At 37.8% G+C, this 57,671-nt stretch carries 58 protein-coding genes and 2 other annotated features (1 of these 60 running past the window's edge); of the genes, 8 read left to right on the top strand and 50 right to left on the bottom strand.

Going from position 1 to position 57,671, the window contains the following annotated elements:
- The 3 genes from FFM51_RS04255 to FFM51_RS04245 all read right to left on the bottom strand — a co-directional run.
- On the bottom strand, positions 1-484 hold the 5' portion of the coding sequence (locus FFM51_RS04255) for a 5-formyltetrahydrofolate cyclo-ligase (protein ID WP_137597393.1). It extends 77 nt beyond the left edge of the window; the window shows 484 of its 561 coding nt (coding positions 1-484); the start codon lies at positions 482-484; the stop codon falls past the left edge of the window.
- Positions 485-629: 145 nt separating this feature from the next.
- Entirely contained in the window at positions 630-779 is a 150-nt protein-coding gene (gene rpmG / locus FFM51_RS04250) for a 50S ribosomal protein L33 (protein ID WP_081721478.1), read from the bottom strand.
- 125 nt (positions 780-904) lie between these two features.
- A complete protein-coding gene (locus FFM51_RS04245) occupies positions 905-2,968 on the bottom strand; it encodes a peptidoglycan D,D-transpeptidase FtsI family protein (RefSeq protein WP_414691951.1) in 2,064 nt (687 codons plus the stop codon).
- A 166-nt stretch (positions 2,969-3,134) separates the two neighbouring features.
- On the opposite strand from FFM51_RS04245, the gene FFM51_RS04240 reads away from it, so the two are divergent.
- Entirely contained in the window at positions 3,135-5,768 is a 2,634-nt protein-coding gene (locus FFM51_RS04240) for a YfhO family protein (protein WP_170999563.1), read from the top strand.
- A 73-nt stretch (positions 5,769-5,841) separates the two neighbouring features.
- Here FFM51_RS04240 and FFM51_RS04235 read toward each other — a convergent pair whose 3' ends face one another.
- The 9 genes from FFM51_RS04235 to FFM51_RS04195 form a co-directional block, all read right to left on the bottom strand.
- Positions 5,842-6,147, bottom strand: a complete 306-nt coding sequence (locus FFM51_RS04235) for a HesB/YadR/YfhF family protein (protein WP_137597392.1) — start codon at positions 6,145-6,147, stop codon at positions 5,842-5,844.
- Between the two features lie 122 nt (positions 6,148-6,269).
- Positions 6,270-6,746: a transcription elongation factor GreA gene (gene greA / locus FFM51_RS04230; protein WP_137597391.1), complete on the bottom strand. Its 477-nt coding sequence runs from the start codon at positions 6,744-6,746 to the stop codon at positions 6,270-6,272.
- A 99-nt stretch (positions 6,747-6,845) separates the two neighbouring features.
- Positions 6,846-7,505, bottom strand: coding sequence for a uridine kinase (gene udk, locus FFM51_RS04225; RefSeq protein ID WP_414691950.1), 660 nt, complete (start codon positions 7,503-7,505; stop codon positions 6,846-6,848).
- A gap of 30 nt (positions 7,506-7,535) precedes the next feature.
- On the bottom strand, positions 7,536-8,654 hold the full coding sequence (gene mltG / locus FFM51_RS04220; protein WP_137597389.1) for an endolytic transglycosylase MltG: 1,119 nt from the start codon (positions 8,652-8,654) through the stop codon (positions 7,536-7,538).
- A 135-nt stretch (positions 8,655-8,789) separates the two neighbouring features.
- Positions 8,790-11,207: a phenylalanine--tRNA ligase subunit beta gene (gene pheT / locus FFM51_RS04215; RefSeq protein WP_137597388.1), complete on the bottom strand. Its 2,418-nt coding sequence runs from the start codon at positions 11,205-11,207 to the stop codon at positions 8,790-8,792.
- Positions 11,208-11,219: 12 nt separating this feature from the next.
- Positions 11,220-12,266, bottom strand: coding sequence for a phenylalanine--tRNA ligase subunit alpha (locus tag FFM51_RS04210; protein ID WP_137597387.1), 1,047 nt, complete (start codon positions 12,264-12,266; stop codon positions 11,220-11,222).
- A 41-nt stretch (positions 12,267-12,307) separates the two neighbouring features.
- Positions 12,308-12,520, bottom strand: a binding site (T-box leader).
- Between the two features lie 45 nt (positions 12,521-12,565).
- Positions 12,566-12,904, bottom strand: coding sequence for a winged helix-turn-helix transcriptional regulator (locus FFM51_RS04205; RefSeq protein ID WP_137597386.1), 339 nt, complete (start codon positions 12,902-12,904; stop codon positions 12,566-12,568).
- Positions 12,905-12,931: 27 nt separating this feature from the next.
- Positions 12,932-13,435, bottom strand: coding sequence for an HD domain-containing protein (locus FFM51_RS04200; protein ID WP_137597385.1), 504 nt, complete (start codon positions 13,433-13,435; stop codon positions 12,932-12,934).
- 71 nt (positions 13,436-13,506) lie between these two features.
- Positions 13,507-14,283 carry a TrmH family RNA methyltransferase gene (locus tag FFM51_RS04195; protein ID WP_137597384.1) on the bottom strand — a complete coding sequence of 259 codons (777 nt, stop codon included), beginning with the start codon at positions 14,281-14,283 and terminating at the stop codon, positions 13,507-13,509.
- A gap of 73 nt (positions 14,284-14,356) precedes the next feature.
- Between FFM51_RS04195 and FFM51_RS04190 the strand changes: the two genes are divergently transcribed.
- Together FFM51_RS04190 and yidC are read left to right on the top strand one after the other, a co-directional pair.
- On the top strand, positions 14,357-14,626 hold the full coding sequence (locus FFM51_RS04190) for an acylphosphatase (RefSeq protein WP_137597383.1): 270 nt from the start codon (positions 14,357-14,359) through the stop codon (positions 14,624-14,626).
- Positions 14,627-14,721: 95 nt separating this feature from the next.
- Positions 14,722-15,639: a membrane protein insertase YidC gene (gene yidC, locus FFM51_RS04185; RefSeq protein WP_137597382.1), complete on the top strand. Its 918-nt coding sequence runs from the start codon at positions 14,722-14,724 to the stop codon at positions 15,637-15,639.
- 169 nt (positions 15,640-15,808) lie between these two features.
- On the opposite strand, the gene FFM51_RS04180 is transcribed toward yidC, so the two are convergent.
- Together FFM51_RS04180 and FFM51_RS04175 are read right to left on the bottom strand one after the other, a co-directional pair.
- Positions 15,809-17,305, bottom strand: coding sequence for a HAMP domain-containing sensor histidine kinase (locus tag FFM51_RS04180; protein ID WP_137597381.1), 1,497 nt, complete (start codon positions 17,303-17,305; stop codon positions 15,809-15,811).
- Between the two features lie 31 nt (positions 17,306-17,336).
- Complete coding sequence (locus FFM51_RS04175; RefSeq protein ID WP_137597380.1) at positions 17,337-18,023, bottom strand: response regulator transcription factor; 687 nt, start codon at positions 18,021-18,023, stop codon at positions 17,337-17,339.
- A 324-nt stretch (positions 18,024-18,347) separates the two neighbouring features.
- Here FFM51_RS04175 and adhP point away from each other — a divergent pair, with 324 nt between their 5' ends.
- Entirely contained in the window at positions 18,348-19,364 is a 1,017-nt protein-coding gene (gene adhP / locus FFM51_RS04170; RefSeq protein WP_137597379.1) for an alcohol dehydrogenase AdhP, read from the top strand.
- Between the two features lie 206 nt (positions 19,365-19,570).
- On the opposite strand, the gene rpmF is transcribed toward adhP, so the two are convergent.
- The 24 genes from rpmF to FFM51_RS04050 all read right to left on the bottom strand — a co-directional run bounded on the left by rpmF (position 19,571) and on the right by FFM51_RS04050 (position 38,163).
- Positions 19,571-19,750 carry a 50S ribosomal protein L32 gene (gene rpmF, locus FFM51_RS04165; RefSeq protein WP_137597378.1) on the bottom strand — a complete coding sequence of 60 codons (180 nt, stop codon included), beginning with the start codon at positions 19,748-19,750 and terminating at the stop codon, positions 19,571-19,573.
- 51 nt (positions 19,751-19,801) lie between these two features.
- Complete coding sequence (locus FFM51_RS04160; protein ID WP_137597377.1) at positions 19,802-20,362, bottom strand: YceD family protein; 561 nt, start codon at positions 20,360-20,362, stop codon at positions 19,802-19,804.
- Positions 20,363-20,487: 125 nt separating this feature from the next.
- On the bottom strand, positions 20,488-21,627 hold the full coding sequence (locus tag FFM51_RS04155; protein ID WP_137597376.1) for a nucleotidyltransferase: 1,140 nt from the start codon (positions 21,625-21,627) through the stop codon (positions 20,488-20,490).
- A 10-nt stretch (positions 21,628-21,637) separates the two neighbouring features.
- The gene (locus tag FFM51_RS04150; protein WP_137597375.1) at positions 21,638-22,378 is read right to left on the bottom strand and encodes a class I SAM-dependent DNA methyltransferase; all 741 of its coding nucleotides are present in this window, start codon (positions 22,376-22,378) and stop codon (positions 21,638-21,640) included.
- Positions 22,375-22,731 (bottom strand): ribosome silencing factor, encoded by a 357-nt coding sequence (rsfS, locus tag FFM51_RS04145; protein WP_137597374.1) that lies wholly within the window; start codon positions 22,729-22,731, stop codon positions 22,375-22,377. The genes FFM51_RS04150 and rsfS overlap by 4 nt, the downstream gene beginning before the upstream one ends.
- Positions 22,731-23,339, bottom strand: coding sequence for a bis(5'-nucleosyl)-tetraphosphatase (symmetrical) YqeK (gene yqeK / locus FFM51_RS04140; protein WP_137597373.1), 609 nt, complete (start codon positions 23,337-23,339; stop codon positions 22,731-22,733). Before yqeK ends, rsfS begins: the two co-directional genes overlap by 1 nt.
- Positions 23,332-23,964: a nicotinate-nucleotide adenylyltransferase gene (locus FFM51_RS04135; protein WP_137597372.1), complete on the bottom strand. Its 633-nt coding sequence runs from the start codon at positions 23,962-23,964 to the stop codon at positions 23,332-23,334. The genes yqeK and FFM51_RS04135 overlap by 8 nt, the downstream gene beginning before the upstream one ends.
- 12 nt (positions 23,965-23,976) lie before the next feature.
- Positions 23,977-24,288 (bottom strand): ribosome assembly RNA-binding protein YhbY, encoded by a 312-nt coding sequence (gene yhbY / locus FFM51_RS04130; protein ID WP_137597371.1) that lies wholly within the window; start codon positions 24,286-24,288, stop codon positions 23,977-23,979.
- A 15-nt stretch (positions 24,289-24,303) separates the two neighbouring features.
- Entirely contained in the window at positions 24,304-25,428 is a 1,125-nt protein-coding gene (gene yqeH / locus FFM51_RS04125) for a ribosome biogenesis GTPase YqeH (RefSeq protein WP_137597370.1), read from the bottom strand.
- Complete coding sequence (locus FFM51_RS04120; RefSeq protein ID WP_137597369.1) at positions 25,421-25,951, bottom strand: YqeG family HAD IIIA-type phosphatase; 531 nt, start codon at positions 25,949-25,951, stop codon at positions 25,421-25,423. Before FFM51_RS04120 ends, yqeH begins: the two co-directional genes overlap by 8 nt.
- Before the next feature lie 128 nt (positions 25,952-26,079).
- The gene (gene rplT, locus FFM51_RS04115) at positions 26,080-26,433 is read right to left on the bottom strand and encodes a 50S ribosomal protein L20 (RefSeq protein ID WP_137597368.1); all 354 of its coding nucleotides are present in this window, start codon (positions 26,431-26,433) and stop codon (positions 26,080-26,082) included.
- A 37-nt stretch (positions 26,434-26,470) separates the two neighbouring features.
- Complete coding sequence (gene rpmI / locus FFM51_RS04110; RefSeq protein ID WP_137597367.1) at positions 26,471-26,668, bottom strand: 50S ribosomal protein L35; 198 nt, start codon at positions 26,666-26,668, stop codon at positions 26,471-26,473.
- A gap of 24 nt (positions 26,669-26,692) precedes the next feature.
- Entirely contained in the window at positions 26,693-27,199 is a 507-nt protein-coding gene (gene infC / locus FFM51_RS04105; RefSeq protein ID WP_137597413.1) for a translation initiation factor IF-3, read from the bottom strand.
- Positions 27,200-27,243: 44 nt separating this feature from the next.
- Positions 27,244-27,371 (bottom strand) — a sequence feature (ribosomal protein L20 leader region).
- A gap of 112 nt (positions 27,372-27,483) precedes the next feature.
- Positions 27,484-28,416, bottom strand: a complete 933-nt coding sequence (gene dnaI, locus FFM51_RS04100) for a primosomal protein DnaI (RefSeq protein WP_137597412.1) — start codon at positions 28,414-28,416, stop codon at positions 27,484-27,486.
- A gap of 3 nt (positions 28,417-28,419) precedes the next feature.
- Positions 28,420-29,793: a DnaD domain protein gene (locus tag FFM51_RS04095; protein ID WP_137597366.1), complete on the bottom strand. Its 1,374-nt coding sequence runs from the start codon at positions 29,791-29,793 to the stop codon at positions 28,420-28,422.
- A 12-nt stretch (positions 29,794-29,805) separates the two neighbouring features.
- A complete protein-coding gene (gene nrdR / locus FFM51_RS04090) occupies positions 29,806-30,273 on the bottom strand; it encodes a transcriptional regulator NrdR (RefSeq protein WP_137597365.1) in 468 nt (155 codons plus the stop codon).
- Positions 30,274-30,292: 19 nt separating this feature from the next.
- Positions 30,293-30,892, bottom strand: coding sequence for a dephospho-CoA kinase (gene coaE, locus FFM51_RS04085; protein WP_137597364.1), 600 nt, complete (start codon positions 30,890-30,892; stop codon positions 30,293-30,295).
- Positions 30,893-30,894: 2 nt separating this feature from the next.
- Entirely contained in the window at positions 30,895-31,725 is an 831-nt protein-coding gene (gene mutM, locus FFM51_RS04080; RefSeq protein WP_137597363.1) for a bifunctional DNA-formamidopyrimidine glycosylase/DNA-(apurinic or apyrimidinic site) lyase, read from the bottom strand.
- A 26-nt stretch (positions 31,726-31,751) separates the two neighbouring features.
- Positions 31,752-34,418, bottom strand: a complete 2,667-nt coding sequence (gene polA, locus FFM51_RS04075; RefSeq protein ID WP_137597362.1) for a DNA polymerase I — start codon at positions 34,416-34,418, stop codon at positions 31,752-31,754.
- Between the two features lie 126 nt (positions 34,419-34,544).
- The gene (locus FFM51_RS04070; RefSeq protein WP_137597411.1) at positions 34,545-35,258 is read right to left on the bottom strand and encodes a Bax inhibitor-1/YccA family protein; all 714 of its coding nucleotides are present in this window, start codon (positions 35,256-35,258) and stop codon (positions 34,545-34,547) included.
- 91 nt (positions 35,259-35,349) lie between these two features.
- Positions 35,350-36,681: a UDP-N-acetylmuramate--L-alanine ligase gene (gene murC / locus FFM51_RS04065; RefSeq protein WP_137597361.1), complete on the bottom strand. Its 1,332-nt coding sequence runs from the start codon at positions 36,679-36,681 to the stop codon at positions 35,350-35,352.
- Between the two features lie 38 nt (positions 36,682-36,719).
- The gene (locus FFM51_RS04060) at positions 36,720-37,106 is read right to left on the bottom strand and encodes a hypothetical protein (RefSeq protein ID WP_137597360.1); all 387 of its coding nucleotides are present in this window, start codon (positions 37,104-37,106) and stop codon (positions 36,720-36,722) included.
- Between the two features lie 35 nt (positions 37,107-37,141).
- Positions 37,142-37,777 (bottom strand): YtpR family tRNA-binding protein, encoded by a 636-nt coding sequence (gene ytpR, locus FFM51_RS04055; protein WP_137597359.1) that lies wholly within the window; start codon positions 37,775-37,777, stop codon positions 37,142-37,144.
- A 62-nt stretch (positions 37,778-37,839) separates the two neighbouring features.
- Complete coding sequence (locus FFM51_RS04050; protein WP_137597358.1) at positions 37,840-38,163, bottom strand: thioredoxin family protein; 324 nt, start codon at positions 38,161-38,163, stop codon at positions 37,840-37,842.
- 176 nt (positions 38,164-38,339) lie between these two features.
- On the opposite strand from FFM51_RS04050, the gene FFM51_RS04045 reads away from it, so the two are divergent.
- The gene (locus tag FFM51_RS04045) at positions 38,340-38,669 is read left to right on the top strand and encodes a hypothetical protein (protein ID WP_137597357.1); all 330 of its coding nucleotides are present in this window, start codon (positions 38,340-38,342) and stop codon (positions 38,667-38,669) included.
- A gap of 93 nt (positions 38,670-38,762) precedes the next feature.
- On the opposite strand, the gene trmB is transcribed toward FFM51_RS04045, so the two are convergent.
- Genes trmB through FFM51_RS04030 form a run of 3 tightly spaced genes read right to left on the bottom strand, consistent with a single transcriptional unit; the run spans position 38,763 to position 41,359 of the window.
- Positions 38,763-39,401, bottom strand: a complete 639-nt coding sequence (trmB, locus tag FFM51_RS04040) for a tRNA (guanosine(46)-N7)-methyltransferase TrmB (protein ID WP_137597356.1) — start codon at positions 39,399-39,401, stop codon at positions 38,763-38,765.
- 16 nt (positions 39,402-39,417) lie between these two features.
- Complete coding sequence (locus tag FFM51_RS04035; protein ID WP_137597355.1) at positions 39,418-40,629, bottom strand: ABC transporter permease; 1,212 nt, start codon at positions 40,627-40,629, stop codon at positions 39,418-39,420.
- Entirely contained in the window at positions 40,613-41,359 is a 747-nt protein-coding gene (locus FFM51_RS04030) for an ABC transporter ATP-binding protein (protein ID WP_137597354.1), read from the bottom strand. Before FFM51_RS04030 ends, FFM51_RS04035 begins: the two co-directional genes overlap by 17 nt.
- A 131-nt stretch (positions 41,360-41,490) precedes the next feature.
- Here FFM51_RS04030 and FFM51_RS04025 point away from each other — a divergent pair, with 131 nt between their 5' ends.
- The 3 genes from FFM51_RS04025 to FFM51_RS04015 all read left to right on the top strand — a co-directional run bounded on the left by FFM51_RS04025 (position 41,491) and on the right by FFM51_RS04015 (position 43,283).
- Positions 41,491-41,919: an HIT family protein gene (locus FFM51_RS04025; protein WP_137597353.1), complete on the top strand. Its 429-nt coding sequence runs from the start codon at positions 41,491-41,493 to the stop codon at positions 41,917-41,919.
- A gap of 1 nt (position 41,920) precedes the next feature.
- A complete protein-coding gene (locus tag FFM51_RS04020; protein WP_137597352.1) occupies positions 41,921-42,181 on the top strand; it encodes a hypothetical protein in 261 nt (86 codons plus the stop codon).
- 199 nt (positions 42,182-42,380) lie between these two features.
- Positions 42,381-43,283, top strand: a complete 903-nt coding sequence (locus tag FFM51_RS04015; protein ID WP_137597351.1) for a peptidylprolyl isomerase — start codon at positions 42,381-42,383, stop codon at positions 43,281-43,283.
- A gap of 290 nt (positions 43,284-43,573) precedes the next feature.
- On the opposite strand, the gene FFM51_RS04010 is transcribed toward FFM51_RS04015, so the two are convergent.
- From FFM51_RS04010 to FFM51_RS03970, 9 genes are all read right to left on the bottom strand, one after another.
- Positions 43,574-44,527 carry a 3'-5' exoribonuclease YhaM family protein gene (locus FFM51_RS04010; protein ID WP_137597350.1) on the bottom strand — a complete coding sequence of 318 codons (954 nt, stop codon included), beginning with the start codon at positions 44,525-44,527 and terminating at the stop codon, positions 43,574-43,576.
- An 8-nt stretch (positions 44,528-44,535) separates the two neighbouring features.
- On the bottom strand, positions 44,536-47,094 hold the full coding sequence (locus FFM51_RS04005) for an ATP-binding protein (RefSeq protein WP_137597349.1): 2,559 nt from the start codon (positions 47,092-47,094) through the stop codon (positions 44,536-44,538).
- A complete protein-coding gene (locus FFM51_RS04000) occupies positions 47,069-48,313 on the bottom strand; it encodes a metallophosphoesterase family protein (protein ID WP_137597348.1) in 1,245 nt (414 codons plus the stop codon). The genes FFM51_RS04005 and FFM51_RS04000 overlap by 26 nt, the downstream gene beginning before the upstream one ends.
- Before the next feature lie 65 nt (positions 48,314-48,378).
- The gene (locus FFM51_RS03995) at positions 48,379-48,723 is read right to left on the bottom strand and encodes a YlbF family regulator (RefSeq protein ID WP_137597347.1); all 345 of its coding nucleotides are present in this window, start codon (positions 48,721-48,723) and stop codon (positions 48,379-48,381) included.
- 74 nt (positions 48,724-48,797) lie between these two features.
- On the bottom strand, positions 48,798-49,715 hold the full coding sequence (rbsK, locus tag FFM51_RS03990) for a ribokinase (protein WP_137597346.1): 918 nt from the start codon (positions 49,713-49,715) through the stop codon (positions 48,798-48,800).
- Between the two features lie 125 nt (positions 49,716-49,840).
- Positions 49,841-50,857, bottom strand: coding sequence for a ribose utilization transcriptional repressor RbsR (rbsR, locus tag FFM51_RS03985; RefSeq protein ID WP_137597345.1), 1,017 nt, complete (start codon positions 50,855-50,857; stop codon positions 49,841-49,843).
- Positions 50,858-51,142: 285 nt separating this feature from the next.
- A complete protein-coding gene (locus FFM51_RS03980; protein WP_137597344.1) occupies positions 51,143-53,281 on the bottom strand; it encodes a PBP1A family penicillin-binding protein in 2,139 nt (712 codons plus the stop codon).
- Between the two features lie 123 nt (positions 53,282-53,404).
- Complete coding sequence (locus tag FFM51_RS03975) at positions 53,405-55,924, bottom strand: excinuclease ABC subunit UvrA (protein ID WP_137597343.1); 2,520 nt, start codon at positions 55,922-55,924, stop codon at positions 53,405-53,407.
- A gap of 124 nt (positions 55,925-56,048) precedes the next feature.
- Entirely contained in the window at positions 56,049-57,164 is a 1,116-nt protein-coding gene (locus tag FFM51_RS03970; RefSeq protein WP_137597342.1) for an NAD(P)-dependent alcohol dehydrogenase, read from the bottom strand.
- Positions 57,165-57,671: the final 507 nt, after the last annotated feature.

Genomic DNA, 57,671 nt, shown 5'->3' with positions numbered 1-57,671 from the left:
CATTTCGTTGTTGTGGCAATGCTAATGAAATGGTAAGCCCAGAATACCCTGCCAAATAGCGGTCATAGTATCCGCCACCAAACCCTAATCTAAAATTATCAGCCGTATATGCAACACCAGGTACAATCATTAAGTCAATCTCAGCTGATGAAATAACATTCCCATTAGCCGGTTCAAACAAATTATGTTTTGTTTTTATTAGCTCAGTTTGCTCATTTAGTTCAACAAATTCCATTTGCCAATCAGCCAATGTACGCGGAATACATACCCGTTTATTTTCGGCTTGAGCTCGTCTAATAATTGGTTTAGTGTCAACTTCAATTGACTGACTAATTGTTGTTGCGATTACATTTGCATTTAACCACTCAGCACTATCAAACAACTGTTGATACAAACTTGCCGTAGCCTCTCGCTTTTTTTCAGGATCAACATTTGCTAATGCACCAATAATTTGTTTACGAGCTTCTTTTTTTGTTAGCTGCATCTTGTTTCAACTCCTCTAAATTAAAACAAAAAGACTGGACAAATTAATTGTCTCCAGCCTTTCTTGTTTGCAAAATAGTTCTGCACTAATGTAATCGTCCGGCCAGTTGCAGTAATGCAAAGTAACCTAACCTCTTACTACATTATTATTTTGTTTCACGGTGCAATGTAACTTTTCGTTCCCGTGGGCAGTATTTTTTAAATTCAACACGATCGGGATTGTTACGACGGTTTTTACTTGATAAGTAATTCCGTTCATGGCATTCAGTACATTCTAAAGTAATGTGTACACGCATGGCTGAAACCTCCAAACTTTTTTCAATAATTGGGTTATACCCTAACTCGTACAACTATATCATTAAATGCTTCGTTTGACTAGTATTTTGTTGCACTTTGTTAAGTAAACTACCTTGACACTCTTTTAATAACCCTTATCAGACTGAACCGTCTTCCAGTAAGCCTGATAAATTTGCTTACCCATTGTCATGCTAGCTGCAGAACTGTTGGCTGCTGCACCTGGAATAGCAACTGCAATTACCACTTGTGGATCATCACTAGGACCAAACATAATTAAACTATGGGTCAATGTAGAAGTTGTCCCTTGGAAAGTTTCAGCAGTCCCAGACTTCGCAGACACAGAAGGAGATAGATCAGTTAACTGGCTACCAGTTTTATATGGGCTGGTACCATGAACCACCATATTCATTCCCTTTCGCACAACCTGCCACTGCTCTTTGGTTGCATTAATTGTATTCAAAATCGTCGGTTGTGTTGTTGATTCGATTTTACCAAGTGAACCATCCTTATTTGTTCCTCTAACTTGCTGAACTAAATATGGTTTCATTCGATAGCCACCATTAGCAATCGTTGATGCATACTGTGCCAATTGCATAACTGTATAACTATCATAGTTTCCGTATGATAAATCCAACGCTTTTCCAATAACATTAGTTGGCCCTGTGTAACCCGAACTTTCACCTGGTAAGTCAATTCCGGTTTTAACACCTAACCCGAATTGATTAAAATAACCGCGTAATTTTGAGAAAATACTAGTTGGCATATTCAAACTGGCACCAGCAACATACTTAGTCCCAGCTTCTTTCATAGCTAACTGCATCATATACGAGTTTGATGAAACTTCCAGTGCTTCCTCAGCAGTAATTGGAACCGATCCGCCTCGATTCCACCAAGAACTCTTACTTGCAGTTCCTGCAACCTTAATTGGTTGATCATTAAGTGTATTACTATTAGGGGTTATGACGCCATCCATCAGGGCACCCATTACAGTGGCACCCTTAACAACTGATCCCATAACAATTGGATGATTAATGGATCCGATTTGATCACTAGTAATTTTACCAGTATCCAAATCTCGATCAACTCCACCCATAGCGTAAATTGCACCTGTATTTGGATTCATTACTACTGCATATGCACCAGTTGAATTTCCAATTCCACCAGACGAGCTATAATCAGAACGAACAATTTTTTGAACCTGCTTTTGGAATTTGGCATTGATTGTTAATACCAGGTTATCACCTTTTTTTCCGGCATATTTAGCAACCGACTTAGTAATTTGATCGGTACTGGAAGAAGAAACTTCAGTTTGAGACTTAGATCCAGCTAGCGTAGCCTGATATTCCTTTTCTAAATAACTTTGCCCAACACTGTCATTACGAGAATATCCTTGCGATAATAAGCTATTAACCTGATCACTAGGCAATCCCGTCTTTTGATTTGAAACTGTTCCAGTTAATGATTGAATAGCCGTTCCAGAAGGATAATTTCTTGACCAACTCGTACCAACCTTTACACCTGTCATTTCATTAAGATGTTCACCGACCTCGGCAACTTCTTTGCTGGTAACACCTGTTTCCTTAATGTATGTCGTCGACAATGAATATGCCCCACTCATAGCAGCATATATCATGGCTTTATTCTTTTGACTGGCACTCAATTTATATTCACTTGGATGTTTGCCAAGATAGTCAATTACCTTGTTATATTGCTCACTATCAGATAAATCTGCAGCTCCTGGAATTTTTTTTATCATCTTCTTCAGATTCTTTGAATCTGCAAGAAAATAATCTTTTTGCTCTCGCTTAGTTAGTTTGCTAGTAGAAACATTCAAATATTTCCCTAGTGTTCTAGCTGTTTTATAAATATCTGTAGTTGTTGCGCTCGCGGCTTTAGTATAGGTGATTGCTTGATGAGCTTGGTTACCAACTAACACTTTACCAGTGGAATCGTAGATCATCCCTCGTTGAACGCTATTAGTTTCTGTTGTAGTATCTGATCGATTAACTTCTGCTTTATAGCTATCACCGTTTAATACTTGCAAGTAGAAAAGACGAACTGCTAAAATTAGCATGAGAATTCCCACCGTCCACAACAAAAAATTTAACCTAAATGGGATTTCTGATTGTACTGTCTTTTTCTTAGTTCGCGATTTAAACATTGTTTTGATTCGTGTTGAAAATTTCAAGTTTCTAGATACTCCTTAACAGACTTAATAAATATATTTTACCAAAGATTTCAAAACCATCCTAATTTGGTCATATTCTTATGCTATTCTATACGAAGTAAGCCAAAGAAAACAGTTGTTTGGCATAATTTTAATGTTTTAAAATATTTTAAACGAGGTTTTTTCATTGAAACATTCTACTTTGAGGTACAAAAAATCAATCATTTTATGGCTTGGTTTTTTAATTCCAGCACTATTAATGGGCGGTTACTTTGCTTTTCGTGGTATGGCCCCTTTTGGTAATAGTAGTATCCTGACCGTTGACTTAGGCCAACAGTATGTTGATTTTTTTTCCTACTTCAGATCGACTTTGTTACATCATTTTGATACCTTCTTTTATTCTTTTTCCAAAGATCTGGGCGGTGATATGGTTGGGATATTTGCCTACTATTTAATGAGTCCGCTCAATTTATTACTACTTTTTTTCCCGGGTAAATTTTTATCCAGCGGTATTTTACTATTATTGGTTTTAAAGTATGGCCTAGCCGGCTTAAGTTTTGCTTGGTTGTTATTAAAAACGAAATTACAAGCAGGCATTCGTATATTGGGGTTTTTAACTGCCTACGCTTTAATGGGTTGGATGATTGCCAACCAACTAAATCTGATTTGGTTGGATGTCTTGATTTTATTACCACCCATCATTTGGGGTTTAATTAAATTAGTTACTGAAAATAAGCCCTGGGTTTACATTATTTGGTTTACAATTTTACTAATTGATAATTATTATATGGCCTGGATGGTGGCCATCTTCACTATTATGTTTATGATTTGGCAATTATCACAGCAAAATCTTGGTTGGTATATTACCTGGCGCAGATTTGTTAAATATATTGGTAGTTCTATCCTATCAGCCTTATTAGCGTCTTTCTTACTCATCCCCACCTTTTATTCTTTAACACAGACCAAAGGAACATACACAGAACAGGCCTTGCATTTTAAATTCGAATATTTTCCATTCAAAATGCTTGCTAAACTGATCCCGGGATCATTTAATTTTGATCAAATGCCAGATGGTGAACCCAACTTATTCATCGGTTCGCTCCTGACCATTGCCTTTGTTTTATATTTATTTGATCGTCGTCATTCCTTAAAAAATCGAATTATTACTGGACTATTAACCATTTTCTTTATTTTTTCTTTGTGCTTTGAACCACTAGACTTGCTTTGGCACGCCGGACAATTTCCGGTATGGTACCCATATCGATTTTCGTTTTTAATGTCGTTTTGGATGCTCTGGCTGGCTGCACACACCCTCACTCCCGATTTCCATTTAACATGGCGACAGCTCATACCCACAGTTATTGTTATCGGTGGCATTTACACCTATCTTAGCCTTAACTTAGCGTCATTTAGTTACCTGAGCTGGAATCAATTATTCATTAGCATTGGACTATGCATTGTTGGGTTAATCTGGCTACTAATCCCCAGGTATTATTCTCCAATGTTATACGATATTGTTTTTGTTTTACTTGTAGGTAGTGAAGTTGTTACCAATGGATATACTTCATTAAATAACATCAGTTACGTTACCCAAAATTCTTTTGGTGAATATACTACGCAACTAAACAAAACCGTTAAAACGATTCAAAAAAAGGACAATAGTTTCTATCGAATCGGTCAAACTTTCATGCGGACTAAAGATGATCCCATGCAAGCGGACTATTACAGTGGGTCCCACTTTGGCTCAACACTAGAGCCTAGCATTCCTTCATTTATGGGCTCCATAGGTCAGCCAGACGGTGACGGCTTCGTTACCTATACGAATGGTACCCAGGTCAGCGATTCATTGCTTAACATGCGTTATTTCATGACCAGTCAGCCCACGCAAAATATAGTTGGCCTACGAAGTAATTCTTCAATATTACCAGCTGTGTCAAATAAACCTGATTTAAATCGCCAAAAAACAGTTTCATCAGACGCACTGACTACAACCACTAAAAACAGCAATGCTCTATCAATTGCGTTTGGCGCATCCAATAGAATTAATAGTTTGAAATTAAAAACTAGTGATCCCGTTGCTCGTCAATCACAAATTTATCAAACGCTGGCCAATGATCAGTCTGACAGCTCGTTATTCACAGTTCAAAATTTTGACCATGTAACCTTCACCAACGTACAATCAGCAAACAAAATTACTGGTACTATTTTTAGTAAGCAGGATCTCATTAAACCGGCTGAAGTTAAAATGACATTTACGCCCAAAACCAATGAGTCCTATTACTTAACCTTTGGTCCCAATTTAGACGCAGATAATGGAAGTTACTATCTGAATGGTAAAAAATTAACACAATACCCAACTTTCAGAAATACAGTTGTTATTAATGTTGCTTCAAAACAAAAAGGTGAGCCTGTAACGTTAACATTTAAGTTGAAGCACCAGACGCTTTGGATGCAAAATGTAAGTCTGTACAAGCTTAATCAAAATCATTTTGAGCGACTAAAGACCAAACTTAAAAGTGAAAGTTTGCATGTTACTAGTCATTCAAATACTAAGATTAATGGTACTGTAAAGATTACCAAACCACGTCAAGTTTTGATGACCACAATTCCTTATTCTGCCGGCTGGCATGCCAAAATTGATGGCAAGACAGTTAAAACCAAAAAAACAATTAAAACATTTCTTGCTGTTCCGATCACTAAAGGCATGCATACAGTTCAGTTAACTTACCGCCCACCTTATTTGATTACTGGAATTAGTATCTCTGCGATTAGTGCTATCGGTGTTGCTGGTTATTTATTAGTAAAACGACGCCAAAAGTAAAAGTATCTTACTTTGAAGCATTCAAAAATGCCAGTTGATTTTTAAATAAAAATCAACTGGCATTTTTTTATACTTATAATTCACCATTTTTAGTATATTGATATGTTGGCCCATCACTTTTCTCATCATAGTCGACACCAAAGTCAAAGCCCTTAAAAAACCATTCATCTTGGGCATCAACAAAGTAGTGCACACCATCTTTAACCGTATCTACAATTGGACTAATTGGGTGGTCATCACGAAACATCCCTAGTGAAAACCCATTATGAACAGGTGTTTTACCATATACCTTACCAAAAAAGCGCACACCCATTCCTTGACTAAGTCCCATTTCCTCTTGAAACCATTTACTAGCACGATCGGTAACTGTTAATTGCATCTGACTGCTTCCCTTCGGTTAAATTATGCTTAATAAATCCGCTTACATTTACAGCATTAAGTTTACCACATGATTAAAAAAAACAAGAATAAAATGCATACTTGCATCTCACTCCTGTTTTTTTAATCAACTGAAATAATTTTAACTTTCATATCACCGCTGGGAATTTTAATTGTCACTTCTTCATTTAACTTGTGTCCTAGAAGTCCAACTGCAATCGGCGATTCGTTTGAAATCTTACCGGTCATTGGATCTGCTTCTGATTGGCCCACAATTGTATATGTTTCCGGTTCCTCATCTGGTAATTCCTTAAACGTTACAGAACGACCAAGCGAAACTTCATCTTTTGCAACTGATTCACTATCAATTATTTCAGCATTTTGTAACATATGCTCAATCGTGCTAATTCGACCTTCAATAAAGGCTTGCTCGTCCTTAGCTGACTCATATTCTGAGTTTTCAGATAAGTCACCAAAGCTGCGGGCAATTTTAATTCGTTCAATTACCTCAGCGCGGGTTTTAGTTTTCAATGTTTCTAATTCAGCTTCTAATTTTGCTTTACCATCCGATGTCATCGGATAGGTTTTTTCTTCTGCCATAACGCACCTCTAAAATTTCAATATTAATTCGACAATCAACACACTACCATGATCGTCATTAATTGTAAACCATAATAATTTTTTTATATTACAAACCGCCTAATCAGCCATTAAATCTTGGTGTCCTTTTTGGGTCAAAATATCGCGAACTTTAGTTGTCAATAAATCAATTGCCACCGTATTCTGACCACCCTCAGGGACAATAATATCAGCATAGCGTTTTGTCGGTTCTACGAATTGATGATACATCGGTTTAACAGTTGCTAAATACTGGTCAATTACAGATTGCAACGATCGGCCACGTTCTTGCATATCACGTTGGATCCGACGGATAATACGAATATCATCATCAGTATCAACAAACACTTTAATATCCATCAAGTCACGCAACCGCTGATCGTCTAATATCAAAATTCCCTCCAAAATAATAACGTCGCGAGGTTGGGTTAAAATAGTTTCAGACGATCGTGTAAATTCTGCATAGTTGTACACTGGCATTTCAATCGATTGATTATTTAGCAACTTTTTTAAATCACTAATTAGTAAATCAGTGTCAAAAGCTAGTGGATGATCATAATTAACTGCCTGTCGTTCTTCCATCGACATCTGCGTTTGATCATTATAATAGGTATCTTGCTGTAAAATCATGATTGATTTACCGGCCAACTGCTTATAAATTGCCTGACTAACAGTTGTTTTACCGCTACCAGAACCACCAGTTACGCCGATGATGATTGGTCGTTTAACTTTTGCATTCAAACTAATTTTGCATCTCCTTAAAATTACCCTTTAGTCATTGTCTTTTGCTAATTTCGTAGTTATTTTTTGATGTTGTGCGTATGTTTTAGAATAATAAACCTTACCAGTTTTCATATTAGCCACAAAATACAAATACTTCTTATTTTGGGCCGTAGGATTTAAAACTGCTTTGATTGACTGAATACCAGGACTGTTAAAAGGTCCAGGGCCATACCCTTTATTTGTGTACAAATTGTAAGGCGAGTCCACCTTCAAATCTTTATACGTTAAGTTCTTCTTGTGGGTATTGAGAGCGTACATTACAGAAATATCAGATTGAAGTGGCATCTGAGTGTCTAGTCGGTTGAAAAAGACTCCAGCAATTTTTGTACGATCTGAGTTTGAAACACCTTCTCGTTCCACTAAGGAAGCTAGTGTCAAAACTTCTTGCACGCTAAGATGTTTGGCCGTGATTTTAGCATAGTACGGTTCCATTTGTTGGTTTTCGGCTGCCACCATTTCATTTACTAATACCTTCAAACTCTTCAAGTGCGAGACATCATAAGTTGCTGGAAATAAATACCCTTCTAGTCGATAACGCACGTCTTGCGCGCTCATTGATGAAGTTAACAGCTTAGGGTATTTTTTAGCCAAGGATTCAAGGTAACTTTCATTTTGCATCAACTTCAAAAAATCTTTGGACGAATATTTTGTCTGCTTTTGAACTGTCGCTGCAATTTGATCAATCGTCTGTCCTTCTTGGACTAGTACTTTCCCTTTTAACCCAGAAACAGCTGTCGTTGAACCGCCCTGCTTTAATATTTTGGCAATCGTTTTAACGTTCATCGCAGGGCTCAGAGAATAATATCCAGCTTTAAACTCAACTTTTTTTTGCGTTTGAGTATAGTAGTTAAACACAAACGAACTTTTTACAAGCTGCTTGTCAGCTAAAATCTGTCCGATCTTTTTATTCGTAGCTCCCAATGGAATCTTAACCTGTACTGTTTTCGAACTTCCAGGATTGACAGCCTCCATCGAACTATCAAAATAATACTTAGCCCCACCAAAAATCCCGATTAGCACCACAATCACGCCAATCAACCACCAATACTTTTTTGGTCGCTTCTTTTTATCGGACTGTTTCTCACTATTATTCAACTCATTTACCATCCTATTTTTAATATCTGTTCTATTATACTAAAAAATGTGATATTGGATACACTTTAATAACAAACTTTAATAGAAATAATAAAAAGCCTTATATTCACTCTCATGATTATAAGACTCTTGATTTTAACTGGATAACTAACGAACTTCTACATTAAGCTGTTTAATCAGTTGTTGTACTACTTTATCAAACGCTTGGTTCACCTTTTCTTCGACCAAAGTACCTTCTTTATCTTGATAAGTTAAAGTATAGGCAAGGGACTTCTTGTGAGCTGGTAAATGTGCTCCTTCGTAAACGTCAAATAAAGTTACATCGGTTAAATATGCGCCACCCTTGTCATTGATCACATCTAGAATATCCGCATTTGTTATATCTTCATCGACCAACAACGCAATGTCACGTGTAATAGTAGGATACTTACTAATCATTTGGTAATGACGCTCTTTTTTAGGCTGTGTCACTAATTGCTCCAAATTCAGTTCAAATACATAAGTTGATGCGATCTTATATTCTTTAGCCATTTGGGGATGAATTTGACCAACGTATCCAACAACCGACTCGCCAATTAAAATATCAGCGGTTCGTCCTGGGTGCATCTCAGGACGGCTACTATTAGCTCTGTAAGTAACTTGCATTTTGATTGCCATGTTAGTTAGATACTGTTCTACAATTCCTTTAATTAAGTAAAAATCAGCTTCTTGCCCCTCATGATGCCAAGTCTTATTAGTAAACTGGCCAGTAATTGCTCCAGCAATATGTTCTTGTTCCTCTGGCCGCACGTCCTTGTCAGTAGGGATAAAGATCCTGCCTTGTTCATACAAATTAACATTGACTTGCTTACGAGCTGCATTATATGCAACATCATTTAATAAGCCGCCAATTAAGCTCATTCTAGTTGCCACATGGTCTTGGCTCATTGGATAATCCAATTTCATGGGTTCGCCATGCCGTACAATCTCAAATTGTTGGGCCTGTTCTACCGTAGTCAAAGAATAACTTATGGCTTGGTTCAACCCCAATCCTTCTAGAACCCGTCTAGAAGCTCGCAAAAAGTGTTGACGCTCGTTTAAACCACCAATATTACTGGTTTGAGCTGGCAACGTAGATGGTAAGTTATCATAGCCATAAATACGAGCAATTTCTTCTAATAAATCGGCCTCAATACTGATATCCCAACGACGAGCAGGAACACTAACCAAGAATTCACCGTCAGTTTCAGTGTATTCAAATGCTAGTCGTTTAAAAATGCCCGCAATTTGGTCCACTGTTAATTCAGTACCTAAAACGTGATTTGTTCGTGCAACTGTTAACGGAACTTCCGTCGTCTTAATTGCCCGTTCACTTCCAGTAACAATTCCAGTTGTAACTTTTGCATCACCCAATTGAGCAATTAATTCTGCCGCTTCGTTTAGCGCTGTCTCAACAGTCTCAGGATTAATTCCTCGCTCAAAACGTGAGGAAGATTCACTGTGTAGATCATGACGACGAGCTTGCTTACGGATTAGAATTGGATCAAAAATTGCAGCTTCTAGTGCCACACTTGTTGTTTGATCCGTAATTGCCGTCTCCAGGCCACCCATCGTTCCAGCTAAAGCAACTGGATGATCGCCAGCGGTTACCACCACATCATTAGAAGTTAATTCACGCTCATCTTCATCTAATGTTACAAATGGTTCGCCCGCCTTAGCGAAACGAACACCAATGGTTTTATCGGGTAATTTAGCATAATCAAAACTATGCAATGGTTGTCCATACTTAAGTAAAATATAGTTTGTCACATCAACAACGTTGCTAATCGGTCTAATCCCTGCGTTCCACAAGCGTATTTGGAGCCATAACGGACTATCTTTAATCGTCACATCTGTAATCACGCGCATTTTATACGTTGGTGCCAAATTTTGATCTGCAATATTAACTTTAATTAGTTGTTCGGCTTGTTGCTCACTATTTTCCTTAACTGGTAACATCTTAAAATGCGGTGTCAGCCCATAAAAAGCAGCAATATCATTCACATTGCCTAACATACTAAACATATCACCACGGTTAGGGGTCACATCAGTGTCAATGATTGTATCATCCATCCCTAAATATGGAAAAACAGACTCACCTGGTTTAGCATCCTCCGGTAAAAACCAAATTCCCTCGTCGTATGCTTTAGGTGCAGTTTGTTCACTAAATCCAATTTCCTGCAGTGCACAAATCATCCCTTCAGATAATTCGCCACGCATTTTACTCCGCTTGATTTTAATGTTGTTACCAATCCGAGCACCCGGTAATGCAACAATTACATTTTTATTGGCCTGAATATTTGGTGCACCACAAACAATCTGAACCAACTTACCCTCACCAATATTAACCTGACAAAGTGTTAAGTGATCAGAATCTGGGTGTGGTTTAACACTATCAACGAACCCAACTACTAACTTAGTCAACCCATCACTAGGAGAATAAACATCATTGATGTCAACTGACGTTCGTGCAATTCTCTCTGCTAAGTCAGCAGGCTTCTCAGGTAGATCAAGATATTCTTGTAACCATTGATACGAAACTTTCATAATTTATTCATCCTATCCTTTCTGATTAAATTGAGTCAGGAAGCGAATATCATTTTGATAAAAATCACGAATATCTTCCACTCCATACCGCAGCATTGCAAATCGATCGGGTCCTAGCCCAAACGCAAAACCACCATAAACGTCAGGATCGACTCCCGCCATTTTTAAAACATTGGGATGCGTCATGCCTGCTCCTAATACCTCAATCCAACCAGTATGTTTACAAATTGCACACCCACGGCCATGGCAGTTAAAGCAAGTAATATCAGCCTCTACTGATGGTTCAGTAAAAGGAAAATAGCTTGGTCGTAAACGGACATCCAGTTCATCACCAAATAGTTCTTGTGCAACAACTTCCAAGGTTCCCTTTAAGTCAGCCATTGTTACATGCTTACCAATTACCATGCCTTCAACCTGATGAAATTGATGACTATGGGTTGCATCGTCAGTATCCCGCCGATAAACTTTTCCAGGCGAAACCATTTTCAAAGGTCCCTTACTAAAATCATGCGTTTCCAACATTCTTGCTTGCATTGGCGATGTCTGCGTCCGCATTAAAGTTTCAGGAGTAATATAAAATGTATCCTGCATATCACGTGCCGGGTGATCTTTGGGTAGATTCAACATTTCGAAATTATAACGATCCTCTTCAACTTCGTCGCCAGTGGCTACTTCATACCCCATGCCAATAAACAAGTCCACTAGTTGATCAATGATCTGCTGAATCACATGCGGTTGGCCTTGTGCCATTGCAGTGCCCGGCAAAGTAACATCAATTTTTTCATGCTCTAATTGCGCATTAATTTTGGCCTGTTCAAGTTCATTGCGTCGTTGTTCAATTGCACTAGTCAATTCATCTCGAACTTTATTTGCAAACTGTCCAATTTTAGGGCGTTCCTCTGCACTTAGTTCACGCATTCCACGGAGTACTTGAGTAATCGGTCCTTTTTTACCTAGCATCTTAACCCGAATATCATTGATTTTTTCTAGATCTGAACTAGCCTTAACTTCTGAAAGTCCTTGCTGAAGTAACTGATCCAGTTTATCTTTAAGTCCCATCTGTTCTCCTCTTTTCTGCAAATAAAAAAACTCCGTCCCATAAAAGGGACGAAGTATCGCGGTACCACCCTAGTTTGTGTCAAAAACAACTAACACACACTTAAGTCAATTCATAACGGTAATCAACCGGAGTACTGTTTAAGTATCAACTATGGAAGTGAAATTCAAGGTTAGTGCCCACTACCGCTTTCAGTCAACGACGATAGTTTCCTTTTGAACGCTAAGCCTTTACTAGTTTCCATCAACGTTTTTAACATTATTAATTGTAATTAATAACTTAACCATGGTCAAGGGTTATTTTAAGCAAACCACTTGTCACCCCATGAATGAACTGCATCCATAACAGGTCTGAGTTCTAATCCCTTGTCTGTCAAAGAATATTCTACTCTACCAGAATCGTTGTAAGTGTTTCTAGCTACAATGCCATCTTGTTCTAATTCTTTTAAGCGTTCAACCAACACTCGATCACTACATTTAGGAACATTAACCACTAAGTCTTTAAATCGTAACGAACCTTCATTTAACAAGACCTCAATAATTAATCCATTCCATTTTTTACCCAAAATTGAAAAAGTCTGTTCAAACTTTGGACAAAGAGTAAAATCGTCCATTGGTTTATTTATTGCCATTTGATCCATTCTTCGCCCTCCCATTTAGAGCCATCTTTAAATTGATACACGTACTTTAATTTTGTGATATAACCCATCGGCTTTTTTTCGTAGCGGTGCAAAAAATTCATGCTCCGCTTCATAATCATCAACCAATGACACCAACAAACTCTCCCGATATTTAGGAAGTGCCAGTGTTGCACCAAACATATGCTTCAAGATAATGTCTTTTTCCATCGCATTTAATTCAGTAATCTTTTCTGCATTACGCAAAGCCACTCGTGGATGAATAAAGGCATGCGATCCTAAATTGAATTTAGTCGTGCGCCAATCATAGTAAAACAAATCATGCAACAACCCGGCCCGAGCAACACTCTTGTAATCTAACTTCATTTTTTTTGCCAGTTCATAACTGTCAAAAGAAACAGCAATGGAGTGTTGTAGTCGATCTGAGTGATGATGTTGAGTATAATTAGCTAACTTTTGGACTGCTGGTTGTTCTAACAAATCCTCCACCAAACTGAGGTACTCTTGATCTTGTTGCCAAGCATTTGCTTTCATAGATTGCCCCTTTTCCTTATTCTTTGAACATCATACACGCATTTTTTCAAAATGCAAAACATTTTGCCTAATTAGTGGTTATTTTGTTTTAACTGAAACATTAAAATTCCGGCGCTAACTGCAACATTCAAAGATTCAGCCTGACCATCCATGGGAATATAAAGGTTTTTTGTCGTCTGAGCTAATAAGTCTGATTGCATCCCATGACCTTCATTTCCCATAATTAATGCAAAATTGTTAATAGGCGTTAGTTCACGGAAATTTTGTGCATCCTGATTTAATTCCGTTCCATAAATTGGCATTCCATTTTGTTTAAACTTTTCCAGCCAGCTAAACAAATTACCCTGACGAAGTTGCAAATGGAACTGACTGCCCTGCATCGAGCGAACCACCTTGGGTGCGTATATATCTGCCGTCTTATGACCGGCTACCACACCCACAAACCCAGCCGCATCAGCTGTCCTGATCATGGTACCAATGTTACCTGGATCCTGAATCTGATCAAGCAATAGCCATGCTCCAGCCAAATCAGCGGGAATTTCTGATTCATCAGTTGGCTTAGCAACCACTGCCGCAATTCCTTGTGGCGTGACTGAATCAGTAATATCTGCCATAATTTCTTTAGTGACCTCATAAGTTTCGAGCTCATGTGTTAAAATATCTGGGTGTAGTTCAAACTGCTCTTGGGTCCCAATTAATGATAAAATTGCTGTTTGGCTGTTTAAAGCTTCATTAATAAGATGCCACCCATCTAATAAATAGGTTCCTGTTTTTGTTCGTTGTTTTCTAGTTTGTAATTTTTTCCAATCTTTAACACGTTGATTATGTACTGATGTAATTTTTTCCACTTTTTTCACTCCAATTAATGGCTTATTATACCATGGAATTACTATTGTTGATAGGTATTCGGAGGTTAAGTAAATGAAAGCAATCAATCTTACAATTACCGGAGTTGTGCAAGGCGTTGGCTTTCGCTTTTCGACATTACAACTAGCTCGAAAATTTAATGTAACTGGTTTTGTCGCCAACCGTTTAGATGGCAGTGTTTATATTGAAGCACAGGGTAATTCAGAAGACATAGAAAAATTCAGTGCTGCGATCAAACAAAATCCATCACCGTTTGCTAAAATTAAACGTGTTGTTATTAAAAATCAATTAACACAAGATTTTTCTAGTTTTACCATTAAATAACGGATCCACATGTGAATGTTGGTAGCAATTCAATGATGATTAAGGTATAGTACTAAATGTTTGTTAGATTAAAATTAAAGGAATTGATTAACTAAATGAAGAATAAAAAGTTTTCTCTTATTATAGTAATGACCACCCTACTATTATTTCTTAGTGGTTGTGTCAGAACCAAAAACGGTAAACCCTACGGTATGATATATGATTATTTAGCTAAGCCAACTCAGCACATGATGGAATGGCTAGCCAGCATTTTTAATGGTAGTTATGGCTGGGCAATCATCGCCATTGTTTTTATCGTTCGAATGATTCTACTTCCAATCATGATTAGCCAAATGCGCAAATCAACTATTCAGCAAGAAAAAATGGGCATGGTTGGTCCTCAAATGCGTGATATTCAAAAACGCCAAAAAGAAGCAAAGACACCAGAAGAACGGGCTGCAATTAGTCAAGAAATGATGGCATTATATCGTGAAAATGGTATTAGTATGACTGGTGGAATTGGCTGCTTACCACTATTAATTCAACTACCGGTATTTGCAGCACTCTATGCAGCAATTCGGTACTCACCTGATTTATCCAGCGCTGCTTTTATGGGTATTAAACTAGGTGATCCTAGTATCTTACTCGCTATTCTTTCATTTGTTGCCTATCTAGCACAAGGTTGGTTATCCCTAATTGGGATGCCTGAAAGTCAGAAAAAACAGATGCGGGTAGCTATGCTAATGAGCCCTATCATGATTTTATTTGTTACCATGTCTTCTTCTGCAGGACTTGGCCTATACTTCTTTATTGGTGGACTATTTGCCATCATCCAAACCTTAATTATTAATCTCTATCGTCCTAGAATTCGACGTGATATTGAGGCCGAAATGAAAAAGAATCCACCTAAGGTAGTTACTCCAATTCAACCGGAAAAAACAATACAATCAAAACCAACTGCCAATCAAATTTCCCAAGCACAAAATAAACCAAGTACAAGAAATCGAAACGCGGGAAAACAGCACCGAAAATAAATGTAAGTAACTATGGTTAGCATTTTAAATATAATTGAATAAAGAAGGTACGACTCCGATGAGTCGTACCTTCTTTATTCAATTATATTTAGAAAAAATACCAAGTAAAATTACATAAATACTCTCAGGATATTCCAAACACAATATGAGAAATATATTAATAACATTATTAATCAGCTAAGCTTTTAATATCTTCCTTAACCACCGGCAAGGTAATTTTAAATAGTGAACCATATCCAACTGAACTTTCCAGTGTAATACTACCGTGATAACCTTCCACTAGTCGTTTGGCAATAGAAAGTCCCAAACCATTCCCGCCTTTTTTTCTACTCCGTGCTTTGTCTACGCGGTAGAAACGATTAAATACCTTACCCATATCTACTTGAGAGATTCCCTCGCCAAAATCTTGAATGCCAACTTCAACTTGGTTAAGAGTCCGTGACAGTGACAGATGAATTTCTTTTCGTTTAACTGAATACTTAACCGCATTGTCACAGAGAATAATTAAAACCTGTTCAAAGTGGTCACGATAAATTGGCACAATCACCGTTTCCTTTAAATCATCATCAAGTACAAAAGTAAAGTCTGGATGAATCATTTGAAAATTATTAAACACTTGATGGACTACCTTACCCACATCTGTTTTTTCATCTCGGAAATTAATTTCAACTTGCTCAGCACGGCTTAAATCAAGCATTTCTTGCACCAAATCTTGCATTCGCTTAGTTTCCTTCAATGAAGCATCTAATGATTCACTTAAAATCTTAGGATCATCTTTACCCCAACGATTCAGCATTTCCATATGGCCTTGAATAATCGCAACTGGCGTTCTTAGCTCATGCGAAACGTCCTCAACAAACTGTGATTGTTGTTCAATGTAACGCTGAGTTCGATCTAGCATCTCATTAAACATTGCACCAAGATCGGATAGCTCATCATGACGGTGTAGTTTTGGTACACGACGATTATCAGTGGGGTCAGCACTAATTGCAGTTAACGTATCATGAATATCGTCAATAGGCCGTAGCAAAAAGTACGATAAAATATAACCTAACATTCCGCTAGCAATTACAACTAGTATTAACACCAGGCCGGAAATCAACAACAACCGATTAAATGAATGGTAGTACTTGGTTAATTTATTTTCAACTTGTAAATAGCCAATTTTACTATCTGTTTTAGTTGAAATAATTGGCATTTTACCCAGTAGTATTTTATGAGATCCGCCCTTCACTAGCTTAACCGATTTTTTGGTACTAGCCGTAAAATTAATAGATTGCTTACCAGTACTAAATAACAACTTACCATCTAAGTCATATACTCTGACAATCATGTCTGAGGCACTAAGCCCCTTAGTAATGCTGGAATTATAGATTTTACTGGGAGTTTTATCCGCTCCGTGTATCAAATCATCTGGCTGAATTGCTGCATCAAGTTGTTTTTTTGTTAAGACTGTACTGCGATCATTTAACCGCTGATCAACTGCCACTAATGATTGATTCACATTTTGTCGTTCTTGCGCCAATAAATCTTGTGTAAATGTCTGAAACAAAACAAAAGTTAAACCAGCAAAAATTAGCAACGCGCCTAATGCCGTTCCTAATGCCCATTTAACTTTTAATGAAAACCGATATTCAGTTTTTTTACTATCGTTTTGTGTTTTCACTCGTGAGCCATCCCCAAATACCGATTTTTAATTAAGAGCGAATGACGTAACCAGTTCCACGTACAGTTTGGATATAACTTTTCTCACCAGCTCGGTCAATTTTATTACGTAAATAACGGATATATACATCAACCACGTTCGTTTCAACTTGTGACTCATATCCCCAAACACGATTAAGTAAAACGTCACGTGCCATAACGACATTTACGTTTTCCATTAAAATCAGCAACAATTCGTACTCTCGTTTAGTCAAATTAATGACCTCATTGCCTCGACGAACGATTCTATTTTCTTTTTCAATCGTCAAATCTTTATAACTAACTGTCGTTTGGTGAACTCCACCTTCTGATCCAACAATATTGATTCGTCGTAAGAGTGCCCGGACACGAGCCAACAGTTCTTCAATCGCAAACGGTTTAACAATGTAGTCATCCGCCCCATGATCTAAGCCAGAAACTCGGTCAATAACAGAATCTCTGGCAGTCATCATAATAATCGGAGTACTCTTTTCTTCCCGAACTCGGCGAGCAACTTCAATACCGTTTAATTCAGGTAACATTAAATCCAGCAAAATAACATCAAAGTTCTGACTTAATGCAGTCTCTAATCCTTCACGTCCATCTAACGCAACGACAGTATCATAGCCTTCATGCTTTAACTCTAGCTCCACAAACCGCGCTAGATTTTCTTCATCTTCAATAATTAAAATACGACTCATGAATTCATCTCACTCCTAATATATTTAAATAAATTTCATTAAATAATTCTAAATCGGTTTTCACAAACACCTTTATTTTATCATAATTTTTTAATCAAACCTAGTCAGTATCAATTTTTCTATTTTTTAGCCCTTACGCATGAAAATTACGCAAAACATGTGAATTATCATTCTTAATTTTTTTGATTAATACCCTTGTATATTAACTTATTTTTAAACTTATTTTTAAGATTTGTGCTATTTTTCACTTGAAAAACATTATCACTTTTGTTATGATTTTCAAGTATTGTTAATAGAAAAAAACTAGAAAGAGGTTATTTATTTATGAAAGCTGCTATTGTCCGTGATCCCGTTGATGGCTATGTTGATATTGTTGAAAAAACTTTGCGACCTGTAGAATACGGTGAAGCATTAGTTGATGTAGAATATTGTGGTCTTTGTCACACTGACTTACATGTGACTTCTGGCGATTTTGGAAAATTCCCTGGTAGAGTAATTGGTCACGAAGGAGTTGGTCGTGTTAGCAAGTTAGGCGCTGGTGTTACTAATTTAAAAATTGGTGACCGCGTTTCAATCGCTTGGTTCTTTGGTGGTTGTGGTCACTGTGAATATTGCTTAACTGGCCGTGAAACACTTTGCCGCAATGTTAGAAATGCTGGCTTTACTGTTGACGGTGCTATGGCACAACAAGTAATCGTTGACGCAAACTACGCTGTTAAAGTTCCTGAAGGCCTTGATCCAGTTGAAGCTAGTTCAATTACTTGTGCCGGTGTAACAATGTACAAAGCACTTAAAGTTGGTCAAACAAAACCAGGTGATTGGGTATCCGTCGTCGGAGCTGGTGGACTTGGCAACTTAGCCATTCAATACGCTAAGAACGTCTTTGGTGCTCACGTGGTGGTTGTCGATGGTAATGATGATAAATTAGCTGCCGCTGAAAAATTAGGTGCAGATGTTTTAATTAATCGTCATGAAGGAAATGTTGCGGAACAAATTCAAGCCAAGGTTGGCGGAGTAAACAATGCTCAAGTTACTTCTGTTAGTGCAGATGCCTTCAACCAAGCTGTTGATTCACTCCGTCCGGATGGTCGACTAGTCGCCGTTGCCTTGCCTCAAGGTAATATGGAACTAAACATTGCTAAAACTGTCTTGGATGGTATTCAAGTTGCCGGTTCCCTTGTTGGTACTCGACAAGACTTAGCTGAAGCATTCCAATTTGGTGCTGAAGGTAAAGTCCACCCGATTGTACACACACGTAAGTTAAGTGAAGTTAATGATATTATCGATGAAATGAAGGCCGGTAAAATCGTCGGACGTGAAGTAGTTGATATGTCCCTATAATCTTTAATTATTGTACTAAGAAATAGTTATAAACATTAAAATGATCATGATCTGATACAAAAACCAGATCATGATCATTTTTGATTTTTATCACAAATTTCAGCAAATATGAACAGCCTGCCCATCATAACGTATTTGGATTAATCTGCACAAAAAAAGAAGCCTTCAGGTCCGGCGCCGTGAATGCTTCTTTTTTATACTTTTTTTTACTTGTTTTCGTTAACTACTTGCTTGCCATCATAGTATCCACAATTAGGGCATACCATATGTGACTTACGTAGTTCTCCACAATTTGGACATGGTGCCAAACCAGGAACTGAAAGTTTAATGTGCCCACGGCGCATTGCCTTCTTAGTCTTTGATGTTTTTCGTGCTGGAACAGCCATTAATGCCACCTCCTATCAAAAAAATTATCCACTAAAATTTAAGCTTGCCTGCTAATTATTGTTATCATCATCCTGATCAGGAAATAATTCTTTTAATTTAGTCAGACGTGGATCAACTGAGTCATGTTTTGCCTCGTTAGCAACATAATCATCTTCAGAAACTACTTCCCAACCACTTCCAGTCGGTAATGGAGCTCCCTGCTGCTCTTCTTTAGACAAAACGCGCATTGGAATTTCTAAGACAATATTTTCAGCTACTGCCTCATCCAGATCAATTTCTTGGTCTTCATCCAACACAATCACCGTTTCATCATCTTCATAACGCTCAATGTGGCTTGCATCCGCTAAATAGTACTCCGTGAATGTAAATTGAGTTGAAAACTTCACCGGTGTCAATGAGCGGCTTGATGGAACAGTTAGCTGAGTATCAACTGTTGCTGTAACCATCACATCCCCTTTTTGGTAAGATAAATACCCAGTTACCTTAACCGGGTCAACTGCCAAAATTAAATCAGGAAAGCGCTCAGTTAGTGATGCGTTCAGGTCGAGCGTACTATTCAACGAAAGTGGCTCATCTTGGTACTTTTGTAACTCATTCAATGACCATTTCATGGTACTACCTCCTAATGCAACGAGCTTAATTATACTAGGACATAAATTGATTGTCAACGTTATATCCTTGACAGCATTTAGATCTATCTTTTCCAGCGAAAGTTAAATTGTATTTTATTACTAGATTAAATCATAATTGGCTTTCTGCGCAAATCTTGTTCTCCAGCCACCAGTTGTTCAAATAATTTGCCCGCTCGATAATCTAATTGTAATCGTGTATTTTTAAAATCCGCATCTACCTTTGTTACTATCGGTATTTTAACAGTTTTCTTGATCTGATGTAAATATTCCTGACCACGATTATTGAAGCCCAATACCCTTAAATATGGTGTTTTAACTTGTTCAGCCATTTCTGTATCAGTTACCTGTAACAATGTGTATAAGCACACACGCTGCAGTCTTGAATAAGTATATCGTTTACTCTTAGCTAGCTGCATGAACTGATCAAAATCTGTGGCTTGTTCGGCCGCTCGTTTAAGTCGGTACTCCAATCCCTCCGCCATTTGATAAACTTGTGCTAAATAATTCAACGGTGCTTGGACTAGTTGATACCGCAACAATGGGTATAAATCGTCCCAGCTAGATACATGATCCAGTTGCCTCAAATCTATCCTAGTTTGCTCGGGCACCAAAGCTTCAAACTGACTATTTCCAACACTAACCGACTTTCTGATCGCGCTTGCACTACTAATGTTTCCTTCAGTAGTTAAACTTTGATCATGATAAGCACTTCCAACTCGTCTTATTGGCCACATATTGATGGATGTATCTAACTCTAATTTTGCTTTAGTGTAGCCGTAGGCTAAAATATCATTGGGCTCCGTCAATGAAACCCCGGTGACATTTTTCAACTGTTCATTAAACAAAGTTGCATATGTAGCGTTAAATTGTGAAAAATCAGCTGGCTTAAACTTACTCTCAGCTTTTACAAGTGCTTCAAAATCCCAATCAGGATGCTCTGCCCCAAACACAAAATCATTAACACGGAGGTTACTGAGTAATTTCACTGCCCCTTTTGCAAATAAATGCGCAGGTTGAACCGCAAAATAAACTGGTAACTCAATTACCAGATCAACTCCAACCATCAACGCTTCCCTTGCCCGGGTCCACTTATCGACAATTGCTGGTTCAGCGCGTTGGGTAAAATTACCACTCATCACCGCCACAACAACATCGTCATTGGTAAGTTGTTTTGCCATTTTCAAATGGTATTCATGGCCATTGTGCAACGGGTTATATTCAGTTACAAGCCCCACTGCTTTCATTTCATCACACTCACTTTTGACAAACAAAAAACCAGCGAGTTGTTTGTTTGTCAATATCTTGCTTACCAAAATCTGCACTAACACTGACTTTGCTGAACCCAGCCTGGGTTAACGCAGTCTTATATTGATCTAGCTCGTACGTCTTTTCAAAATGAGTCTCAGCCACTCGTTCATATCTGTCGGATCCAGCTAGCTGGTTGAAAAAGGTTAACTCATGAATCACACCATGCTTTTGTTGTTCATCTTCAAAACTATGCCATAAAAAAGCCCGCTGATGCTTTTCATCTTCATAATTATACATGTATCCAGGATAGACCTCATCTGTCTGATATGGTGTAATAACGTCAAAGATAAACTTTCCCTCAACGGACAGATGGGCATTGACTTCTTTAAACGTTCTTTCAAGCTGTTCAATATTATCCAAATAGCATAGTGAATCTGCAAAACAAAGAATTGCATCATACTGACCCAACTCACTTAAATCAAGCATGTTTGTTTCAAATAACGGAATTTCAACGTTTGCTTCACGAGCATGTTGTTCTGCTAAACTGAGCATCGCCGTTGATAGATCTGCCACTGCAACCGAATAATTTTGTTTTGCTAATAGTGTCGCCAATCTACCAGCACCACCAGCTAAATCTAAAACTTCACTATCAGCATCTACTTGACTGACAACAAATTGTTGCCACTCGCTATAAATATCTTCATCAAATAATTCGTCATACAATTGAGCAAAATTAGTGTAGATCATGCTTCAATCCACGCGTCAATGTTTACTAGTGGCGCTTGAGACCATAACTTTTCTAGATTATAAAATTGTCGTTGTTCTTTTTGGAAAACATGAACAATTACATCACCCAAATCAACAAGAACCCACTCACCAGCCTGTTTACCTTCAACTCGTTTAACATCAATTCCTGCAATATGTGCTTGTTCCATTACTGCCTCTGCAATTGCTTGGACTTGTCGCTTTGAATTTGCATCCATAATCACAAAATAATCAGCCATCAGACTAACTTCTTGGACATCCAGTGCAACAATATCCTCAGCTCGCTTGTCATCAGCCGCCTTAACTGCTGTCATTAAAATCTCTTTACTATCCATTAATTGCCTCCATTAGTTGCAACCCATGCATTATAAGTTGCAATTGTTTTAGGGTATACCGCTTTATCATGTTCAATCAAATACTGCAATGTTTGTTTCGTTTGGTAAGCTACTCCAGCACTCAAACTTGCTTGGGTAATTTGACGGGCTTCAACCACACCAGGAAAATCGCGACCTGGTTCAATATAATCTGCCATATAAATAACTTGCTCCAACTTGCTCATTACCTGGGCTCCCGTGGTATGGTGTCGAATAGCATTTAAAATATCTTCATCCCACACATGCAGCTCTTGTTTGACCAACTCAGCACCAACCACTCCATGCCAAATTGCATTACCATAATTTAGTAAATCAGGATCCATCTTATTTTCTTGAATCACTTTAATAAAATCCTGATTGGGGCGTTGCTTAGCATAATCATGGGTTAAGCCCGCAATACTAGCCTTTTCCAGACTGACATCATTTTGCAACGCCAACTGCAGAGCTGTTTGTTCAACTCGTAAGACATGCTCAAATCTGGTTTTAGTCAGTGTATGCTGCAAAACGTCAACTAATTCTGCTCGACTACTAGGAAGAAAATGTTGTTGATATATTAACTCTTTACTCAAGATATAACCGATGCTCCTTTATAAAAGTTGCTACCTTATCAGGAACCAGATAGCGGATCGATTGACCACATTGAACCCTATTTCTGATATCAGTCGAACTAATATCAATCAACGGTGCATCAACCCAAATTACTGGGTACTTACTTTTAGGTTGGTAACCTGGTCTTCTTACACCAACAAAGGTGATCATTTTCGCTAGTTCATCAATGCGATGCCATTTAGGCAGATACTCAACCATATCGCCGCCAATGATAAAATAATAGTCATTTTCAGGATGAGCCTGTTTGAGCTCTGCTATCGTATCAAAAGTATAGCTAATTCCACCACGCTTAACTTCAGCTAGTTCAATTCCAAATAATGGATTACCCTCAATTGCTAATTGAATCATATCAATTCTTAATTGCGGTTCGATTGTACTTTTTTGGTCAACATGTGGTGGAATAACATCAGGTAAGAACAAAACTTCATCTAGACCAAGAGCATTACCAACCTGATCGGCAACAATTAAATGGCTGGTATGAATTGGATTAAAGGTGCCACCATATAGGCCAATTCTTCGCTTATGCCCTTGAGTTTCAGTCTGTGTCACCGTCTGTGTATTTGTGCTAGTAGTAGTCTTTTGCAAAAAATCACTTCCTCAAATTGCGCTTACTGTTTCTGACAGGCGCCGCATTGATTCGTCGTGAGAAACCATAAATAGAACTAATACATGGCCAATCACTTGAACTACTTGAATATTAGTATTGTCTTCGATAAACTGTTGAACTTGTTTTGTAGTTACATCTGCATTTTGCAGAATATTAACTTTGATTAATTCACGCTTATCTAACGCGCCACTCAACTGGTTCAACCAATTTTCTGTTAGGCCTTCTTTACCAACTGAAAACATAGGACGCAATGAATGCGCCTGGGCACGTAAGAAACGTTTTTGTTTTCCTCTTAATTCCATTAATTTCCTCGTTTTCTAAATCATTGCTCGGCGGACAACTACTGAAACTCCCTTAGGCGCAAAAGCAGCAACGGTTGACCCTGCAGGCACCGTTACCCATCCTAAACCTTCGATCACAACATCACTTTTATCATCAATATGAAATTCATGTCGTTCAAGTTCCGGGAACGAATCCTTTTCATCAACAGAAGGTGGCGTTAGCAGCCCCCCTAAATGTTTTTCATAAAAGGCATCCGCATTACTTAACTTGGTTCGATGTAAATTAAGGTTGTTTTCAAAATAAGCAACCACTCCCTTTTTAGGACCATATTCATAATCAAAGCGGGCTACCCCACCTAAAAAAATGGTCTGTTGTTCATCTAATTGAAAGGTTCGTGGCTTGATTTCTTTTTGTGGAGCAACAATTTTTAATGCCTTTGCTGATAAAACGTGAGCCATTTGATCAGGGTGGATAATCCCTGGTGTGTCAATAAGCTCATGGCCGTCATCTAGCGGTATTTGGATTTTATCTAGCGTTGTTCCCGGAAAGCGAGAAGTAGTGATCAGTTCCTTAACACCAGTAGTTTGCTTAATAATTTGATTGATTAGCGTTGATTTACCAACATTAGTCACACCAACGACGTAAACGTCCCTATTTTGTCGTCTTTTTTCAATCAATTCAAGTAAACTTTCAATCTGATGATTTTTCTTAGCAGAAACAAGCGCTACAGCCTCAGGATGAATTCCATTCAGATTAGCCTGTTGTCGCATCCAATCCGTTAATTTGGTTCGACGCAAAGATTGTGGTAGCAAATCTTCCTTATTTCCTACCAGTAATACAGGATTATCGCCAACAAATCGGTGCAACCCAGGAATGATACTACCATTGAAATCGAAAATATCAACCACATAAACAATTAATGCGTTGGCATCCCTAATTTGGTTTAATAACCGTAAAAAATCGTCGTCAGTTAAAGAAACTGGTGCGATTTCATTATAATGACGCAGTCTAAAACAACGCTGACAGTATAATTCGTCATTTTCCAACCCTTTTTTGATTGCTGATTGGGGAGTATACCCGATTGCTTGTGGATCATCACTTTGGATGGTTGCACCACAGCCAATACAAATTAACGTTTCATTCTTTGCAACTTCAGTCATTCAATTCCTCCTGCCACTGCAACATTGGGTATTGCACCAGTAATTGCTTCATCACATACCGTTCAAAAAAACGATTGATGCGCGTATTCCACGCATCAGTTTCAATCAAAGGTTTAACTAAAATGCTGTAGACACCCGCCTGATTAGCAGCAACCATGTCAGTTAATAACTGGTCACCAACCATTACAACTTCATGCGGTTTTAAACCCAACTTACGAGTTGCTCGTTTGATTCCAAAACCTAATGGCTTTAATGCCCGCGAAATAAATGGCAAGGCTAACGGTTCTACAGCTCGTTTTACTCGTTCATAATTATTGTTAGAAATCACAATTAATGGAATATCAGCCTCTTCTAACGACTGCATCCATTGTTTAAGTTCGGGGGTTCCATCAGGATTATTCCATGCAATCAAGGTATTATCCAAGTCAGTAAACACAGCTCGAATTCCTTGTTGTTTTAACTGTTGCGGTGCAATTGAATAGACCGAATTGATCATCCATGTTGGTTTAAATTCCCTCAGCATCTTTTTCCCCCATTAACCAAATATACCGTACTTTCACTACCTAGTAGTTTAGCATATCATTTTAATTTTTTATTCAAAAAAATAAAGATTAGAACAAAAAGTATTTGCTCCAATCTTCAACTTAATTACTATTTGCTTGCTTTTTTAGCTGCGTCAACTAATGCTGTAAAACCAGCAGCATCACTGACAGCCAATTCAGCTAACATCTTACGATTCATGTTAATGTTAGCCAACTTCAAACCATGCATTAACTTGCTGTAGCTAATATCATTCAACCGTGCAGCTGCATTGATTCGAGTAATCCAAAGTTGACGATAGTTACGCTTGTTTGTTTTACGATCTCTAAAAGCATAAACATATGACTTCATTACCTGGTCTTTAGCTGTTTTAAATAAACGGTGCTTTGACCCACGATAACCCTTTGCTAATTTTAAAACCTTTTTGCGCCGTGCGCGTGTAACTGTTCCACCTTTAACTCGCATTGTGGTACCCTCCTACGTTTCTCTTAAAATGTTTTAATTACTTAGTTAATAGTAACTTCTTGTAACGCTTAACGTTTGTTTTATCCATCATGCTTAATCCACGTAATTGGCGACGTTGTTTCTTAGTCTTACCATGGAAACGGTGACTTGTATAAGCATTAGCACTCTTAAATCCACCATTTGCAGTTCGCTTAAAACGCTTTGCAGCAGCGCGGTTTGTTTTCATCTTTGGCATAACAATTATCCTACTTTCTCATCATTATTTTGCATTATCGGCAGTTGGAGCAAGTACTAAAAACATACTCCGACCTTCCATTTTGGGATACTGCTCTACTGCAGCAATATCCTTTGTTTCAGAAGCCATCTGATTTAGCACATTTCTCCCAATATCCTTGTGAGTAATTGCGCGGCCTTTGAAACGAATTGATACACGAACTTTATCACCCTTACTCAAGAACTTACGTGCATTCTTCAGTTTAGTATTAAAATCATTTGTATCAATTGTTGGGCTCAAACGAACTTCTTTTACTGAAATAACTTTTTGTTTCTTCCGAGCTTCTCGCTGCTTTTTTTGCAACTCAAACCGGTACTTACCGTAATCCATAATTCTGGCAACCGGTGGTTTAGCTTTCGGAGCAACTAACACAAGGTCTAATTCAGCATCGTCGGCCATTTGCAACGCTTCTTGCTTGGACTTAACACCTAATTGATTACCATCGGCATCAATTAACCTTAATTCACGAGCACGAATTCCGTCATTGACCATCATATCTTGAGCTATGGCAACACACCTCCAAATTTATTGGCGAAAGATATAGCAAAAAGCGAGGTGCACACGCACCCCGCTACTAGTAATTCTATCAAGAACTACTCATTAATCTCGTAAGCCCAGCAATCCAAATCACTAAGGCGAGAAGCGGGTGCTTCTGCTTAATCTTTCAACCTGTATAATATATCAAAGTAATTGATTCTTGTCAAATAAAAGTGTGAGCTAAGAAACACACGCCTGAAAAGCTGTTCATCCAAACCGTATAAATCCAAATCACGTTTTTAAGCCTTTGGCCGACGATTTTCTCCAGTCATGGTGACTTCACGAGCCAAGAATCTAACTCGCTCCATGATTCGTTTGGCTTTCAATGGTTCAACATCTCCTCGCTGATTAACCGCCAAGTGTTCATTTTCAAAATCAACCATTGAAAAATTGGAGCTGAAAAAAGTTGGTAATTCAGCTTGCATTCGATACTCTAAAATCACTCCCAATACATCATCACGAATCCAAGCTGACATTGCATCTGCTCCAATATCGTCTAGCATTAGGATTGGTGATTTTTTAATCGATTCGATTTTGCTGCCAGCATTATTGTCACCAATAGCATTTTTCATTTCCACTGCAAAGCTTGGAAAATGAATTAATGTTGAAGCAACATTGTATTTGGCCAACTCATTGGCAATCGCGCCTAATAAGTATGATTTACCCACGCCAAAACTTCCATATAGATAAAGTCCAGGATGAAATTTATCTGGTTGCTGATGATAGTCAGCCACAAATTGGTTAGCCAGCATTAATGCCTGATTACGAGAAGCATTATCCATATCGAAGTGATCAAAGGAGGCTTCATTGATAAGCTTGGGCATGCTAATAGAACGAACACGATGTTTAAGGGCAGTTTGCGCTTGTTTTGCTAGTAATTCTTGTGTTGGTAAATACGAGATATCAATCAGATTATTGTTCAAAACTAACGTTGGTTGATAACCTGGTGCAAACGTCTTTTCGTTACGAGCAATCTTTGATTTCTCGTTAACAAATTCGTAAAGCTTGGCCTCACCACGTTGAATACTAGTATCAGTAAGCTCATTTCGATGAGTTTCTAAAAATGACTGGACGTCTTGATCAGCATAGACTTGCTCAATCAACTTTTGATACTCCGGTGTAAAATTACGGTTTTGCATTAATTTTTTTATTGATTCGCTAACGCTTTCCACCAATTATCCCTCCCTTGATTGTTGCTTTCTTTGCTTTTCAATTTGAGCCTTCAACTGCGCAACCTGCGCTGGTGTGGCTTTTTGTTCCGTATTTTGATAGTCTTCTTTGGCCCAATCCGGTAATTTTTCTTTAACCTGACGACGGTTGGTATAACTACCACCAGCAGCACGTTTGTTATTTGGCTTTTTTCGTCCATGATTCTTAATTTGATTCAATGCTTCAACTGGTGTTTTGATTTTAGATTGCGACCAGCTATTTGCAACAGTATCGATCAGATTCTTAGTTAATGTTGCTTGGCCCCGTTCCTGCAACACATAATAAATCAGCATATTGACAACCCCGGGCGCAAATAACTTTCGACCAATCAAATCTCTTAAGATATACTCTTCACCGCTAGTGACAAACCCATTTTTTTGAACCATAAGTGTTTGCAGAAACTCAATTGGTGAATATGACTGGCAGGCTTTAATTAATTCCTGTTCATTATTTGATAATTGTTTTAATTCGTCTGCTTGAATCGACTCATTTGATAACTGTTGATTATTATTGTTAGTCGTAACTTGCTGGTAACTAGCGGAAATAATTCGCTTTAACTGTTTTGCATCTAATTGATTATTAGTTAAACTAGTTGCTTGCATGATTAATCGAGCCATTTGGGGCTCATCAATACCATAAATTAAATGCTCATTTTCAATTAATTGTCGGTCAGAAAGTAATTTATCAGTATCAATTGGTTGACTACTCAACAACTGCAGTAACAACTTAAAATCAAAATCAGACTGTGGCAAAATATCATGCTCATTTGCCTGGCTGACCACAAACTTTTGCCGACTTTCACGGATTGTATCAGGCAACTTAGTAACATCATTTTGATTAATATGATATGAATCAAAAAAACTCTTAGTAACCGCCTCTAATTTATTAGTGTCGTATTGATAAGCAATACTATCAGATACTAAGCTATCATAGCTGTGCTCACCAATTGCTTCAAGTAATAGAACACTCAGTAGATCATCGTCAATAAATTGCTGTGGAGTCAACGTTGGTTGTAGCTCATAGACTACTACATCCCCCAGCTGATCACTTGTCTCAAACGAACGAACTAGACCCAACGCCTCCAGTCTAACCCGTGCCTGATATAGTTGTTTAATATCAATATTTAACCGCGTTAACAGATGTGTATGCGCAATCCGATTAGAAATGACCGGATTTTTAGTAACGTTGGCCTTTAATGCATAAAACAGCCCCAACGCTTGTGGGCCTAAAATTGGTTGATAAAAATCAATCAAAACTTCATCAGAAAAATTACTGAATCGGCTCGATAGGCTAACTAAAAAACCAGTTTGTGGTGTTAGTGCATTATTATAATCAACCAATTTTACCCCTCCTTATTTTGGTTCATGACCATGTTGCATAACATCTTGCAATTCAGCCATAAAGTCATCCATATCTTTAAACTGACGATAAACACTCGCAAAGCGAATATAAGAAATTTCATCTAAATCTTTCAGTGCGTTCATCACAAACTCACCAATTACCTTGCTAGTCACTTCGTTTTCACCCAGTCCACGAACTTGATTTTCGATTTCATCAACTGTCTGAATGATTTTTTCCATACTTACGGGCCGTTTTTCGGCCGAGCGAATAATACCATCTAATATTTTTTGCCGGCTAAACGCTTCACGAGTGCCATCCTTTTTAATAACTAACAACGTTGTTTCTTCAACTCGCTCGAATGTTGTAAACCGAAAACCACAGTTTTCACACTCGCGACGACGTCTAATTGAACGACCGTCCTCGGAAGGACGACTGTCAATAACCCGAGAGTTATTATGTTGACAATGTGGACAATGCATTTAGTTCACTTCCTCTTAATTAAATCAAATGGTTAGCTTCAAGCCAGTTTAACACTTGCTTTTCTGTTTCTTTAATACTATGCGAATTATCAATCACGACATCTGCTCGCTTTTGTTTCTCTGTTAGTGGCCACTGAGCATCAATTCTTTTTTCAGCACTTGTTTGACTAAGCTGATCACGCTCCATTAAACGCTGTAATTGAATTGATGGTGTGGTTACAACTACCATGACTAAATCTACCATATTTTCATAGTGCTGTTCAAACAACAATGGTGCATCAAGAACCACTAACAAATGACCAGTTTGCTTGTAGCCTGCAAACTGTTTTTCAATCTCTCGCGCAATTAGTGGTTGCATAATCTTATTCAGTTTTTTTAACTGGTCGTGCTTCGAAAATACTAATTCGCCTAATTTCTTTCGGTTCAAACTGTTATCAGCATTTAAAAATTGAACACCAAATCCTTGAACAATTTGATCTAACCCTGACGAGCCTGGCTCAACTACCTGACGTGCAATCATGTCTGCATCAATAATCGGAATTTGCTTGTCTCGCAAAAAATTACTGACTGTTGACTTTCCCGTTGCAATACCACCTGTTAGTCCCAAAATTGTGGTCATTTTTAAGCACCTAAAATTTGGCAGTGCGGACAATATGTAGTACCACGCTGTGCTACCTTTATTTTTAACATCGTCGTGCCACAGCGTTCACATGGTTTCCCTGCATTACCATAGGCGTGCAGATGATTTTGAAATTCTCCCGCATGACCAAATGCAGTTGTATATGAATGTACTGTTGTCCCACGGTGTTTAGTTGCTATCGCCAATTCATTGATAATGTTTTCGCGCAAATTAATAACCTGTTCTAGTGACAAATGATTCACCGGCTCTAACGGATTAATCTTGCTCATCCATAGAACCTCATCAACATAGATATTACCTAAACCAGCCACCTTACTCTGATCTAACAAAAAGGGCTTAATTTCGCGCCGACTTTTACTCATAATTTCTGTCAGATAATCAATGGTCAAACTGGATTTAGTAGGCTCAGGTCCAATAGTTTTTAATCCGGCAACTTGCATTTCTTCACCAGTTTTCACTAGCGTCATGCGGCCAAATTTACGGGTATCGTTGTAACAAAGTTTCGTTTGATCATCAAAGTGAAAGACAACGTGTGTGTGTTTTCTTGGTTCCTCATTTTCAGGTAGGTTAAAATATTTGCCCTCCATTCTCAAATGAGAGACCATTGTCAATTGATTGCTAAATCGAAAAAGTAAATATTTTCCTCTTCGATCAACTGTTTCAATTGTTTGACCTATCAAAGCTTGTTTAAAAAACTCAACATCATTAGTGATTGTCTTCCCATATAAAACATCAATTCCAGTAATTTTTCGATCAATAGCAATCTTCAACAATCCCCGACGAACGGTTTCTACTTCAGGTAATTCTGGCATAGTACTCCTCCAATCGAGCGCCAATCCTATTTTGCATCATACCAAGTGGCACCGTGTGCACTTTCAACTTTGAGTGGAACATCTAACTTAACTGCGGAGTCCATCACACTTGGTACTAATTTTTCTAGCTGTGGAATTTCTTCCAACGGTGCTTCAAATACTAATTCATCGTGAATCTGCAGTAACATCTTAGCCTTTAATCCCTGTTCTTTCAATGCAGTTTGCATACCGATCATTGCAATTTTGATAATGTCAGCTGCACTTCCTTGAATTGGCGTATTCATCGCAGTTCGCTCTGCAAAAGAACGCTGATTAAAATTCTTAGCATTAATATCCGGTAAATAACGACGCCGATGTGTGATAGTTTCCACGTAACCCATCTTTTTAGCTTGTTTTACCACTGTGTCAATGTAATTCTTGACACCGGGATATTCTTCGAAGTACGTATCAATAAACGTCCGCGCTTGTTTACGAGTGATACCAATATTTTGAGACAGCCCATAGTCACTAATCCCATAGACAATTCCAAAATTAACCGCCTTAGCCTGACGCCTCAAATTACGATCAATAGGTTCATCTGGCCCAAGTTTAAAAATTCTACGAGCTGTACTTGCGTGAATATCCTGATCCTCTAAAAATGCTTCTTGTAAGTTGTGGTCCCCAGTAATATGAGCTAGTACTCGTAACTCAATTTGGGAATAATCGGACGAAAAGATTTCCCATCCTGGTTGGCTAGGAACAAACGCCTGCCTAATTTTACGACCTTCTTCTAGGCGAATTGGAATGTTTTGTAAGTTAGGATCAACCGAAGATAGTCGTCCTGTTTGCGTCAAAGTTTGTAAGTACCGCGTATGAATCTTAGAATCACTTGAATGCACAACCTTCAATAGACCTTCAATATAAGTTGATTGTAACTTTGCAATCTGTCGGTACTTAAGAATATTGTCAACAATTGGAGCCTGGTCACGGAGTTTTTCTAATACATCCACTGCCGTGGAGTAGCCTGTTTTAGTTTTTTTAATTACAGGAAGTTTCATTTGTTCAAATAGTATTTCACCCAGCTGCTTGGTTGAATTAATATTAAACTCTTGCCCGGCCTCTTGGTAAATGGTCTGTTCAAGTTCACTGAGACGCTCAATTAATTGACTACCCATCTCGTTTAATCGATTAACATCGACCTTAATTCCCATAATTTCCATTTGAGCTAATACATTCGTTAACGGTAACTCAATATCTGTATACAACGGCGTTTGCTCGTTTTTATCAAGTTCAGCAAACAATTGTGTTGCCAGCTGATCAATTGCCCGTGCCTTTTTGGCTAGGTGAGTGAACAATACTTGATCATCATCAGGAATTGCTTGTTTGGCTCCCTTACCATAAACGGCCTCATCGGATTCAATATCTTCGTAGCCGTGTTCATGGGCTACCAGTCCAAGATCATTACTATTATCATTTGTATCCAGTAAATATGACACTAACAGTAGATCAAAATTAACATTTTTTAATTCAAGCCCTAATCGATTCAAGCCAACAATCATTGCTTTAGCATTAAATACGTTTTTTTTGACCTGCGTATCAGCCAATAATTTAGCCACAACTGGTTGTGCAATCAGTTCCACATCTCGGCTAACAAACCATTGATTACCGTGACCGATGACAAAACCAGCAAATGCAGATAAATGATAATTTGCATCCGGCATTTCCAAATAAAATGATACCTCTGTTCCTAGGTCAGCAACTAAGTCCAAGTTGGCTGCTGTTAGAATTGTATAATCAATTGGTTTACTAACCGGGGTATCCAATGATAATTCAGTTTGTTCCACATTCATTTTGGCTAAGAAAGAACGAAAATTCATTTCTTGGTAAAAGGAAACAAGCTCTTGTGTTTGTGGTCCTTGGTACATTAAATCAGCTAACCCTACTTCTAGCGGTGCAGACTGGTTAATACGGGCCAGTTTTTTTGACATGAGAGCTAAATCATGGTCCTCAATCAGGTGTTCTTTCATTTTGCTTGGCTTTAACTCATCAATATGTTCGTATAAATTTTCAATTGAACCATACTCTTTTAATAACTTGATGGCAGTTTTTTCACCAATCTTTGTAACCCCAGGATAGTTATCGGATGTATCCCCCATGAGACCCTTCATGTCAATAATTTGCTCAGGTGTTAGTCCAAATTTTTCAAACACATGATCCGGTGTATAATGCTCAACTTCAGTAACACCTTTATGAGTTACTGAAACAGTAACTTGATCAGTTGCCAATTGAGTAAGATCACGGTCTCCTGTAACAATCGTAGTCTTGTATCCACTATCACTAGCTTCTGCTGCTAAAGTTCCAATAATATCGTCAGCTTCATAATTGACTAATTCATAACTTTTAATTCCGTAAGCAGCTACAAGTTGTTTTAAATACGGCATTTGTTCGGATAATTCAGGCGGAGTCTTAGCTCGACCACCTTTATACTCAGAAAACATTTCTGTTCGAAATGTAGTTTTGCCAGCATCAAATGCCACTAATGCTGCATCTGGTTGAACAACTTTTAGAATATGATCCAACATTAAGTTGAAGCCATAAATTGCTGTCGTGTGGAGGCCATCCTTATTTGTAAATTTATCTAATTGCGAATGAAGTGCAAAAAAAGCTCTAAACGCAACACTGTTACCATCAATCAATAATAACTGCTTTGTCATAGTAATCCCCTGACTAAATTATTTCTTCATTCCTATTGTATCAAAAAGAAGCCTTGATTTTACAATAAAATCAAAAACACCAACAACTATAAGTCGTCAGTGTTTTCAATTCTTGATAATTTATCATTAATTTCGATCACTCATACCAAATATTTGCAATAAACTAATAAAAATATTTACAAAATCAAGATATAACTGGAGTGCCCCCATGACAGCTAAACCACTGACTGAAACTTGACCTCCAAAACGTAAATAAATAGTTTTCATTTTTTGCGCATCCCAAGCCGTCAATACAGTAAAGATAATTACTGCAATATACGAAAAGATATACGTAATCGCTGGGCTTTGTAAAAACATGTTAATGAAACTTGCAACAATCAACGCAACCAAAGCCGCCATCGCATGAGCACCAAATTTACTTAAATCACGTTTTGTCACACTACCATAAATCGCCATCGTGATAAATACGGCAGATGAAGACACAAACGCAGCAGTGATGCTGGTAGCAGTATAAGCGGCACTAATCAATGCAAATGTCACTCCGTATATCACCGCAACTGCCATTAACATGATAAAACTAGCAACCGGGTTACGAGTTGCTCTAAAGCTAACTCCCAGTGACAGGCCAATCGGCAATAATAAAATCACCCACATCATACCTGGATGTTGCGTCATGTAACCAAATACTTGCTCTTTAAAAACACTTAATGTTAAAAATGAACTCAATGCAGAAACCAACACGGCTAGCGCCATATTGCCATACATTCTAGTCATAAACTTTGTCAATCCTGCTTCGTTACCAACAACGCGACGTTGTGTCTGCGTGTAATCTTCGTTCATGTTATTCAATCAATCCACTTCTTTCATTTATATTTGTTGCTCAACATTCTATCTAATCTGGCCCTAAATCGCAAGTGAAAGCCTCAATCAACTAATTATTCTTAGGAGTTAAATTGCTCAGGAGCGTTTCATACTCTCGTTCATACTTTTGTACATCCCCTGCACCCATAAAGACCACAACTGCATTGTGATAATCCAACAACGGCGACATGTTATCTAACTTCAGAACCGATCCACCCTTGCTAATTTTAGCACCCAAATCAGCACTAGATATTTTACCCGCATGTTCTCTTACTGAACCAAAAATATCAGTCAAGTAAACCTGATCAGCTAAATTTAAACTTTTAGCAAAATCATCCAATAAAGCTATAGTTCGCGTAAATGTATGTGGTTGGAACACGGCGACAATTTCCTTATCAGGATACTTTTGTCGTGCCGCATCCAAAGTGGCTTTAATCTCCGATGGATGATGGGCATAATCATCAATAATAGTCATGTCAGCAACTTGACGTTCGCTAAAGCGCCGTTTAACTCCCTTAAAGGTAAGTAATTCTTCTTTAATATCTTCTAAATTAACTTTTTCAAAATAGGCCACCGCTATCACAGCCAAACTATTTAAAATATTATGTTGACCAAATAATGGAATTTCAAAATTACCTAACTGCTCGTCATGGTAGTAAACATCAAAATTTGACCCTTGAGTTGTACGTTTGATATTTACAGCTCTAAAATCATCATTTTCACCAGTTCCGTAGTAATAAATTGGTACATCAACTGTTAATTTTCGCAGATTTTCATCATCACCCCAGGCAAAAATACCCTTTTTAACTTGCTGACCAAAACTTTCAAATGCGCTCGCCACGTCATCAACGCCACTATAGTAATCAGGATGATCAAAATCAATATTTGTCATGATGGCATAGTCTGGATGATAAGCCATAAAGTGACGACGATATTCATCAGCTTCAAAGACAAAGAACCGCGCATCTGGTTTACCTTTCCCACTACCATCGCCAACTAAATAACTTGTCGGTGCAATACCACTCAATACGTGAGCCAATAACCCAGTTGTACTTGTTTTTCCATGAGCTCCAGCCACCCCAATACTGGTGTAGCCTTCAATCAACTTACCTAAAAATTCATGGTAGCGATATATTTTTAAACCTAATTTTTTAGCCTGCACAATTTCTGGATGATCATCTGGAAAAGCATTACCAGCAATAATCGTCAAACCTGTATGTATATTAGCTGGGTCAAAAGAATAAATATCTATTTTTGCATTTTCAAGGCCTCGTTGGGTAAATGTATACTGATCAATATCAGAGCCCTCAACTTTAAACCCTTTGTCGTGTAACACCAAAGCCAATGCACTCATTCCTGAGCCTTTAATCCCTACAAAATAGTATGTTGTATCGTTATCCATTATTAATCGTATTCCCTTCGTTTACTTGATCGTTAGTTTTAATTTTGATTATCAAAAATTTTTAGATTTCGCTGTGCATTTTGCTCACCAGCTAAAATATCGCTTAGCGAATGGCCCAACGCCTTATTAGTTATTTTTTTATTTTCTTGAACAGTTTCAGTTGTATCATTTACTTTAATTTGTTCAGAATTCTCATCCGTCACAGCAACAAAATAGTCAGCTACTGACTTATGCAACTGTTGCACTACTTTACTTAAACTCAACTGTGCTCTAACATCTTCGTTTTTTAAAACTGGCGGTACATATTCCTGTTTAATCGCCTGTTTTGCTCTGCCTAAACTCTGGCGCTCATCTTGTTTGATCACATCATTATTTTTTTTAGCAGAATGGCGAAAAAACGAGGGGCCATCATATCGGTTTGTCATTACCTTCACCTCAGTGTAAAAATAAAAAGGCAACCCTAAAATAGCAGATTGCCTTTATCGAAATCAAATGGTTGTCCAATTTCTTGAAAATCATCAGGTAAAATTAATGCACCCGGTTTTTGTGGTGCATTTTTCAATCCCAATTCTCTGCCTGAACAAATCATACCATTGCTAGAAACGCCACGCAATTGTCCCGGCCAAATAATTTGTCCACTTGGCATCATGGCACCTACTTTAGCAACCACTACCTTAACATTAGCCGCAATATTAGGAGATCCAGAAACAATGGTTAGTTCTTGGTCATGATCTACAACTGTCTTGGTGACATGCAAATGATCTGAATTAGGATGCTCTTCCAATGTTTTAACATACCCCACAACAAACTTAGCTTCATTATCAGTACTAAGCTGACGCGTAAACCCAGCTTGTTGAATCGCATTATTTAATTTTTTTAACTGATTATCATTTAGACTAATCTGGCCGTTACCTTCTAAATCAGGCACAATATCATGAACCTGTAAAAAATTAAATCCGATTAATCGATTGTCTTTTGTATCCACAATTTCCACAATGTTGTCATGATTAGTAACTGTTTGATCTGGTGAATCAACGCCAGTAACGGTCACTAACACATCCCCTAATTCTTTTCGATTATAACTTGCAATTAACATAATTTATCCTTTCGTCACAAAAAAATGGCGCAACCACGCCATTTATATTCTATAATTCAATTTTAATCTGATAAACCATCAATAAATTTTTCAACTTGTTCTTTAGTTTTACGATCTTTATTAACAAACCGACCAATTTCTTGACCATCTTTAAAGGCAATGAAACTTGGAATTCCAAACACGTTCAATTCAACTGCTAGATCCAAATTTTCATCTCGGTCGATCGAGATAAACTGATAGTCACCATATTCTTCCTCAATTGCTGGCATCTGGGGCTTAATAAAATTGCAGTCTGAACACCAACCAGCAGAAAAGAATAACATATACTTACCGGATTTAATTTGATCCATTAATTCATCTTTAGAAGTTTTAGCGATTGCTTGCATAATGCTGTCTCCTTTAAATAAAACTTTCAACTCAACTATTTTCCTATTATACCCAAACCTGAATAAAAAGCACGATTTTTGCTTCACCTACGCACTATTATTTTGCTAATTTCTTTGTTGTCCAACTAATATTTTGTTATACTAACCCCAATCATTATTGTACTGGAGGTTATAATATGGATTCTACACAGCAACAACTTGATCGGTGGGCCTGGCCGATTGCGCTCGGTGTTTCAGGCGTTGCGGGTTTCCTTTTAGGACGTTTACTAGGCGCTGATCACCTTAATTCCAGTGACATTTTAAACTTAATTAAACATTCATTTTTAAAAGAAGGACCAATCGAAGGTTCCTGGATTGAGTCTAACAAAGTCCCATTTCAACGGTTTGCCTTTAAAACTGATGCCTACCGGGGCGGGATCAGTCGCTATGAAGATAATAAGCTCGTTTCTTACGAATTTTTAGCTGATACCAAAACTGGTACTGTCTTAAGTTTAAAACGAATTTAATCTTGATGCTTAATTTAAGGCTAGGAAAAAATTTCCTAGCCTTTTTAGCTTTAAACTATATTACCTTTGGTCCTACATTTTTATAGTTCTAAATTAAAAGTGTGCCTTCACTTTATAGATTGGCTGACCTTTAGCACTAAATTTTTGCTCATACTCTGTTTCAACATTAGTTTCATTTTCTTCACTAGCGTGCAAGTTCAGCCAAACTTGATCAAATATTAAACCAAAGTTGTTAAAGCTCATCAGTGAGTACTCAAAGAATCCCTGATTATCAGTTTTTAGTTCAATAACCCCATGTTCAGGTAAAATATTTTGATACGCCTTTAAAAAGGTTTTATAAGTTAACCGTCTTTTTTCATGACGTGTCTTGGGCCATGGATCAGAGAAGTTTAAATAGATTTGACTAACCTCGCCTGTTTTAAAATAAGTGTCAATCGACTCACCAGCACCAGCAATCAGTTGTAAATTAGGTAGCTGTTCTGATAATGCTAATTTTAAAGCTGTTGCGGCAACTGACTTTTGTATCTCAATACCAATAAAGTTAATCTCAGGATGTGTCTTCGCCATCCCCACGATAAACTGTCCTTTACCCGTTCCAATTTCGACATGAATAGGTTGCTGACGACTAAACCGTTCTTGCCAGTTGCCAGCAAACTTTTCTGGCGTTTCAGTAATTATCTCAGTATTTTCATCAATTAGGGGCTGTGCCCATGGCTTATTTCTCACTCGCATTTCAATATATCCTCACTTAATTAGTTTTGTTTTTTATTCTACTGGTTGTGTAGCGACCACATAGTAGCCAGACTTCCACTCCTCCTAAAATTGCTTTAGTTGCCATCGCAGTTAATGACAACTGTGTCACACTACTTGCTAACCAAAGTAGTGTTGCAGCAATTGTGATCGTTTTTACCATTAATTTTTGAAAGCTACGTCTTTTTTCAACCGGTTTAATTGGATATAGATGGGTAAAAACATAGTTATCATATTGCCAATAAAATGGCACAATCTGAACTGAAATCAAATAGATAAATAGTAAGAATAGAATTAAATTAAGCCAAAATTCCGGTACAAAAAATAAAATTATCATCCCAATCAAAGTTAGCCGCAGAATTAACCCACTAATTTCAGTTCCACGAATTAATCCCCGTGCATACAAATATGAAAAAACAGTTTTATCTCGGTTTAAAAATTGCAATAAGAAGTCTAAATACTTTCGCCGGTGAATAGTTCCCTGCACTGCGGGGACATCCGTGAATAAGTTAAAGAAACGATAAACACCCAGCATTCTTTGATTTTCTGATGCCACTGCTAATCGCCAGTTTAGCAGCTGCTTATTTATTTTGGTTAGTTGGTATTTTCCCCACGCCAACCACAAAACTGCTAAGACAACTCCTACAATTGCGTTTAACAGTAAAGTAATCATTAAAACAATTAATGGAACCAACCATCTTGTCAACATTTTATTAGTGGCAGACTGACCTTTTTTTTCGTACAAGTCATTTAGCGCAGCATCCATCCATGCTGCTTTCAGCACTCCAACTGTGACAACAATTAAAATAACCTGTAGTTGGTTAGTGACTGTTGCTGCTAATAAAAATGGCATAACTACGATCGTACATATAATGACACTTAACTCAGCTAACACTAAACTATAACGTTTTGCTTGGCGCAAATAATGGTCAATTGCTTTACTTTGAGGCAATAAAAACACCGGATCCGCAGGTTTAATTAATGTCGCCAATCGTCCCATCTGTAATAACACTAATAATATTAAAATTGTAACCGGTTTGGCCCACCAGATTGTTGGCTTTAATTGTCCTAATGCTTGAGAATACCCCCAGATTAAAGCTCCTAAAAAGACAAATAAAGCAATCATAAAATGATCATTAAAAACTAGCCGCCAATATCGTAACAACAATAAGAAGTGTTGACTGCGACGTTTGTTATACAGTTTTTCCATTTAAATCTTCCTTTGCCAATGCCAAATAAATGTCATCTAACGATTCATTTTGATTGCCACCCAATTGTCTCAATTCATCAAGCGTTCCTTTCGCTTTCACCTGCCCATTTGCAAGTAGGACAAATCGATCACAATATTTTTGCGCTGTATCTAACACATGCGTTGACATTAGCACCGCAGCTCCGCGGGCTTTAACCGCTTCAATTTGCGTTAATAAATCGCGAACCGCTAACGGATCAAGTCCATAAAATGGTTCATCAATGATAAATAGTTCTGCTTGCGTCATAAAAGCACAACAAATCATCACTTTTTGTTTCATTCCCTTAGAAAAGTTCGCTGGAAACCAATCCAACTTATTATCTAACCGGAATAATTCCAATAATTCATTAACCCGCTGCCATGCTGACTTTTGTTCCAGTCGATATGCAGTAATCGTCAATTCAATATGTTCTCTTAAAGTTAATTCATCATATAAAACCGGTGTTTCTGGAATATAAGCAATCTTACTCTTATATTGTTCGCTATCTTGCTGTAAACTCACCCCATCAATTTTGATTGTACCGGTAAAGGGAGTTAATAACCCAATAATATGGTTAATAGTGGTGGACTTTCCAGCTCCGTTAAGTCCAATTAGTCCCACCAATTCACCGTTGTTTACTTCAAAACTAACATCATTTAAAACTGGTATTTGGGAATACCCACCTACAATGTGTTCAACTTTTAATGTCATTAATTTTCCTTCTTATTTTTCTTTGCATCTTTTTGACTAATTATAGCATATCAAAACGAGCACAAAAAGATGCGCGACCGGCGATTCTCTTGTATACTAAGAGATAGTAATTACTGAAAGAAGGCCTTTTAATGGATGATTGTATTTTTTGTAAAATCATTGCTAATGAAATTCCAAGTTACACGGTTTATGAAGATGACATTGTCAAAGCATTTCTAGATATCTCTCAAGGCACACCAGGTCATACGCTAGTAATTCCTAAAAAACATGTGCCAGATTTATTTGCATACGATGAAGAACTAGCCAGTGCCGTCTTTGCTCGCATTCCTAAAATAGCTCGGGCCGTTAAAGCTTCCAATCCTACAATCAAAGGAATGAATGTCCTTAATAATAATGGGGCTGTTGCGTATCAATCAGTTTTCCACTCACATTTTCATTTGGTACCTCGTTATACTGATCACGATGACTTTAAAATGATTTTCAAAGACAATTCAGCTAATTACTCCGCCGCTGATTATCAAAAGATTCAACAATCAATTATTGATCATATGGAGGATTAATATGAAAAACCCACTAAATTCAATTAAAAATCTCATTCAAGATGTTAAGGAATTGGGTGCTGCCAGTCAAAATTTTGCTCAAAGTGTATCTAAATTAGAACAATCAGTTACGCAGACCCAGCCTGAAATAACGGAACTACAAAAAAAGATTGATGAGTTTAACTTCAAAACAAAGCCGCGTCTAGATCGGATTCAAGAATTACAAAACAAAATGCAAACAGAAATTGATCGATTGTCACAAACATCCATTAACCGTAAATAGGTTTGAAATAACCGTAAATAGGTTTGAAAGTATCTGGCTAGCACAAAATCTTAAGAAATTATCAAATTAACGTGCTCGGATATGAATTTTTTGTAAACTTTCACTGTCTAAGCTTCCCCCCTTTTTGGTTTGTGTTATATTAGACAGGTGAGTTTTTACGTTTTAAACTTATAATCTAAGAAATGGATGTGGATATTACATGAAAAAATGGCTTGCAATTTTAGCCGGAGTGGCATTGATGGTGCCACTAGCAGCATGTGGAAACAAAGCTGTTGCTACCACAAGTGGTGGTAAAATTACAGAAAGTGCTTATTACAGTAGCCTGAAGTCAACTTCCAGTGGTAAACAAGTACTTCAACAGATGATCTTGAACAAGGTCCTTGAAAAAGAATATGGTGACGATGTTTCTAAAGCAGCCGTTACAAAAGAATACAATACGTATAAGTCTCAATACGGTACTTCATTCAGTAGTGTCTTGTCACAAAACAGTATGACAACCTCAAGTTTAAAAGAAGAAATTCGCTCAAACTTATTATTAAAGGCTGCCGTTAAGGATTACACTAAGATTAGCCAATCAGATATCGACAAACAGTGGAAGTCATTCCAACCGAAAGTTCAAACTGCTGAAATCTTAGTAGCTAAAAAAGCAACCGCTCAAGATATTATTGACCAACTAAATAGCACTTCCGGCGATAAACTCAAAGCCTTTAAGAAACTTGCTAAGAGTAAATCAACGGATACCTCTAATAAGAGTACCGGTGGTGTTGTTAGTGCATTTGATAACACAGATACATCTCTTGACTCTGCTTACAAGAAAGCTGCCTTTAAACTTAAGACTGGTGAATATACAACCTCACCTGTCAAAACAGACAGTGGTTATCAAATTATTTACATGGTTAAAAACCCAGGTAAAGGTACTGAAAAGGAACATACTGCTGACCTGAAAGAACAAATCATTACTGAAGATATGAGTAACAGCACTAAATTACACAAAGTGGTTACAAAAGTGTTGAAGAAAGGTAATGTTTCTATCAAGGATAGCGATTTGAAGAATATCCTTTACGATTATCTTTCAACGTCTTCAAGTACAACTTCAAGTTAATCGAGCGTAATTCTCTATTATTAACTTAATCTTTACCCAAAAAGGAGCTACAACAAAAACTATGTTTGTTGTAGCTCCTTTTGCGTTACGAATTTTTAAGGCTAGAACGAGAAAATAAAACAGATTATTCTGCTTAGCTACGATTTAGTAAACAACCTAAAGTACAGATCATTTGTTAATCTAGTCTGCCATGAAAACGTACTGATTTATCGGTTTAGTTTTTTGGACAACGGAGTATGTTCAGAATCTAATCACGTTATTTTCCACTCTGTTTTATACTTTAATTTAATCTATTCATCTTCCGATTCTCGGTAAAAGCTTCGTTTATCCAAACCAAACACCCTTTCGGAAAATTCGCCTGGTTTAGTATGAGCCATTGCCCCTTGAATCATCATGATAGACGCATCCATCTCATCTAGTCGATGTAATATCTCTGCCTCCAAAACATGTGGTGTAACTGGCGATCCATATTCTAACATTCCGTGATGCGCTAATATTACATGACGCAATAACAGCACATCTTCTTGCTGTGGATCTAGTTTCAATGTTTGGCACGCCGCGACAATCTCACCGTCTACTAAGGAAATATGGCCGATCAAATTACCTGCCACTGTGTAACTAGTCGATACTGGTCCAGAGAGTTCCACAGTCTTACCTAAATCATGCAAGATAGTACCAGCATACAATAATGCCGTGTCAATTCCTTCATATTGACTACTAACTGCCTTAGCTAACCTTAAAATTGATAATGTGTGAAACGACAGTCCACCAGCAAATGCATGGTGGTTAGTCTTAGCTGCTGGAAACGTAAAAAAAGCTTCGTGATGCTTTTGCAGTAAATTACGGACAATTCGGTTCCAAGTTGGTTGTGTAATTTCAAAAATAAATTGATCTATTTGTGCTTCAATTTCACTACGTTTTTCCGGTGCGTGGGGCAAAAAATAACTTGGATCATGTGGCTCTGTTTCCTTAGCTAAACGTAATCCAATGATTTTGACTTGCGGTTTACCTTGATAATTTTCTCGCTTAGCATTTAATTTAACTACTTTGCCCGGTTCAAACAACGCTACATCTTCATCTTTTGCATCCCAGTACATCCCAGCAAGCTCGCCAGAATCATCTTCAAACGTCATTGCTAAAAATCGTTTTCCGTTTTTAGCAAGTCGCGCATCTGCACTTTTAATCAACACAAAGATATCCATTACTTCGTCTACTTCAAATTCAAATAATTTTTTGGTTGCCATAATCTCACCTACCCTTTATCTAAGTTAATTACAGTATCAATAGCAGTATCATTTAAAATCCGATCATCAGCAGTAAAATAAATTACCTGATTATGCTGACTAATAGAAGTTAAAATTTCAAACACAGCTTCTTTCCTAAGATTGTCAAAACTGACAAAGCCATCATCAATTAACAATGGCAAATTAACTGTATCGCTCATGACTGCTGCAAACCCAAATCGTAATGCTACATAAAGTTGTTCTGCTGTTCCTTGTGATAACTCGCCAACTTCAAACAACTGACCAGTATTGTCAACCACAGAAATAACTTCTTCACCAATATTGATTTTAACATAGTGCTGTTGTGTTAAAGTTGCAAAGAAATTATTTGCTTGTGCAATAATTTGTGGGAATCGATCAGCAGATGCTAACTGTAACGCCTTATTAATCCATGCAGAAGTCATTTTCTCGCTTAACCACTCAAACACTAATTGATTTATGGTGGTCTGTAAGTTAGCCTGCTTTTGCCGCAAGCTTGTTAGCGTCCCACTCTTAGCTAATTGTTCGATTTCTAATTGAGTACTGGTCTGCTGTCTAAATTTATCATCAATTAATTGTTTTGTTACAGCAACAGTTTGCCGAACATCATTTAATTGATTAGCTAAATCATCGGCATCTGTAAATTTAGCCAATTCATTACGCTGTTCTACTGATATTTGGCTTGTTAAAGCTGTCACTTTTTCATGTTCAGCAGTTGCCTGTAAAAATTGGTGATAAGTAGTTTTAAAGTCAGCATCATTATTGATGTTAAGCTGCTTATAAATCGTCATTTTTTGATTTTCTTTGACCATCTGACGCTGATTGATCTGTTGCAATTGATGTGTCAAAATCTCAGTTTGTTGCTGTTGTGATTGCCAGGAATCTTTTGCTATCTGCTGTTCCTCGATAAACTGTTCAACATGTTTGACCAATGACGAAGCTTGTTCTTCATTAGGAATCCAGTCATGTGCAAAAGCTAATTTTTTTCTAAAATCGGCTATTTGATTAGCTATTTGTACCTGGGTCGCGTTCAACTGATTAATCTGTTGTTCCAAATCATTAAAACGACGCAAATCACCTTGCATCGCCAGCCATTGATTTTGGTCAAACTGAGATAACTGGTTTTCTATTCCAAAACGCTTCAACTGCTGTTCAACTGTAGCTAATTTATCTTGAAGTTCGTCAAGAATCATTTTATTCTGGTCATTATTCGTCTTTTTAGATTGCCTTAACCAAAATGGTGCAGCTAACCCACCCAATAAAATCACTCCAGCTAGTAGCTTAAGAAATAAATTGCTGGCCATCATTATTAGGATTACTGCAACTAATGCAATGCCCCAACTCCACCATGGGGTTTTGTTGTTAGTATTTGGCGTTAATAACCGTTGTTGCTTTTCAGATTCTAACTCGCTTTTCAATGCTTGTTGTTTTGTAAATAATTGTTCCAAAACTGTAATTTGCTGACTAGTTACAGCTTGTGGCAATCGATCAACATTATAATGAGTCAAAATTTGTTGCTGTGCATGTGTCCATGTATCTATTTGCTGGTTTTGATTGGCCTGCTGCTCAATTTGGAGACTTAATCGAGGTAATGATTGTTTGATTTCATCAAACTTATTTATATGATCAAAATAAAACTGCTGTTTTCTGTTCAGTTGCCCATCTTGTGCAACTGTATTTAATTGTTGTTGTACTTGAACCTGCTGAGCCGTAATTTCAGCTAGATCAGCCTGTAACTGTTGGACTTGCGTCACGTCATCATTTGTTATTACTACTGTCGTCTTTAAATCAGCTTCGTTAAGTCGAGTAAAAACTGGCATTAATTGACTCAATTCTTGGAGATGCTCAAGCCTATTTTGATCTTGATCCAATTGTCGTCGTTCATCCTGAAGCTCCTGCCCAAGTTTGGCCATACGCGTCAATAAATCTTGATAGTGATCATATTGACCAGCCGCTTGTTGCACTTGTGCATCCAACTGCTCATATTCTTTTAGTCTGATATTTAACTCTGGCTTACGGCCCTTCGGTTTATAAATTTCATCCGCTATCTTATCATGTTCTTTAATCAACGCTAACCATTGTGAACTTCCAACTGCTCCAACGCGTTGCAGATGAGTTAATAAATCCTCACGATTCAAACTAAAAATAGCATTCAGATCCAACTGAGAAAAACTAAAAATCGCCGAATATAGATCTTGATCAATCGGGCCTAAAATAGATTCTAACTGACTGGACGGCAAAACTGTTCCTTCATCGTCCGTAATTTCCAATGTTCCACCATTTTTTCCCTTAGTCCGTTTTAAGTGGTAGGTTTGGTTATCAGAGTCAATCATTAATTGGCCACCGTACGCCGCCCCATTTTTGGGTAAATATTGTTGGTACTGCTGGTGACCGTTTGCAAATCCAAATAAAACACTTGTAATAAAACGACTGAGCGTTGTTTTGCCAGCCTCATTTTGGCCATAAATAACTTGTAACTTAGGATTAATTTCAAATGATTGCCCTTGCCACTTACCAAAACCATCAATCTGAATTTGTCGAATCTTCATCTAACTGTTCCTCCTGGTTTTGGTTAGTTTGTAGGGATAAAGCAACTTTTTCTTGCAAATCGATCAACTCTTGCGGCTGACTGAACCGGTCTTCAATAAAGGAATGGCGGAATAACTTTTCCGCAAAATTAGTTACCGTTTGGCTGGTAAATACGGATTGGGCAGCTTCATCCCAGTAATGTTGGTCTAGTGATATGAAACTTGGCTGTTTAATACTTGTCTTTATTTTAGCTTCGTATGGCCAAAACATAATGGTTCCAGTAGTCTTGATTGCTGTCTGTAACCGTACCAATATACTGCCATTATTAATTTGCGCCATTAATTCACTGCTCAATACTTCACTATTTTTTAATCGCAGTGACACTAAAGTCTGTCGCGTAGAATCAAGCTTTGTCTCAATTTCTCGTTCTAAATTGCTTACTAATTCTGCTGCCGAATCAACCTGGCTTAATTCAATCACCATTGTTTGCCAATCAATAGGCGCGGTTTCATGGAACTGAGGTACCAGCTGTTGATTTTTTTCTGTTACCAAATAATAACCTTTTGGACCAGCCTCGTTACGGTGACGCCCCTGTGAGTTCCCACAATATGCAATTACTGGATTTTCGTGAACAATCTGCCGTTTATGAATATGTCCTAGCGCCCAATAATCATAATTTTTAGCAAGTAATTCCTGCACTGTAAATGGGGCATAATTATCGTGCGGGTTCTTTAATCCAGTCAACGACCCGTGCAACATCCCGATCTGCCAATTAACATTGCCTTTAATTGGATAACTGTCAGTTTGATCATTCTCAATCCACCGATTAGCATAACTAAATCCTGTAATTGCTACTGTTGTATCATCTGCCAGCGTCAGTTGTTTAGTTTCTACTTGATTGCCAAAGACATGCACATTACTTGGTAAAATCTGGGTGTCACTGGTAACTGACTGATAATCATGATTACCATAACTCAAAAAAACATCAATTTTTTCCTCTTGCAGTCGCGTACACTGTTGCACGAAAAAGTTTTCAGCAGTGATACTTCGTTGATCGCGATCAAAGATATCACCAGTAATGCAGACAAAATCAACTTTAAACTTAATTGCCTCGTTAACAATTCGTTCAAATGATGTAAATGTTGACTGCTGAATTGACTGCCATAATTCGTCCGGTGCATCTTGCAGGCCTAAAAACGGACTATCTAAATGTAAATCGGCAGTATGAATAAACTTCATTTTATATCCCCATTTCAACTAAAAAAGCTGAGTGCTCGTAATAATACCGGCGCTCAGCTTTGTCGTTATTCTTGATACAACTCTTGGATTGGCTTCGTGATTACATTATTAACTTCACTCAATAACTGATCAACAGCCTTTTCTTTTTCCATTAACTGTTTAATTGAATCAACTTCGCCAACTTTACCAGCTAATTCCTGGGCATTTTTAATTTCATCTTCACTTGGTTGTTGCCCTTGATATTGTTTTTGTTGTAACTGGATCTGCATGTTTTGGAAATCCCGAAACATTTTGAACGTAGCCGCATCTTGTTTCATTGTTTCATAGGCTTCTTTCAAAGCGATAAACTCTTGTGTTGAGCGTAAATCACGTTCCATCTGATTTGCAGAATCATAAATATTGACGACCATAGTTGTCCTCCTAGGATAATTTAATTCTATTGTATCATTTTATAAACGGCTTGCCTATCTGCTCAATATTTTTATTATTTACTGGCAGCCTCAATCTCTGCTAAAGTTGGAATTGATGGCATTGCACCAAGTCGTTGAACCGTAATCGAGCTGGCCCGCTGTGCAAAGACTAATGCAGTTGCCATGTTAGATAGATCAGGTTTCAATTGTGAACTCAATGCACCAATAAAGGTGTCCCCTGCAGCGGTCGTATCAACCGCTTTGACTTTAAATGCTGGTACAAAGTCATGCTCAGTCGCAGTAGCGAAGAACGCACCTTTACTACCAACTGTAATAATTAGGTTTTTAACACCCATTTTTTGGAAGGCCTCTGCACTAGCAATCATCGATGCCTCATCAGTGATTTCAATTCCAGTTAAACTGGCACTTTCCGTTTCGTTTGGTATGATCAGGTCGGTAACTTGTAATAATTCTGGCTCAATCTGAGAAGCAGGAGCTGGATTTAAAATCGTCTTTACATTATTTTCTTTGGCTAATTTAAACGCTTCTAACGCAGCAATTTGTGGCGTTTCAAACTGTGAAATAACAAAATCAGCTTGCTTAATCTGCGTTGCAGCTGCATCAACTTCTTGTTTTGAAACTCGTTTATTGGAACCGCCATAAACCAAAATACTATTTTGACCTTCTTCATCTAACAAAATAAATGCAGATCCTGTTCCAACCGTTTCATCAACGGCAATACCAGTGGTGTCAATCTGATCATCATTTAAAGATTCAACCATAAACTGACCCGCACTATCCTTACCAACCTTACCAATAAAACTAGTTTGCGCACCAGCACGAGCTGCGGCGACAGCTTGATTAGCGCCTTTACCACCTGCAGCACTACTTTTATTTTCAGTCATCAATGTTTCGCCAGGCTGTGGCATTCTCTTAACCCGTAATGTCGTATCAACGTTTAAACTACCGAGTACTGTCACTTTATTTGTCATGAAGAAAACTCCTTTTTATTTATTTATCAGGTAAATCGTTTTACTAATTAAATTATACGGCACCTGTTTGTTTAACTATAGCCTACCACAAACTAGTAAAGGCTTACAATCATAAAATCATTAATCTAATTTATTTTTGGGACTCCTGTACTTTGTCGTTGAATTAGTTCAACTGGTAAATCAACAACCTGAGGAGCAATCAATGGTTCTTTAATTCGATTGACTAACAGCCTCGTTGCCATTGAGCCCATTTCCAAAATTGGCTGTTGAATCGTTGTTAGCATTGGCTCAACATATTCATCTAAATCAATATTATCATAACCTATAACGGAAATATCTGTCGGAATCAAAATACCTTGCTGCCGTAGACCACGGTATAATCCAATCGCCATTTCATCATTAATCGCAAAAACTGCCGTAGCACCACTAGCTAAAACCTCACGAGTTGCTTCATAGCCCCCTGCTTTGGTCATTGGCGCATAAACAATTGTTACTACTTGCTCAAATACCAGTCCCTTGGATGCTAACACCTGCTTAAAACCCGCCACTCGACGTAGTAGATTTGCAGTTGGCTCGCTAGGCATTGTGATAGCAAATTGCTGGTGGCCAAGTGAGAGCAAATGCTCAGCAGCTAATTTACCCCCATCAAAATCATTAGTCTGGACACGATCGCCATCCACAATCGGATTTTGATCCATTAACAGGTATGGTATTCCATTTTTCTTCAACGTTGTATCAATTGTTTCCGTTGTAATTGAAGCACTAGCAATAATCAATCCACCAGTTGCTCGTTCAATCATTTTCTCTAAATAATAACTCTCAATTTTTTCATCATGATTAGCACCAAAAATTAACGGAATATACTGTAATTCCCGTGCAGTTGTCTGAATTCCCTTAATAAAGGTGCTAAAAAATGGATTGCCAATATTGGGCACTAAAACCCCAATTGACTGTGATGATTTTAAAATTAAATTACGTGCATTGAAATCTGGCACATAATTTAGTTCCTTTTGTAATTTTAAAACATGCAGTCTTGTTTCACTACTGAAACGCTGTCCCTTACCGTTTAAAATTTGTGAAACAGTGGTCACAGAAACACCAGCCGCTTGTGCTAAATCACGAATTGTCGTTTTTTTGATCATCTGTTTTCCCCTGAATAATATTTTATAAGTTTCAGTATACTTCATTTGCGATTGTAATTCTGAATTATGCGGTAGTTTTATTCAAAATGTCGCTGATTTTGCTATAATACCACCATTTGCACATTGGATTTGGCTAAACCTAATACGGACTCTCCGCCATGCATGCATTTTTTATTTTAAACCGTGTTCTCAGCTACATAAATTTTCGTGTAACAACAAAAAAAGCACATCTTTTTTTGAAAGATGCACTTATTTTGTCATTGTAACGTACCTAATTGCACTATTTTATTGTCCCACAATTGACTTAGCCTTACTCCACCATTCTGATGCCTTTTGGCCTACTGAGTTAGCACCTTGTGATACTTTATCACCAAATTCCGAGGCACCATTTTGCAGCTCGTCCCATACATCAGTTGACGAATTACTCTTATTTTGTGCCAGTGTAGCAGCATCCTTAGTATCAAACTCAGTTTGCTTAGTATTTGGTAAGATCTTAGTCATCTCCGTCTTAAACAATGTGTTCGTATTAACATAAGTCGATTCATTCAGCGTGTGACTCTCATCAGTCGTGTCATACCCTTCCCATGTTGCAACCACAACATCAGGGGTGTAACCCACAATCCATTTATCACGTTCAGAATCTTGCCCATTTATCACATCCGAAGACGTACTTCCAGTTTTACCAGCCACAGAATAGCCGACTGGTTTAGCTGTTTTACCGGTTCCATCATTAAACACGCCAAGCAACATACTAGTCATTTGCTTAGCTACCTTTTTAGATATAATCTGCTTTTTCTTTGGGTTATCATTGTTGACGATTGTCTTACCTGAAGCATCGACCACCTTCGTAATAAAGTGGGGAGTCGTTAACTTACCATCATTTGCAAATGCAGTGTACGCACCCGCTAATTGTTGTGGTGAAACCCCAGTTGACAGTCCACCCAATGCCAAAGCCAAGTTATTATCCTTACTTGTGACCGGTAAACCAAACTTCTTAACAGATTCATATCCCTTGTTCACACCAATTTTATTCAATAACCACACTGTTGGTGCATTTAGACTTTGTGCCAAGGCTTTGTACATTGGTACCTTACCACTATAGGTATCGTCATAATTTTTAGGGGTGTAATTATTAGTGCCATATGACTGTTTCTTATCCTGCAAAATCGAATCATAAAAGTATCCATTTTCTAATGCTGGCGTATAAACTGCAATTGGCTTAATTGCTGAACCTGGTTGTCGTTTCATTTGAGTAGCTCGATTAAACCCTCTAAACACATGTGTCCCTCGACCACCAACTACGGCAGTTACGCCACCACTATTTGGATTAATGGCAATTGAGGCAGCTTGAACTTGTGTGCCATCGGCGGAATCAGTAGGAAAATTATTATCATTCTTGAAAATTGTTTGCATATCTTGTTGTTGATTTTGATCCAAAGTTGTATAAATTTTGTACCCCTTGTTCATAATATCTTCTTCGGATAAATCGTACTTATTAATCGCCTCATCAATCACCGCATCGAAGTAATATGGGTACTTATAAGTATCTGTCTGCTTATAGCCGTTTGTGATTGTCAGCGCTGTTTGTTTGTATTGATTAGCCTGTGATTGCGTTATTTTATCATTTTCCACCATTAGTTGCAGGACTACGTTTCGTCGTTGCTTAGCAGCAGCAGGGTGTGCAACTGGATCATATCCACTAGGCGATGTCAGCATTCCGGCCAACATTGCTGCTTGCGGAACAGTTAATTCGCTAGCGGAACGGTTAAAGTACCTTTCTGAAGCATCTTGAACTCCCCAAACACCGTTACCAAAATAAGCATTGTTTAAATACATTGTTAAAATATCGTTTTTTGAATACACATTTTCAACTTCAATCGAAATAAAAATTTCTTTAGCTTTTCGAGTAAAGGTTTGTTGCTGAGTTAAATAAGCATTTTTAACTAACTGCTGCGTTAGCGTACTACCTCCACCAGAAATATAATCCCGACGCAAAACTTTATTTTTAGCATACAAATACGCAGCACGGGCAATTCCCTTAACTGAGAACCCATGTTCATGATAAAAGTTCCGATCTTCTGTTGATAGGACTGAATTTTGAATATTAGTTGAAATCTTGTCCAGTGACACATAAGTTCCCTTTTGCGAATATAAACTACCAGCAGAATCACCGTCTTTATCATAAACCATCGTTGGTTTTTCCAGTGTCGCTTTCAAATTACTAACGTGGGCCGTTTTAGCCACCACGGTCAGATAACCACTAACTAATAGAAAAATTGACAAAAAGACAATGATGATCCACCGAGTTAGTTGGAATCGATGCCAAAATCGCTTTAGTACTTGTTTGAATCGTTGCCACAATGGTGACAGCCACTCTTTAAATTCCTCTCGCCAGCGCTTAAATCCTGATGGCTGATTATTCATAACTTCTGGTCTCCATCTCTAATTATAATCAGGATACATTTTAGCATACAATCTCGCTCAGCCGCGGCTAGCTATTATTTTTTAGCATAATTTAAGGAAATATATGCCATATTTAAACATCAATTAATGCATCGCAAATAAATTTAAGTGTTGTTTTAAGAATTTACCAGTTTCGCTGTTTTGATTATCTGCCAATTCAATTGGCGTTCCACTACCAACAACTCGACCGCCTAATTGTCCTCCTTTAGGTCCTAAATCAACAATATAATCAGCATTGGATAAAATATCTAGATCATGCTCAATCACTATAATGGTAGCACCCTGTGATAACAATTGATCAAAGACCTTAATTAGCGTTTGAATATCTAACGGATGCAATCCAACTGAAGGCTCATCAAAGACAAATAGAGTTTGATCCTGCTTTTTTTCCATATGTGACACTAACTTAAGTCGTTGAGCTTCACCACCGGAAAGTGCTGGTGTACTTTCTCCTAAATGAAGGTACCCCAGCCCCATTTTTTGCAGTTTTATTAAAATTGATGATATTTTTGGTTCTGTTTTAAAAGTATCAATTGCTGCATTAACATCCAATGATAAAATATCAGCAATGCTTCGTTGTCGCCATTTAACAGCCAATGTTGCCTCATTATATCGGTTACCATGACAAGTCGGACACTCTTCAATCATGTCCGGTAAGTATTGAATGTCTAATGAAATCGAACCCGTCCCATTACAAGTCGGACAAGCACCTGCTTTTACATTGTAAGAAAAGTGACTTGCATTAAAGTTTAATTGTTGAGCTTGTTTTGTGCTGGCAAATAATTTGCGTAACTCATCTAATACTCCAGTATATGTTGCCACAGTTGAACGTACATTTTTTCCCACCGGAACAGAATCGACAGTCACTACATTATTAATTCCATTTGCCTTGAGCGCTTTAACATGGCTTGGCAATGGCTGACCTTGATTGACAGCCTCTAATCCAGGAATCAAGCTATCCATAATTAACGTTGACTTGCCTGCACCTGAATAGCCAGAAACGACGTTTAAATGCCGAAGCAAAAATTGAGCACTCACATTGTGGAGATTGTATCGATCCCCAACTGTAATTTGAAGCTGATCACTAGCAGTTAATTGTTTTTTTGAAATTTGCGGGCGAACTCTTAGATTAGCTGTTCCTGTCAAGAATGGTCCAATTAAGGATGTAGGTAATTGTTTAATCTGGTCCACAGTGCCTTGATCAACAATCTTGCCACCCTTTTTTCCAGCTTGTGGACCAATTTCAATGACGTAATCAGCTGCTGCAATAATACTGGCATCATGATCTACTACCACGAGAGAATTACCCATCTGCACTAACTGATGTAAAACTTTAATTAAGCCAGCTACGTTAGCTGGATGTAATCCAATAGACGGTTCATCTAAAACATAAAGCACTCCCGTTGTTTCACTTCTTAGCGTTCTACCTAGTTGAATTCGTTGTAATTCACCAGTTGATAATGTTTCACCCGCGCGATCAAGTGTTAAATAATCCAAACCAAGATCAAGGATGGGTTGCAAGCTATCGGTCAGTTCGCCAACTAAATTTTTACCGATGGAACTCATTTCAGTAGGCAACCAATTTAAAATTTCTTGACTGAATTTTTTTAGTTCTGCAACTGTCATTTGACTTACTTGTGCAATATCCAAACCTGCCAATTTTGTGGTCAAAAGAGCCGGTTTAAAGCGATTACCATGACAAGTCGGACAGGTGGCAAATGAATAAAATCGATTAAGCCGTTGAATAGCACGCTCGTTAGTAGTTGTAGCCAAACTATCTTCTACTGCCGCATATGCATTTTCAAACTGAGCGTTATCCATATGAAAAATCTTGCCTGTTTTAGATGGAATATTAATTGCGTACTGTTTTTTTTCACCGTGCCATACTTGTGTTTGATCCGCACTACTCAATTCATTAAATGGTGTATCAATTGGAATTCCAATCTGTTGAGCAACATAAATCATGAAGTTTCGTCCGGGTAACCGCCAAGATGCCACTGCCCCTTCACGTAAAGTTTTGGTTTGATCTGGAATTAATCGCTCAGCCATGATCTGTCGCACTTTACCAGTGCCATTACAATCAGGACAAGCCCCTTGCGAATTAAACGCAAAGTCCTCGGCTCCAAACGCTGTAAATTTTACATGACATACTGGACAAACCACTTCGCCCATATTCTCCGCAACCGTTAATGTCGGTGGTACCTGATGACCATTTGGACATCGATGTGATCCTAACCGTGAAAAGATCAGTCGTAAAACATTCAAGCTCTCAGTCATTGTTCCAACTGTCGATCTGACACTTGGAACTGTTGGACGCTGTCTTAAAGCCAATGCCGATGGTAGGTATTTAACTTGATCAACTGCAGCTTTGCCTACCTGACCAATTCTTCGGCGAGTATAGGTTGAAAGTGAATCTAAATAACGCCTTGCACCCTCAGCATACAAGACCCCCATTGCTAGTGATGATTTACCTGAACCGGACCGGCCTGTAATAGCGACAAAAGCATTTAACGGAATTTTAACGTTTAAATTCTTCAAATTATTAACGTGAGCGCCAAAAACCTCAATATTTTCAGGAATCGTTTCTCGATGTTGAATGGACATTATCATGCTTCTTTCATTTGTTTAGTTACCTTACTAGTATACAACTGTAAACACACGAATCAAAAAAGCGACAGCCCATCGGCTGCCGTTTTTGATTATTGATTCCTTAAATTTAAACTTAAATTTAAAATTGATAACTTTCATCAATTACTAACACAGGCTTAATGGTTTTACCACTAATGGAGTCCGCATTGGCCTGATTGATTTCATCAAACTTGTAGAACTTTTCAGTCTTGTCAAAATCAAACATTCCCTGCCGATAAAATTCAATCAATCGTGGAATATCAATTTGTGGGATTGAATCACCCATGTTAACGCCAATCACTGATTTATCATCAACACATAAATCATTCCATGTATCGAGATCAATATGGTGAGGTGTGACCGCAATACATGCAGAAACTCCGCCTTGAGCAAGAGCTTTAATTGAAGCCTCCATTACGGCAGTAACGCCAGTTGTATCAACTGCAAAATTGACTCCATAACCGTTAGTTAGCTTTTTAATGGCAGAAACAGCGTCTTCATTCTTACTATTGACAACCTGAGTTGCGCCTAATTCTTTAGCTAACTTCAGGCGATCATCGTTAATGTCAACTGCAATAACAGTAGTACAACCAGAAATCTTGCCAGCCATCATTGCGGCTAAGCCAACAGCACCAGTACCAAACACTGCAATTGTTTGACCTGGGCGTGGCTTTAATGTGTTCAACACAGTACCACTGCCAGTCACATAGCCACAACCCAATGGACCTAATTTACGTAGATCCAAATCATTCGGAACCTTAACCGCATTTCGTTCTCTCACAATTGTTGTGGTAGTAAATGAAGATTGATCAAACATATCACAAACATCATGACCATCTTCAGTAAAATGAGCACTCTTATCAGGACGCACTCCTGATAAGTTATTTTCACCGTAGTGTAAGCATTGTGTGGGTACACCTTTCAGACAGTTTTCACAATTGCCACATGCATAAAATGAAAGTACTACATGGTCACCAGGAACAAAGTTTTGGACGTGAGCGCCTACTTTTTCGACAATTCCAGAACCTTCATGGCCTAAAACAATTGGATAACCAATCTCCGCATCGCCCTTACGAAGTGCTTCATCAGAGTGACAGATTCCACTAGCTACCATTTTGACTTGAATATCGTCATCTTGCATTGGCGCAAGTTCAACATCATCCTTAATTTTGAAATCGGCGCCCTTCTCATCAACAACTGCTGCTTTAATTTTCATCAAATCATGTCCCTTCCTTAAAAGAAAACGCTTACTACAACTCCGTTATATCAGTTTGTGAACTATATTTCAATACTTATTTTTTTGTTATGAGGCTTATCTTTTTTATTGTTTGACAGATTGTAAAATCTTATCACAACCTAAAATCAACGAAATACATCCAAAGTCATAATTTTTTGTCTCATTGATTTACTAAACGCGTGTTCAATCCCAGTAACCTGCACACAACGGTAAAACAAAAGGTACGATTCATAGTTCGAATCGTACCGCGATTTTGAATGACTAAACGCGTGTTCAACCGCAGAAATCTGCACACAACAATAAAACAAAAGGTATGATTCATAGTTCGAATCGTACCACGATTTTGAATGACTAAACGCGTGTTCAACCGCAGCAACCTACACACAACAATAAAACAAAAGGTACGATTGGAACTGCAACTATTTTTTGAGACAATTAAATAAAAGCAGATTCTAAAAAGTCATTTTGCTTCCGATTAGGCAATCG

This window comes from Paucilactobacillus kaifaensis, assembly GCF_005405145.1.
In the GTDB taxonomy this organism is placed as follows: Bacteria; Bacillota; Bacilli; order Lactobacillales; family Lactobacillaceae; genus Paucilactobacillus; species Paucilactobacillus kaifaensis.
The sequence above is the reverse complement of the archived record's forward strand: the minus strand, read 5'-3'. Positions and strand labels throughout refer to the sequence as shown.

Bases quoted from the DNA above. Each gene is read 5' to 3' on its own strand.
- FFM51_RS04070 (WP_137597411.1), bottom strand. From the start codon at position 35,258: ATGAACGAAGATTACACGCAGACACAACGTCGCGTTGTTGGTAACGAA.
- FFM51_RS04010 (WP_137597350.1), bottom strand. From the start codon at position 44,527: ATGGCAACCAAAAAATTATTTGAATTTGAAGTAGACGAAGTAATGGAT.
- FFM51_RS04175 (WP_137597380.1), bottom strand. From the start codon at position 18,023: ATGAGTCGTATTTTAATTATTGAAGATGAAGAAAATCTAGCGCGGTTT.
- FFM51_RS04060 (WP_137597360.1), bottom strand. From the start codon at position 37,106: ATGACAAACCGATATGATGGCCCCTCGTTTTTTCGCCATTCTGCTAAA.
- yhbY (WP_137597371.1), bottom strand. From the start codon at position 24,288: ATGGAATTAAGAGGAAAACAAAAACGTTTCTTACGTGCCCAGGCGCAT.
- FFM51_RS04015 (WP_137597351.1), top strand. From the start codon at position 42,381: ATGAAAAAATGGCTTGCAATTTTAGCCGGAGTGGCATTGATGGTGCCA.
- rpmI (WP_137597367.1), bottom strand. From the start codon at position 26,668: ATGCCAAAGATGAAAACAAACCGCGCTGCTGCAAAGCGTTTTAAGCGA.
- FFM51_RS04005 (WP_137597349.1), bottom strand. From the start codon at position 47,094: ATGAAGATTCGACAAATTCAGATTGATGGTTTTGGTAAGTGGCAAGGG.
- murC (WP_137597361.1), bottom strand. From the start codon at position 36,681: ATGGATAACGATACAACATACTATTTTGTAGGGATTAAAGGCTCAGGA.
- FFM51_RS04155 (WP_137597376.1), bottom strand. From the start codon at position 21,627: ATGAAAGCAGTGGGGCTTGTAACTGAATATAACCCGTTGCACAATGGC.
- FFM51_RS04205 (WP_137597386.1), bottom strand. From the start codon at position 12,904: ATGGATCAAATGGCAATAAATAAACCAATGGACGATTTTACTCTTTGT.
- FFM51_RS04000 (WP_137597348.1), bottom strand. From the start codon at position 48,313: ATGAAGTTTATTCATACTGCCGATTTACATTTAGATAGTCCGTTTTTA.
- rbsR (WP_137597345.1), bottom strand. From the start codon at position 50,857: ATGATCAAAAAAACGACAATTCGTGATTTAGCACAAGCGGCTGGTGTT.
- FFM51_RS04160 (WP_137597377.1), bottom strand. From the start codon at position 20,362: ATGAAATGGTCATTGAATGAGTTACAAAAGTACCAAGATGAGCCACTT.
- FFM51_RS04035 (WP_137597355.1), bottom strand. From the start codon at position 40,629: ATGGAAAAACTGTATAACAAACGTCGCAGTCAACACTTCTTATTGTTG.
- FFM51_RS04045 (WP_137597357.1), top strand. From the start codon at position 38,340: ATGGATTCTACACAGCAACAACTTGATCGGTGGGCCTGGCCGATTGCG.
- FFM51_RS04025 (WP_137597353.1), top strand. From the start codon at position 41,491: ATGGATGATTGTATTTTTTGTAAAATCATTGCTAATGAAATTCCAAGT.
- greA (WP_137597391.1), bottom strand. From the start codon at position 6,746: ATGGCAGAAGAAAAAACCTATCCGATGACATCGGATGGTAAAGCAAAA.
- pheT (WP_137597388.1), bottom strand. From the start codon at position 11,207: ATGAAAGTTTCGTATCAATGGTTACAAGAATATCTTGATCTACCTGAG.
- infC (WP_137597413.1), bottom strand. From the start codon at position 27,199: ATGGTCAATGACGGAATTCGTGCTCGTGAATTAAGGTTAATTGATGCC.
- rbsK (WP_137597346.1), bottom strand. From the start codon at position 49,715: ATGACAAATAAAGTGACAGTACTCGGTAGTTTAAACGTTGATACGACA.
- rplT (WP_137597368.1), bottom strand. From the start codon at position 26,433: ATGCGAGTTAAAGGTGGAACAGTTACACGCGCACGGCGCAAAAAGGTT.
- yqeH (WP_137597370.1), bottom strand. From the start codon at position 25,428: ATGACTGAAGTTGCAAAGAATGAAACGTTAATTTGTATTGGCTGTGGT.
- FFM51_RS04235 (WP_137597392.1), bottom strand. From the start codon at position 6,147: ATGCAATTAACAGTTACCGATCGTGCTAGTAAATGGTTTCAAGAGGAA.
- FFM51_RS04050 (WP_137597358.1), bottom strand. From the start codon at position 38,163: ATGCAAGCAATCGCTAAAACTTCTAAAGATGAATTAATGGATCAAATT.
- FFM51_RS04030 (WP_137597354.1), bottom strand. From the start codon at position 41,359: ATGACATTAAAAGTTGAACACATTGTAGGTGGGTATTCCCAAATACCA.
- FFM51_RS04120 (WP_137597369.1), bottom strand. From the start codon at position 25,951: ATGCTGAGGGAATTTAAACCAACATGGATGATCAATTCGGTCTATTCA.
- polA (WP_137597362.1), bottom strand. From the start codon at position 34,418: ATGACAAAGCAGTTATTATTGATTGATGGTAACAGTGTTGCGTTTAGA.
- FFM51_RS04020 (WP_137597352.1), top strand. From the start codon at position 41,921: ATGAAAAACCCACTAAATTCAATTAAAAATCTCATTCAAGATGTTAAG.
- FFM51_RS04150 (WP_137597375.1), bottom strand. From the start codon at position 22,378: ATGATCTACACTAATTTTGCTCAATTGTATGACGAATTATTTGATGAA.
- FFM51_RS03980 (WP_137597344.1), bottom strand. From the start codon at position 53,281: ATGAATAATCAGCCATCAGGATTTAAGCGCTGGCGAGAGGAATTTAAA.
- rpmF (WP_137597378.1), bottom strand. From the start codon at position 19,750: ATGGCTGTTCCAGCACGAAAAACATCAAAGACTAAGAAGGCAATGCGC.
- coaE (WP_137597364.1), bottom strand. From the start codon at position 30,892: ATGACCACAATTTTGGGACTAACAGGTGGTATTGCAACGGGAAAGTCA.
- FFM51_RS03975 (WP_137597343.1), bottom strand. From the start codon at position 55,924: ATGTCCATTCAACATCGAGAAACGATTCCTGAAAATATTGAGGTTTTT.
- FFM51_RS04200 (WP_137597385.1), bottom strand. From the start codon at position 13,435: ATGAAAGCAAATGCTTGGCAACAAGATCAAGAGTACCTCAGTTTGGTG.
- nrdR (WP_137597365.1), bottom strand. From the start codon at position 30,273: ATGCATTGTCCACATTGTCAACATAATAACTCTCGGGTTATTGACAGT.
- trmB (WP_137597356.1), bottom strand. From the start codon at position 39,401: ATGCGAGTGAGAAATAAGCCATGGGCACAGCCCCTAATTGATGAAAAT.
- FFM51_RS03970 (WP_137597342.1), bottom strand. From the start codon at position 57,164: ATGAAAATTAAAGCAGCAGTTGTTGATGAGAAGGGCGCCGATTTCAAA.
- yidC (WP_137597382.1), top strand. From the start codon at position 14,722: ATGAAGAATAAAAAGTTTTCTCTTATTATAGTAATGACCACCCTACTA.
- FFM51_RS03995 (WP_137597347.1), bottom strand. From the start codon at position 48,723: ATGGTCGTCAATATTTATGATTCTGCAAATCAGATGGAACGTGATTTA.
- rpmG (WP_081721478.1), bottom strand. From the start codon at position 779: ATGCGTGTACACATTACTTTAGAATGTACTGAATGCCATGAACGGAAT.
- FFM51_RS04190 (WP_137597383.1), top strand. From the start codon at position 14,357: ATGAAAGCAATCAATCTTACAATTACCGGAGTTGTGCAAGGCGTTGGC.
- ytpR (WP_137597359.1), bottom strand. From the start codon at position 37,777: ATGTTAATTGCAAGTTATAATCGAAAAGAATTAGGGGATGTGTTAGTG.
- adhP (WP_137597379.1), top strand. From the start codon at position 18,348: ATGAAAGCTGCTATTGTCCGTGATCCCGTTGATGGCTATGTTGATATT.
- FFM51_RS04210 (WP_137597387.1), bottom strand. From the start codon at position 12,266: ATGGGACTTAAAGATAAACTGGATCAGTTACTTCAGCAAGGACTTTCA.
- mltG (WP_137597389.1), bottom strand. From the start codon at position 8,654: ATGGTAAATGAGTTGAATAATAGTGAGAAACAGTCCGATAAAAAGAAG.
- mutM (WP_137597363.1), bottom strand. From the start codon at position 31,725: ATGCCAGAATTACCTGAAGTAGAAACCGTTCGTCGGGGATTGTTGAAG.
- rsfS (WP_137597374.1), bottom strand. From the start codon at position 22,731: ATGGATAGTAAAGAGATTTTAATGACAGCAGTTAAGGCGGCTGATGAC.